The organism is Streptomyces sp. NPDC048671 (assembly GCF_055587045.1).
This window is the reverse complement of record NZ_JBVJHB010000001.1, coordinates 394,037-451,219: the sequence shown is the minus strand read 5'-3', so window position 1 is coordinate 451,219 and position 57,183 is coordinate 394,037. Positions and strand designations below refer to the sequence as shown.

The window sequence follows — 57,183 nt, the reverse complement described above, 5'->3', positions numbered from 1 at the left end:
GCGCGAGCCGGTGTTGCTGATGGTGAAGGTGGCACCGGACATGTCGTCCGGAGTCAGGCCGCCACCGCGGGCCTTGCCGGCCAGCTCGGCGGTCTTCTTCGAGATACCGGCGATGTTGAGGTCGCCCGCGCCCTTGATGACCGGGGTCATCAGGCCCTTCTCGGCGTCCACGGCGATGCCGATGTTCTCCGAGTCGAAGTACGTGATCGTGCCTTCGTCCTCGTTGATCCGGGCGTTGACGACCGGGTGGGCCTTCAGCGCCTGGGCGGCGGCCTTGACGTAGAACGGCATCGGGGAGAGCTTGACGCCCTCACGGGCCACGAAGGCGTCCTTCGCCTTGTTGCGCAGCTTCATCAGCTTGGTGACGTCGACCTCGACGACCGTGGTCAGCTGAGCCTGCGAGTGCAGCGCCTTCATCATGTTCTCGCCGATGACCTTGCGCATGCGGGTCATCTTGACCGTCTGACCGCGCAGCGGGGACACCTCCAGCTTCGGCGCCTTGGAGGCGGCCGGAGCTGCTGCGGCGGCGGGTGCCGGAGCGGCGGCGGCGGCCTTGGCGGCCTCCGCGGCGGCGACGACGTCCTGCTTGCGGATACGGCCGCCGACGCCGGTGCCCTTGAGCGCGCCCAGGTCGACGCTGTTCTCGGCGGCGAGCTTGCGGACCAGCGGCGTGACGTACGCGCCGTCGTCACCGGAGGTCGCGGCCGGAGCGGCCGGGGTGACCGGAGCCGGAGCGGCGGCGGCGGGCGCCGGAGCGGCCGGTGCCGGAGCGGCCGGTGCCGGAGCGGCCGGTGCCGGAGCGGCCGGTGCCGGAGCGGCCGGTGCCGGAGCGGCGACCGGTGCCGCGGGAGCGGCCGGTGCCGGAGCAGCCGGAGCAGCCGGGGCGGCGGGCGCCGGGGCAGCGGCGGCGGGCGCCGGGGCAGCGGCGGCCGGTGCCGGAGCGGCGGCCGGTGCGGCGCCGGGGGCACCGATGACGGCGAGCTTGGCGCCGACCTCGGCGGTCTCGTCCTCGGCGACGACGATCTCCAGCAGCACACCGGAAACCGGGGCCGGGATCTCGGTGTCGACCTTGTCCGTGGAGACCTCCAGGAGGGGCTCGTCCTCCGTGACCTCCTCGCCGACCTCCTTCAGCCAGCGGGTGACGGTGCCCTCGGTGACGCTCTCGCCGAGCGCCGGAAGGGTGACGTCGGTCCCGGCGGCGCCACCGGCCGGGGCGGCGGCCGCCGGAGCCTCGGCCACGGGGGCCGGAGCGGCGGCGGGGGCGGGGGCCTCAGCAGCCGGAGCCGGCGCCTCGGCAGCCGGCGCCGGGGCCGGTGCGGCCTCGGGCTCGGCGGCCGGAGCCGCTGCGGCAGCCGGCGCGCCGGTGCCGTCGTCGATGACGGCCAGCTCGGCGCCGACCTCGACGGTCTCGTCCTCGGCGACCTTGATGGAGGCCAGGATGCCGGAGGCGGGGGCCGGGATCTCGGTGTCGACCTTGTCGGTCGATACCTCGAGCAGCGGCTCGTCGGCCTCGACGCGCTCGCCCTCGGCCTTCAGCCAACGGGTGACAGTGCCCTCGGTGACGCTCTCGCCGAGCGCCGGAAGGGTTACGGAAACCGACATGGTTTCAGTTGCTCCTTACGAATGTGCGGAAGTAGGTCGGTCGTCGCGCCCGGTCGACTGATCAGTCGTGGGAGTGCAGAGGCTTGCCGGCCAGGGCCAGGTGGGCTTCGCCCATCGCCTCGTTCTGCGTGGGGTGGGCGTGGATGAGCTGCGCGACCTCGGCCGGCAGCGCCTCCCAGTTGTAGATCAGCTGGGCTTCGCCGACCTGCTCGCCCATACGGTCACCGACCATGTGGACGCCGACCACGGCACCGTCCTTGACCTGGACGAGCTTGATCTCGCCGGCGGTCTTGAGGATCTTGCTCTTGCCGTTGCCCGCGAGGTTGTACTTGAGGGCGACGACCTTGTCCGCGCCGTAGAGCTCCTTGGCCTTGGCCTCGGTGATGCCAACGGAGGCGACCTCGGGGTGGCAGTACGTCACCTTCGGGACACCGTCGTAGTCGATCGGAACGGTCTTCAGACCGGCCAGCCGCTCCGCCACGAGGATGCCCTCGGCGAAGCCGACGTGCGCGAGCTGGAGCGTCGGGGCCAGGTCGCCCACGGCCGAGACGGTCTCCACGTTCGTCCGCATGTACTCGTCGACGAGGACGAAGCCGCGGTCCATCGCGACACCGGCCTCCTCGTAACCGAGGCCCTGCGAGACGGGGCCGCGGCCGATGGCGACGAGCAGCAGCTCGGCCTCGAAGGTCTTGCCGTCGGCGAGGGTCACCCGGACGCCGTCCTGGGTGTACTCGACACCCTGGAAGAACGTACCGAGGTTGAACTTGATGCCGCGCTTGCGGAACGCGCGCTCAAGAAGCTTCGAGCTGTTCTCGTCCTCGACCGGGACCAGGTGCTTCAGGCCCTCGACGATGGTGACGTCGGCGCCGAAGGACTTCCACGCCGAGGCGAACTCGACGCCGATGACGCCGCCGCCCAGCACGATCGCGGACTTCGGGACCCGGTCCAGCTTCAGCGCGTGGTCCGAGGAGATGACGCGGTTGCCGTCGATCTCCAGGCCCGGCAGCGACTTCGGCACGGAGCCGGTCGCCAGGAGCACGTGGCGGCCCTGGACGCGCTGGCCGTTCACATCCACCGAGGTGGGGGAGGAGAGCCGTCCCTCACCCTCGATGTAGTGCACCTTGCGGGAGGCGATGAGACCCTGCAGACCCTTGTACAGGCCCGAGATCACGTCGTCCTTGTACTTGTGGACGGCCTCCATGTCGATGCCCTCGAAGGTGGCCTTGACACCGAACTGGTCGGCCTCGCGCGCCTGGTCCGCGATCTCACCGGCGTGCAGCAGGGCCTTCGTGGGGATGCAGCCGTTGTGCAGGCAGGTGCCGCCGACCTTGCCCTTCTCGATCAGAGCGACGTCCAGGCCCAGCTGCGCTCCGCGCAGGGCCGCGGCATAACCGCCGCTGCCACCGCCGAGGATCACTAGGTCGAAAACGGTGCTGGCGTCGTTCGCCACGTCACGTCCTCCATGCATGTGCGCCGTACGCCGGGCCCCGTCATCGGGGTGTGACCGGCCGGTCGGCTGGTGTGCGGCCGCTTTTGTCATTCGGCCCTGTGGTGGGGGCCCTGTCCTGCCGAGAACCCATCTTCGCACTTGTTGACGGTGGGCGGGACGCGGGGCCCGGGTCTGAGACGGATGGTCGTCCGTCCCAGTGGGTTACCGCCGCGTAGGGACGGGCTGATTTCGTCGAGAGCGAAACCCGCCCGAACCCGGCGGTGGTGCCGTGGGTGCAACACGGACGGCCCCGGACGTATGCCCGGGGCCGTCCGTCAGCTGCCGGCTCAGCCGAGGTCTCCGGCCGCGGTGCGCTCCGCCAGCTTCACCAGGGTGCGGACCGCGGATCCGGTGCCGCCCTTCGGCGTGTAGCCGTACGGGGCGCCCTCGTGGAAGGCCGGGCCCGCGATGTCCAGGTGCGCCCAGGCGATGCCCTCGCCCACGAACTCCTTCAGGAACAGACCGGCCACCAGGCCGCCGCCCATCCGCTCGCCCATGTTGGCGATGTCGGCGGTCGGGGAGTCCATGCCCTTGCGCAGGTCGGCCGGGAGCGGCATCGGCCAGGAGGCCTCACCGACCTCGTCGGCGATCTCGTGGATCGAGGTGCGGAAGGCGTCGTCGTTCGCCATGATGCCGAAGGTGCGGTTGCCCAGGGCCAGCACCATCGCGCCGGTCAGGGTCGCCACGTCGACGATCGCGTCCGGCTTCTCCTCGGAGGCACGGGTCAGCGCGTCGGCGAGGACGAGACGGCCCTCGGCGTCCGTGTTGAGGACCTCGACGGTCTTGCCGCTGTACATGTTCAGCACGTCACCGGGGCGGGTGGCGTTGCCCGACGGCATGTTCTCGGCCAGCGCCAGCCAGCCGGTGACGTTGACGCGCAGGCCCAGACGGGCGGCCGCGATGACGGTCGCGAACACGGCGGCGGCGCCGCTCATGTCGCACTTCATCGTCTCGTTGTGGCCGGCCGGCTTCAGCGAGATGCCGCCCGAGTCGTAGGTGATGCCCTTGCCCACAAGGGCCAGGGTCTTCTCCGCCTTCGGGTGCGTGTAGGCGAGCTTCACCAGGCGCGGGCCGTGGGTCGCGCCCTGGCCGACGCCGACCAGACCGCCGTAGCCGCCCTTGACGAGCGCCTTCTCGTCGAGCACCTGCACCTTGATGCCGTGCTCCTTGCCGGCGGCGGTGGCCACGGCGGCGAAGGACTCGGGGTACAGGTCGTTCGGCGGGGTGTTGATCAGGTCGCGGGCGCGGTTGATCTCCTCGACCAGCGCGACGGCGCGCTCCGCGGCGGCCTTGAACGCCTTGTCGCGGGGCTTGGCGCCGAGCAGCGCCACCTCGGCGAGCGGCAGCTTGGCGCCGACGGCGGCCTTGGGGGCGAGCTTGTTCTCGCCGCGCTGGTAGGCGGTGAAGGCGTACGCGCCAAGGAGCGCGCCCTCGGCGATGGCCTCGGCGTCCTCGACGGAGCCGACGGGCAGCGCGAAGCCGGCCTTCTTCGAGCCGGTGAGCGAGCGGGCCGCGGAGCCCGCGGCCCGGCGCAGCGCCTCGGCGTCGTACGCGCCGTTCTTCTCCGGGACCGGGCCGAGTCCGGCCGCGATGACGACCGGGGCCTTCAGGCCGTCGGGTGCGGGGAGCTTGGTCAGTTCGCCCTCGGCACCGGAGGCGCCCAGGGTCTCCAGGATGCCGGCGAGCTTTCCGCCGAACGCCTTGTCCACGGCCTCGGCGCCCGGTGCGAGGACCAGGTTCCCAGACTTGGATCCAGTGCCCTTGGCGACGCCTACGACAAGTGCGTCGGCGCGCAGCGTCGCGGCACCGGAGGTGCTGAGAGTGAGAGCAGTCACGGTGGTGAAATCTCGCTTCCGTAGAGTTCTTTTCCGGTCGAGGGGTGGGCCGACCGTGCCCGGCGCATCGTAGACGCCGCCGCAATGTGCCGGGAATGAGCCTACGCGCGCCCTGGCTGCCGGATCACGGCGGCGGGCCGTCTGTGCGCTCCGGCAGTCGTACGGTTGTCATACCGGGATGATCTTCCCGGGGGAACGGGCCGCGACCGCAACGACGTTGGCGGTACGCCGGTGGACAGGGAGAACGATGCGCGAGCGGGTGGCCACACGTGTGACCCGGGGGCCGGCTGTGCTGCCCGTCACCGTACTGATTCTGCTGGCCGTGCTGGCGGGCTGCACCTCGGCGCCGGAATCCGACGGAGCGGGCCGGCCCGCTCAGGAGCGCTGGCAGCCCGCACCGGGCACCGACTGGCAGTGGCAGCTCTCCGGCCGGCTGGACACGGCCGTGGACGCCCCGGTGTACGACATCGACGGCTTCGACCGCGACGCGGACCAGGTGGCCGGGCTGCACCGCAAGGGGCGCAAGGTCATCTGCTACCTCTCGACCGGCGCCTGGGAGGAGTTCCGCCCGGACGCGGACGACTTCCCCGCCGCCGTCCTCGGGAAGAGCAACGGCTGGGCGGGGGAGCGCTGGCTCGACATCCGCCGCACCGAGGTCCTGGAGCCGCTGATGGAGACCCGGATCGCGATGTGCGCGAAGAAGGGCTTCGACGCGGTGGAGCCCGACAACATGGACGGCTACCGCAACCGCACCGGTTTCCCGCTGACCGCCGCCCACCAGCTGCGCTACAACCGGCTCATCGCCCGCCTCGCCCACCGCCACGGCCTCGCCGTCGGCCTGAAGAACGACCTCCCGCAGATCCCGCAGCTGGTGGGGGACTTCGACTTCGCGGTGAACGAACAGTGCGCCCAGTACGAGGAGTGCGAGGAGCTCACCCCGTTCGTGAAGGCGGGCAAGGCGGTCTTCCACGTGGAGTACGAGCTGCCCGTGGCGCGGTTCTGCGGGGAGTCCCGGCGGCTGGGGCTGAGCTCGCTGCTCAAGAAGTACGAGCTCGGAGTCTGGCGCGAGAAGTGCCCGGCGGCGGCAGCCTGACCGGCTCCCCGGCTCCCCGGCCCCCCCGGCGCCGCTCAGCCGAGCGCCAGCCCCACCAGCGTCACGGTCGCCGCCGTCTCCGCCAGCGCCCCGAACACATCGCCGGTCACCCCGCCGAAGCGCCGCACGCAGTGCCGCAGGAGCAGCTGGGCCACCGCGAGGGCGGCCAGGGCGGCGAGGCCGTACCGCAGCGCCCCGTACCCGCCGAACAGCGCCCCCGCACCCGCGCAGGCCGCCACCGCCGCGACCGCTACGGCCACCGCGCTCCGGACCGGGACGGTGCCGGCCACCGCGGCGCCCAGCCCCTCCGGACGGGCCGCCGGGACCCCGGCGCGGGAGGCCAGGGTGAGGGCGATTCGGGCGACGGCCCCGGCCGCGACGGCCGCCACCGCACCGCGCATCCAGCCCTGCGCGTACAGCTGCTGAAGGACCGCCACCTGAGCCAGCAGCACGAACAGCAGGGTGATCACACCGAATGGCCCAATGTCCGACTGCTTCATGATCCGCAGCGCGTCCTCGGCCGGCTTCCCGCTGCCGAGGCCGTCGGCGGTGTCCGCGAGACCGTCGAGATGCAGCCCCCTGGTGAGGGCCGCCGGCACCGCGGCGGAGGCGACCGAGGCGAGCAGCGGCCCCGAGCCGAACAGCAGCAACAGGCTGCCGGGCACCGCCGCGAGCACCCCCACGACCAGGCCGGCCAGCGGGGCGCACAGCATTCCGGCCCGCGCCGCCTCGCGGTCCCAGCGGGTGACGCGGACGGGGATCACGGTGAGGGTGCCGAAGGCGAAACGTATGCCGTGGCTGTTCAGGGAGGTCACGGCGCGCAGGCTAATCGGTGGGCGCGGCCGATAGATTGTCCAAAACGCCATGGAGTGGGGCGAAAGCGGTTTATCGGGGGTGGGTGGCATGGGTCACTGGTTCGATCGCAACATCGTCGAGCCGGGGAAGCTGCCCCTGCTCCTGGCGCTGGCGTCCTTCGTGCTGACCTTCGCGATCACCCGGATCATCACCCGGATGATCCGGGCCGGGAAGGGGCCGTTCCGCAACTTCACCCCCGGCGGGGTCCACGTCCACCATGTGGTGCCCGGGGTCGTACTGAGCGTCGTCGGCGGCTTCGGCGCGGTCGCCAGCGGGCGGCACGGTGTCACGGCCGGGGTCTTCGCGGTGGTCTTCGGCATGGGCGCGGGGCTGGTGCTGGACGAATTCGCGCTGATCCTGCATCTGGACGACGTGTACTGGACCGAGCAGGGCCGCCAGAGCGTGGAGGTCGTGGTCCTCACCGCGGCCCTGGTGCTGCTCGTGCTCGGCGGGTTCTCCCCGCTCGGCGTGAACGAGCTGAGCGACAGCGAGCAGCAGGGCCGGCTCGGCGTCGTCCTCTCGCTCGCCGTCAACTTCTGTTTCGTGCTGATCTCCCTTTTCAAGGGCAAGGCGCGGATGGCGGTGGTCGGCACCCTGGTCCCGTTCGTCGCCCTGTTCGGGGCGGTCCGGCTGGCCCGGCCCACCTCGGTGTGGGCGAAGCGGTTCTACCGGAACCGGCACCGGGCCCGCTCCAGGGCGGTGCTGCGCGCCTACCACCACGACGTCCGCTGGGCCGGGCCGCGCCGCAGGTTTCAGGACTTGATCGGCGGCGCACCCGACCGGGTCCCGGACCCCACGCCCAAACCCTGACGGCGGCGGCGCGGCCTGCGCCGGTCGTGGCGGGCCGAGACCGCGCACAGCACGAGGGCCGCCGCGATGGCCATCAGGTGCTCCTTGCCCGCCAGGTTGTCCTTGACCACCACCTCGCCCACCATCGCCGCGATCACCACCGCCCCGGTGAACCAGGCCCGGTAGGCGTGGCAGAGGTAGACCGCCAGGGCGACCACGGCGGCCGAGGGGCCGGTGTCGACGACCAGGGAGTCGGACGCGGGCAGCCCGAGGAACCCCTCGGGGCCGACCGCGACGCCGATCCGCGCGTACAGCGTCCCGGCCAGGGTCGCGACGTACGCGATCAGCAGCGTCCGCCACCGGCCCAGGCAGATCTCGGCGATCCCGAACACCAGCAGCAACTGCACCAGCGCGCCCCACACCGGCAGGTCCAGTGCGGGGACGAACAGCGACAGCGGGGTACGCAGCAGAGCGACCCAGAGCGGATCCTCGGCCCGCACCGCGCCGAGCGTCTGTACCGGGCCGAAGCCCCAGGGCCGGTTCTGCACCACCTGGAGCAGCGCGGTCAGGCAGACCGCGGCCAGCGTCATCGGGACGGCCCGCAGCCGGCGGGCGACGAGCGCCGCCCGTACGGTCGCCCACAGCGCACCCCACTCCCGGCGGGCCGCGCGGCCGAGAGCGCGCACCGGTCTCATCCACGCGGTCCGAGGTGCGAGCGGTGCAGCCACTTGGGCAGACCGGGCGCCTCCAGGAACCCTTCGGCACGTCCCGCCGCGATGCCGATGCGCAGCAGGTCGGAGCTCTTCTCGAAGAGCAGGAAGCGCGGTTCCCAGATCGGCCGGTACTTGGCGTTGGCACGGTAGAGCGATTCGATCTGCCACCAGCGCGAGAAGAAGCTGAGCAGCGACCGCCACAGCCTGAGCACCGGTCCGGCGCCGAGCCGCGATCCCCGTTCGAAGACCGAGCGGAACATCGCGAAGTTCAGCGAGACCTGGGTGATGCCGATCTTCTCGGCCCGTTGCAGGAGTTCGATGACCATGAACTCCATCAGGCCGTTCTCGGCGTTCCGGTCACGGCGCATCAGGTCGAGCGAGAGGCCGTTCGGACCCCAGGGCACGAAGCTCAGCACGGCACGCAGCTCGCCGGGACCGCTGCCGTCGGCGGGGGGCGCGTCACGGCATTCGAGCATCACGCACTGGCCGTCGGCCGGGTCTCCGAGCCGCCCCAGCGCCATCGAGAAGCCGCGCTCGGTCGCCCCGTCGCGCCAGTCGTCGGCCCTGCGCACCAGTTCGGCCATCTCGGCCTCGGGGATGTCCTCGTGGCGGCGTACCGTCACGTCGTACCCGGCCCGTCCGACCCGGTTGTACGCCTGGCGGACCGTGCGCATCGCCCGTCCCTCCAGGGTGAATTCGGCGGTCTCCACGATCGCTTCGTCCCCGAGCTCCAGGGCGTCGAGTCCGTGCCGGGCGTAGATGGTGCCGCCCTCCTCGCTCACCCCCATCGCCGCCGGGGTCCAGCCGTGCTCGCGTGCCTCGGTCAGCCAGGGGCCGATCGCGCCCGGCCAGGCCTCCGGGTCGCCGATCGGATCACCCGAGGCCAGGGAGACCCCGCCGACCACCCGGTAGATGACGGCCGCCTTCCCGGTCGGTGACCAGATGACGCTCTTCTCGCGGCGCAGCGCGAAGTACCCGAGGGAGTCCCGCTCGCCGTGTTTGTCGAGCAGGACGCGCAGCGCCTCCTCGTCCTGCGGGCTGATCGGGTCGACCGCCCGCCGGGAGCGGAACGCCGCGTACACGACGGCGATCAGCAGCAGCGTGGACATGATGTTGATCACGACGTTGGCCCAGCCGGGCGTGGTGATGTCCGGGAACCGGGCGTCGTTGTCGGCGACGGAGACCAGTCGCAGCGCGCCGTAGCGCCAGCGGTTCAGGAACGTCGAACGGGCCTCGTCGTGGGCGGTGTTGGTGGCCGTGACCATGGCCGCGGCGATCAGTGAGGTGATCAGCAGTCCGACGACCGCCACCACTGCGGCCAGCTTCGGGTTGGACCGGTCGCCCTTCGCGTAGAACTCGCGCCGGCCGAGGGCGAGGGCGAGGACGAAGGAGGCGGTCAGTGCCAGCGAGATCCAGTTCTGCGGGTACCGGCGGATCTCCGGGAAGCCGATCACGGCGCCGAAGAGGATCAGCGTGAGCCCGCTCAGCACTATGTTGACGATCCACGCGGCCCGTTTGCGCCGTCGCATGGTGACCGCGAGGAAGAGCGCCACCACCCCGGAGGAGAAGCCCGCGGTGAGCAGATAGGGAGTGAAGTAGTTCTCGGTGTTGTGGCGCCGCAGATCCTGCCCGAAGGTGACCCAGGCGGCGCTCAGGAAGTTGATGAACGACACGACGCGCAGGTACCAGATGGCGAAGGCCGCGCTGCGTTGCGACCGGATTGTGCTCTGTGCCTGGACGGCGCCCCGCCCGGATTCCTCGCTGGCCAATCTGACCTCTCCCATGAAAAGCGATCATATGGGGCATCGCACTTCATAAGAGGCCACTTCGCGGTCGGTGTCCGGCGACCGCAGCCCGATTGGCCAGCTGCTTCTCTTCAGTCCCCGGCCGGTTCGCTTCCGTTGGCCCCTTCGCCGCCGGCCGACTCCTCGCCGTCGTCCCCGCCTTCCGTCTCTTCCTTCTCGTCGTCCTCGTCGGCGGCCGGTGCGCGCTCGGGCAGTTCCGCCGCCAGTGCGGCCGCGGCCTGTACGAACGGAAGTGCGAGCAATGCCCCGCTTCCTTCGCCGACGATGACGCCGTGGTCGAGCAACGGGTTGAGTGCCATCCGGTCCAGCGCCTTCGCCTGCGCCGGTTCACCGCTCAGCTGACCCGCCAGCCACCAGTCCGGCGCCCGGAACGCGGCCCGCTGGCCGACCAGCGCACACGCCGCCGAGACCACACCGTCCAGAATCACCGGGAGCCGCCGCACCGCGGACTGAAGCAGGAAGCCGGTCATCGCCGCCAGATCGGCGCCGCCCACCGTGGCCAGCAGCTCCAGCTGGTCGCCCAGGACCGGCCGGGCCCGGCGCAGCGCGTCCCGGACCGCCGCGCACTTGCGCATCCAGGCCAGGTCGTCGATGCCCGCGCCGCCGCGCCCGGTGACCACGGAGGCGTCGGTGCCGCACAGTGCCGCGATCAGGGTCGCCGCGGCCGTCGTACCGCCGACGCTCAGATCACCGAGCACCACCAGGTCCGTGCCCGAGTCGGCCTCCTCGTCGGCGATCGCCATGCCGAGGCGCACCGCCCGCTCGGCCTCCTCGGCCGTCAGCGCGTCCTCGATGTCGATCCGGCCGCTGCCGCGCCGCACCCGGGTCCGTACCACCTGCTCGGGCAGCAGCTCCGGGTCGCAGTCCAGGCCGGCGTCGACGATCCGCACCGGTACGGAGAACCGGCGGGCCAGCACCGCCAGCGGCGTGGCACCCTCCAGCGTGGCCCGCACCAGCTCGTGCGCGCTGCCGGCCGCACGCCCGGAGACATCCAGCGCGGCCACCCCGTGGTCACCGGCGAACAGCACCACACGCGGCTGCTCGATCGGCTTGACCGGCACGGCCTGCTGGGCGGCCGAGAGCCATTCGCCCAGCTCGTCGAGACGGCCGAGGGCGCCCGGGGGCACCAGGAAGCGCTCCCGGCGCTCCTCGGCATCTCGCCGTACACCCCCGTCGGGGCGTTCGATCAGGTCGGAGAAGTCGTCCAGATTCACGGGGGTCTGCCTCGCGGGTCGATACGTCGTGTGGGCCGGGGAGCCCGGCGGCGGGCTCAGAGGTTGCCGGGTGACCTCGCAACCTCCCACTGCGGAACAGTACCTGCCGCGTTTTCCGCCCCCGGCCGGTGCGCCGTGCCGCTGAGCGGCCACCCGGTCGGCGGCCGCCCCACGGCCTGTCAGCCGCGCAGCGCCAGCGACTGCCCGGCCACCACCAGCAGCACCTGCTCGCACTCGGCGGCCACCGAGGCGTTCAGCCGGCCCAGTTCGTCCCTGAACCGCCGCCCCGCCGCCGTCGCGGGCACCACGCCGGAGCCGGTCTCGTTGGTCACCATGACGACGGTCCGCCGCGTCCCGCGGACAGCGGCCACGAGTTCCGCCGTCCGCTTGCGCAGCGCGCTCCGCCCGCCGCCCGCCCACGCCGCGTCGTCCCAGGCGTCCACCCGGTCCATCGCGTCCGTCAGCCAGAGCGACAGGCAGTCGATCAGCAGCGGGGGCCCGTCCGAGGCCAGCAGCTCCACCAGCTCGCAGGTCTCCTCGGTGCGCCAGGCCGCCGGTCTGCGCTCCCGGTGCAGTCCGATCCGGGCCGCCCACTCCGCGTCGCCGTCGCGGACGCCGCCGGTCGCCACGTACACGACCTCCGGATACGTCTCCAGCCGCTGTTCGGCCTCGACCGACTTCCCGGACCGCGCACCGCCGGTGATCAGCGTGCGCCGGGGCACGTCCGGTGGCGCGCGGTGCCCGCCGACCGTCAGCGTCGTCCCGTCCGGCACGGCCCGCGCCCCGGCCGCCGTGAGCCGGCGCCCGAGTTCGGGGCCGGGGGGCGCGTCATGGTCCAGATGGACGGCGATCACCTCGGTGGCCGGCCCGATCGCGGCGACGGCCCGCAGCCGGGCCAGCGCGTCGGGCCGTCCCACGACGTCGCCGACCACCATGTCGTACGGCTCCGCCATCCGGTCGGCGAGACCGGCCGGGGCGGCTCCCGGCGGCAGGTAGAGCAGCCGCTCGCCCTCCGGCGCCGTCACCTCGTACCCGGTCCCCGGCGCGTCCATCGGCACGGCCCGCACCCGGTGTCCGCTGATCAGCGTCAGCACCCGCCCGTCCGGCACCCGGCCCGCCGGCGGCAGTCCGGCGGGCAGCTCGACGGCGGGCCCGTCGTGCGGATGGGTGAGCAGCACCTGGCGTACGCCGGTGAGTGAACGGCCCGCGCGGGCGGCGGCGAACACGGCCCCGGGGGTGAGATCGAGCAGCAGCGCGTCGTCGACCAGCAGAGCGGTCGCGGCCCGGCTGCGCGCCCCGCGGGCGGCGGCGCAGGCGGCGCAGGGGCATTCGGGCCGCGGCAGCCCGTCGGGGGCTCCGGTGCCGAGCAGAGTCAGTTCCACGATCAGATCCTCCCGCGTACCCGCACCGGGTGCGCGACGTGGGGGGTACGGGGCGTGCGCGGGCCCCTTCCCGCGCTGGTCCGAAGCATTAGGCTGCGGGACGGAACAAAGTGACCCAGGAGGCGGACATGGCGTGGACGTGGCGGTTCGAGAAGTCCGACGGTACGGAGACGGAGCCGGCCCTTCAGCCGGAGGAATTCACGACGCAGGGCGACGCGGAGTCCTGGGTCGGTGAGTACTGGAAGGAACTCCTCGACGGCGGGGCGGCTCAGGTGACGCTCTTCGACGACACGACGAAGATCTACGGCCCGATGAGCCTCCAGGCCGAGCAGAGCTGACCCGGACGGGCGCCGGACGGGCCGGATGAGCGCCGGGCGGACCCGAAGGGGCCCGCCCGGCGCCCGCGCGTTCACGCGTCCGTTCCTCCGCGCCGCCTGCTCTTCTTTCGTGCCGTCTGCCCTCAGACCTCGCCCAGCGTGACCTGCGCGGTCTTCTCGGCCTCGTTGCGCAGATACGTCACGGTGACCTTCTGGCCCGGCTTGTCGGCGGCCAGCGCCTCCGACAGCGACGTGATCGTGGTGACCGGCGTTTTCCCGAGCTTGGTGATGATGTCGCCGACCCGCAGACCGGCCTTCTGGGCCGCGCCGCCCTTCGACACGCTGACGAGTGCGACCCCGGCGGGCTTGTAGCTGTTGTCGACGACCGTACGGCCGGTGATGTTCAGCCCCGCCCGGCCCGAGTCGGTGACCTTGCCGTTCTTGATGATCTGGTCCGCGACCGTCTTCACCATCGAGACCGGGATCGCGAATCCGATCCCCGGCGCGGCGCTGCCGCCCATCTGCGGGTCCGACGCCGCCAGTGTCGGGATGCCGATGACCTCGCTGTTCAGGTTCACCAGCGCGCCCCCGCTGTTGCCCGGGTTGATCGCGGCCGAGGTCTGCACCATGTTCGGGATGGTGGCCCCGGTGCCGCCGCCCGCGCTGCTCTCGCTCACGGTCCGGCCGAGCGCCGAGACGATGCCCTGGGTGACGCTGCTGGACAGCCCGAGCGGCGAACCCATCGCCAGCACGATCTGCCCCACCGCGACCTTCTCCGAGTCGCCGAACTTCGCCGCCTTCAGCCCTTTGGGTACGTGGTCGAGCTTGATGACGGCCAGGTCCTGCTCGGGATAGGAGGCGACCAGCGAGGCGCTCAGCACCTTCTCACCGGTGGCCGAGCTGACCTTGAAGGTCTTCTCCTTGCCGACGACGTGGGCGTTGGTGACGATATGGCCCTTGGTGTCGTAGACGATGCCGGAGCCCAGGCTGTCCGACGCGTCGATCTGCACCACGGACGGGAGCACGTTCTCGATGACGGCCTGGTATTCGGCCTGCAGATCGCCGGTGGCCTTCGAGGCCGAGCCCTGCTGGACCGCTCCGGACTGCGTCGCGTCCGGCCCGGAGGAGTTCGAGTTCGCGTCGGAGCAACCGCTGACCAGCGCGATCGCACAGACACCTGCGGTCAGAGGCAGCAGCAGCCGGCGCACACGGCTGCGGGAGTGAGAGGAATCCATGTCCGGATTATTGCTTTTAACCCCTTTGGTGGCCCGTTGAGCGCACCCGCCCGAGCGCGACCCGTCACCACCAGGCCCGCCCGGCGATCGAGGGCGGTCTTCTCGGCCCGTCCGGCGCTTGAGGACAGAGCGGCCGCCGGACGACCCCGGCGAACCCACGGACAGGTCTCAGCCCCGTACTCCGCACAGGTGCAGCAGTGCCGCCACCCGTCGATACGGATCCGTCCGGCCCGCCCGGTCCTCCGCCGCCAGCACCCGTTCCAGCTCCGCCGCGGCGGGCAGCTCCACGTCGTTGCTCACGTTGTCCGTGAAGACGCGCACCCCGTACCAGGCGTGCAGCGGCGCCGCGATCCCGGCGAGCGTGGCGGTGAGGGCGTCGAGCCGGTCGGCGCGTACGGACACCCCGAGCCGGTTGGTGTACTGGTCCGTGTCGAACGCGGCCAGCGCCGCGTCCCAGTCCCCGGCGGTCCCGGCCCGCATCGCCAGCGCGTCCGCGTTCCGTACGAGGAGCGACAGCAGGCCGCCCGGCGCGAGCATCCGGGCCAGTCCGGCCACCATGGCGTCGGGCGCCTGGACATACATCAGCACGCCGTGGCACAGCACCACGTCGAAGCTGCCGGGCAGGAAGTGCACCCCGGTGTCCTGGCCGTTGCCCTCGATGAGGCGGACCCGCTCACGGATTCCCGCGGGCTCGCCGGCGAGTGCCTCACGGGCGGCCCGCAGCATGTCCGCGTCGGCCTCCAGCCCGGTCACCGTGTGACCGGCCCGTGCCAGGCGCAGCGCCTGGGTGCCCTGGCCCGTGCCGACGTCCAGGACCCGCAGCCGCTGCCCGACCGGGAAGCGGGCCGCGATCTGCTCGTCCAGCTGCCGGGCGACCAGCTCCTGGCGGACGGTGTTGCGCAGTCCGCCGAGCCCGTCCAGCCATGCCGAGGAGGCTCCGGAGAATCCGGATCCGGCATCACCCGGCTGACCGGCGGACGAACCGCCGGCCGAGCCGAAGAGATCCGTACTCAGGGCCGCTCCCCGCGCTTGACCTGCGGCTTGGGCAGCCGCAGCCGTCGCATCTGGAGCGTGCGCATCAGGCCGTAGGCGACCGCGCCGCGCTTGGGCTTGTCGGGGAACCGCTCGTTCAGCTGCTTGCGCAGCCGGATCGTGAGCCCGACCGAGTCGACGACGATCAGCACGATGACGCCGAGCCAGAGCAGCAGCGAGATGTTCTGGATGCCCTGCACCTGGATCACGCTGAGGATCAGGATGATCACGGCGAGCGGCAGGAAGTACTCCGCGATGCAGAAGCGCGAGTCCACGAAGTCACGGACGAAGCGCCGCACCGGGCCCTTGTCACGGGCCGGCAGATAGCGTTCGTCACCACTGGCGAGCGCCTCGCGCTGCTTGGCCATGTCCACGCGGCGCGCCTCGCGCTGGCGCTTCATGGCCTCCTTGCGGTCGGTCGGCGCTCCACTGGAGGCACGACGGCGCTGCGTTTGGGCATCGCTGCGCTTGGGGGTGGGGCGACCTTTGGGGGCCTGCGGGTCGCGGGGCGTCTTGGAGAGGTCCGCCGTCACCTTGCCGGTGGGGGCCTTCTCTTCCTTGGAGCGGCTACGGAACACAAGGCCCAAGGGTACGGGGTCGATCGCGGCGACCCCAGGCCGGCCGGGAACGATCCGGCAACGGCCTGCGTCCTCAGGGGTGTGCGAGCGGGGCGATACGGGCGTTGTCAACGGGTTTCCCCTGCCCTCACCCACCCCCACCTACTCCCTGGGCCGGAGCACCGAGCGGTGTCAGTCGTCCTTGGGGAGGACCACATCCTTGCTCGAACAGTGCGGTAATAGAGACAGGGCCCGTACTGTGGGTTCTGTTGGAGTGCTGGAGCCCAGTTAAGTCAGAAGGGGGCGCGCGAAGCCCATGAGCGGTGTCATGAAGCGTATGGGGATGATCTTCCGCGCGAAGGCAAACAAGGCCCTTGACAGGGCCGAGGACCCGCGCGAGACCCTCGATTACTCGTACCAGAAGCAGCTGGAGCTGCTTCAGAAGGTGCGCCGCGGTGTCGCCGATGTGGCGACGTCGCGCAAGCGTCTGGAGCTGCAGCTGAACCAGCTGCAGGGCCAGACCTCGAAGCTGGAGGACCAGGGCCGCAAGGCACTCGCGCTCGGTCGCGAGGACCTGGCACGCGAGGCGCTGTCGCGCCGAGCCGCCCTCCAGCAGCAGGTCACCGACCTGGAGACGCAGCACACCACGCTGCAGGGTGAGGAGGAGAAACTCACTCTGGCGGCGCAGCGGCTGCAGGCCAAGGTCGACGCCTTCCGTACCAAGAAGGAGACGATCAAGGCCACCTACACAGCGGCACAGGCGCAGACCCGGATCGGGGAGGCCTTCTCGGGCATCTCCGAGGAGATGGGCGATGTCGGGCTGGCGATCCAGCGGGCCGAGGACAAGACCCAGCAGCTCCAGGCGCGCGCGGGCGCGATCGACGAGCTGCTCGCCTCCGGCGCCCTGGACGACCCGACCGGCACGGCGAAGGACGACCTCACCGCCGAGCTGGACCGGATCTCCGGTGGTACGGATGTGGAGCTGGAGCTGCAGCGCATGAAGGCCGAACTGGCCGGCGGCTCCACCTCGCAGCAGGCCATCGAGGGCGGCCCGCAGGATGCCGCCGAGCAGCAGCAGTCCCAGTCCCCGCACAAGTTCGACAAGAATTAAGGCAGCGTCATGATCGTACGGATCATGGGGGAGGGCCAGGTACGCCTGGCCGACAGTCATCTCGCCGAGCTCGACGAGCTCGACAACGAACTGCTCGCCGAAATGGAGAGCGGCGACGGCCCCGGCTTCCGCTCGACTCTCCACGCGCTCCTCGCCAGGGTGCGCGAACTCGGCACACCGTGGCCGGACGACTCCCTGGAGCCGTCCGAGCTGATCCTGCCGTCGCCCGAGGCAACCCTCGAAGAGGTGCGCGCCATGCTCAGCGACGACGGGCTGATTCCCGGCTGACAACCGGCAGCTCCAGCACCCGCACCGACGGTGCCCCGCGTCCGGTCCGCCGGACGCGGGGCACCGTCGTGCGTACGGCGGGGAGCCCCGCCGTACGCCGAGGGGCCCGCTTGCCGCCGGCCGGACCGATTCGCGCGCGACACGCCGTAACGTAGCTTGACGTGACCACCCTCGGAACCGGCGTTCTGCGCGTCCGGCACTGGCTGCGCGACCATCCGCTCGCGCTGGACGGAGCACTCGCCCTGGGCGTGCTCGCCTCCATGATCATCGGCTCGTTCGCCGCTCCCGGCTCGCACAGCGGACCCACCTTCGGTACGCGCACACCGGCCGTGAGCAGTGTGCTCCTGATGGTGCTCGGCGCCCTCGCCCTGGTGTGGCGGCGCCGTCACCCGATGGGCGTACTCGTCGCCACCGGCGGGCTGACGGTCATCGAACTGGTGATGGTGGACCCGCCGTCCCCGGTGGTGATGAGCGTGGTCATCGCGCTGTACACCATCGCCGCCCGCACCGACCGCCCGACCACCTGGCGGGTCGGGCTGCTCACGATGGCCGCGCTCACCGCCGCCGCGATGCTCTTCGGGTCGGCGCCCTGGTACAGCCAGGAGAACTTCGGCGTCTTCGCCTGGACCGGCATGGCGGGCGCCGCCGGCGACGCGGTGCGTTCCCGGCGCGCGTTCGTCGACGCGATCCGGGAGCGCGCCGAACGGGCCGAGCGGACGCGCGAGGAGGAGGCCCGGCGAAGGGTGGCCGAGGAACGGCTGCGGATCGCCCGCGATCTGCACGACGTCGTCGCCCACCACATCGCCCTGGTCAACGTGCAGGCCGGGGTCGCCGCCCACGTCATGGACAAGCGCCCCGACCAGGCCAAGCAGGCGCTCGCCCACGTCCGCGAGGCCAGCCGCTCCGCGCTCAACGAACTCCGGGCCACCGTCGGGCTGCTGCGCCAGTCGGGCGACCCCGAGGCGCCGACCGAACCCGCCCCAGGCCTCGCCGTCCTCGACGAGCTCGTGAAGACCGTGCGGCGGGCCGGGCTGCCCGTCGAGGTGGCCTGCGCGACCGGTCACGGCCCGCCGCTGCCCGCCGCCGTTGACCTGGCCGCGTACCGGGTGATCCAGGAGGCGCTGACCAATGTGCGCAAGCACGCGGGCCCCGGCGCGCAGGCCGAGGTGAGTGTCGTACGGGTCGGGGCCACTGCCGAGGTCATGGTGCTCGACAACGGCCGCGGCAACCCGGGCGGCGACGGCGACGGGGGCGGCCACGGACTGCTCGGCATGCGGGAACGGGTCACGGCCCTGGGCGGCACCCTCACCGCCGGACCCCGTTACGGCGGCGGATTCCGTGTCCATGCGATCCTGCCCGTCAAGGCCCTCCCGCAGCAGTCGGAGCAACCGGACGTGGCGGGCCGGACGGGGGAGAACGCATGACACCGGCCATCAAGGTCCTGCTCGTCGACGACCAGGCGCTGCTGCGCAGCGCGTTCCGGGTGCTGGTCGACTCGGAGTCCGACATGCAGGTGGTCGGCGAGGCGGCGGACGGCGCACAGGCGGTGGAACTGGCCCGCTCGACGCGCGCCGACGTGGTGCTGATGGACATCAGGATGCCCGGTACGGACGGGCTCACCGCGACCCGGATGATCAGCGCCGACCCGGATCTCGCGGGCGTGCACGTGGTCATGCTCACCACCTTCGAGGTGGACGAGTACGTGGTGCAGTCGCTGCGGGCCGGCGCCTCGGGCTTCCTGGGCAAGGGCGCGGAACCGGAGGAGCTCCTCAACGCCATCCGGATCGCCGCGGGAGGCGAGGCGCTGCTCTCGCCGGCCGCGACCAAGGGCCTGATCGCCACGTTCCTCGCGCAGGGCGGCGGTTCGGACGGCGAGGGGCCGGGTGCGGCGGAGTACTCCGAGCGCCTCGCGGCCCTCACCACGCGGGAGCGCGAGGTGTTGGTCCTGGTCGCGGGCGGGCTCTCCAACGACGAGATCGCCGAGCGCCTGGTGGTCAGCCCGCTCACCGTGAAGACCCATGTGAACAGGGCGATGGCGAAGCTGGGAGCCCGGGATCGGGCCCAATTGGTGGTAATAGCCTACGAATCGGGTCTTGTCCGCCCCAGGGTGGAGTGAGGGTGCAGACGCGGCGTACTCCAGCTGCGGTATGCGCGGGATAAGAAAGCGACCTGGGATTGACGCTTTTGGCTCGCGCGGTAGGAGATCGTATAAGTGGGCCGGGTCTGTCCCCGAGTTACCCGCCCACCTGCCGCGTAAGCCACAGAAGAGAGACCTAACCCATGTCCTGGCTGTCCAGATTCAGCCTCGCGCAAAGGGCCCTGATCGGGCTGATCTCGATCGTCGCGCTCGTATTCGGAGCCATCGCGATCCCGCAGCTCAAGCAGCAGCTCCTGCCCACCATCGAACTTCCGATGGTGTCGGTGCTCGCCCCCTACCAGGGCGCGTCCCCCGATGTGGTCGAGAAGCAGGTCGTCGAACCGCTAGAGAACTCGATCAAGTCCGTCGACGGTGTCACCGGAATCACCTCGACCGCCAGCGAGGGCAACGCCGTCATCATGGCGTCCTTCGACTTCGGCGACGAGGGCACCAAGCAGCTCGTCGCAGACATCCAGCAGGCGGTGAACCGCGCCCGCGTCCAGCTGCCCGACAGCGTTGACCCGCAGGTCATCGCCGGCTCGACGGACGACATCCCGACCGTCGTCCTCGCCGTCACCTCGGGCAAGGACCAGCAGGCGCTCGCCGACCAGCTGGACCGCACCGTCGTCCCCGCACTGGAGGACATCGACGGCGTCGGCCAGGTGACCGTCGACGGTGTTCAGGACCTCCAGGTCTCCATCACCCCCGACGACGCGAAGCTCGCGGACGCCGGTCTGAACGCGACCTCGCTCTCCCAGGCACTCCAGGCGGGCGGCGCGACCGTCCCGGCCGGTTCCTTCTCCGAGTCCGGCAAGAGCCGCACCGTCCAGGTCGGTGGCGCCTTCACCTCCCTGAAGCAGATCGAGGACCTGCGCGTCACCGGTCAGGACCCGGCGACGGGCAAGCCCGGTAAGCCGGTCCGGGTCGGTGACATCGCGACGGTGAAGCAGGAGCCCTCCACCGCGGTCTCCATCACCCGTACGAACGGCAAGCCGAGCCTCGCCGTCATGGCCACGATGGACAAGGACGGCAGTGCCGTCGCCATCTCGAACGCGGTCAAGGACAAGCTCCCGGACCTGCGCAAGGACCTCGGCGCCGGCGCCGAGCTGACCGTCGTGTCCGACCAGGGCCCCGCGGTCTCCAAGGCCATCTCGGGCCTGACCACCGAGGGCGCGCTCGGCCTGCTCTTCGCGGTCATCGTGATCCTGGTCTTCCTGGGCTCGCTCCGCTCGACCCTGGTCACCGCGGTCTCCATCCCGCTCTCCGTGGTCCTCGCACTGATCGTGCTCTGGACCCGTGACCTCTCGCTCAACATGCTCACCCTGGGCGCGCTGACCATCGCGATCGGCCGGGTCGTCGACGACTCGATCGTCGTACTGGAGAACATCAAGCGCCACCTCGGCTACGGCGAGGAGCGCCAGTCCGCGATCATCACCGCGGTGAAGGAAGTGGCCGGCGCGGTCACCTCCTCGACCCTCACCACGGTCGCGGTCTTCCTGCCGATCGGTCTGGTCGGCGGCATGGTCGGCGAGCTCTTCGGCTCGTTCTCCCTGACCGTCACCGCGGCCCTGCTGGCATCCCTGCTGGTCTCGCTGACCGTCGTCCCCGTCCTGTCCTTCTGGTTCCTGCGCGCCCCCGAGGGCAGCGCCGAGAACCCGGACAAGGCCCGTCGCGAGGCCGAGGAGAAGGAAGCCCGCAGCAAGCTCCAGCGGCTCTACGTCCCGGTGCTGCGCTTCGCGACCCGGCGCCGCATCACCAGCATCGTCATCGCCGTCGCCGTGCTGTTCGGCACCTTCGGCATGGTCCCGCTGCTCAAGACCAACTTCTTCGACCAGGGCGAGCAGGAAGTCCTGTCCATCAAGCAGGAGCTCACCCCGGGCACCAGCCTGGCGGCCGCCGACGTGGCGGCCAAGAAGGTCGAGAAGGTCCTCGGCAGCGACGACGGCGTCAAGGAGTACCAGGTCACCGTCGGTTCGTCCGGCTTCATGGCGGCCTTCGGCGGCAGCTCCGGCGCCAACCAGGCCTCCTACCAGGTCACCCTGAAGGACTCGGCCGACTACGACGCCACCGAGAAGCGCATCGACGAGGCGTTGGGCAAGCTCGACGGCATCGGTGACACCACCATCGCCGCGGGCGACGGCTTCGGCAGCCAGGACCTGAGCGTCGTGGTCAAGTCCGCCGACGGGGACACCCTGCGCAAGGCGGCCGAAGAGGTACGGGCCGAGGTGGCCAAGCTCAAGGACGTCACCGACGTCCAGAGCGACCTGGCACAGAGCATCCCGCGGATCTCGGTCACGGCCAACGCCAAGGCCGCCGACCACGGCTTCAGCCAGGCCACCCTGGGCGCGGCCGTCGCCGGTGCGGTGCAGGGCACCCAGTCCGGCAAGGCGATCATGGACGACACCGAGCGCGACGTCGTCATCAAGTCCGCCCACCCGGCCACCACGATGGAGGAGCTGAAGAAGCTCCCGCTCAGCGGGGTCAAGCTCGGCACCATCGCCGATGTGAAGCTGGTCCCCGGACCGGTCTCCATGACCAGGATCGACGGCCAGCGCGCCGCGACGATCACCGCCAAGCCCGTCGGTGACAACACCGGCGCGGTCGGCACCTCGCTCCAGAAGAAGATCGACGCCCTGGACCTCCCGGACGGCGCCACCGCCACCATCGGCGGTGTCTCCCAGGACCAGGACGACGCCTTCGTCAAGCTGGGCCTGGCCATGCTGGCGGCCATCGCGATCGTCTTCATGCTGCTGGTCGCGACCTTCCGGTCGCTCATCCAGCCGCTGATCCTGCTGGTCTCCATCCCGTTCGCGGCGACCGGAGCGATCGGCCTGCTCCTCATCACCGGCACCCCGCTGGGGGTCCCCGCGATGATCGGCATGCTGATGCTGATCGGCATCGTGGTGACCAACGCGATCGTGCTGATCGACCTGATCAACCAGTACCGGACGCAGGGCATGGGCGTCGTCGAGGCGGTCGTCGAGGGTGGACGCCACCGTCTGCGCCCGATCCTGATGACGGCCCTGGCGACCATCTTCGCCCTCCTCCCGATGGCGCTCGGCGTCACCGGCGAGGGCGGCTTCATCTCGCAGCCGCTGGCCGTCGTGGTCATCGGCGGTCTGGTCACCTCGACGCTGCTGACGCTGCTCCTGGTGCCGACGCTGTACGCGATGGTGGAGCTCCGCAAGGAGCGCCGCGCGAAGAAGAAGGCCGACAAGCGCGCCGCGAAGGCGGGCGTTCCGGCTCAGCCCGAGACCGACGAGGTCCGCGAGGCAGAGCCCGCGAAGGCCTGACCGAACGAGAGGGCCCTGTCCCACGCACCCGCGTGGGACAGGACCCTCTCGTTTTCTCCCGGCCGGCTTCGGCGTGCTGCCCGAGCCGTCGTTACTTGAGCGAGGAGACGAACGCGCCCCAGGACGCGGCCTGGACGACGAGTGCGGGTCCGGTGGGGTTCTTGCTGTCGCGTACGGGGATGATGCCGGGGAAGTCGTCGCTGATCTCCACACATTCGCCCCCGCTCGCGTTGCTGTAGCTGCTGCTGCGCCAGTGGGCGGTGCTCAGCTCGGGGGAGTGGGTCATGGTCGGTAGCCCTCTACTTGAGTGAGGAGACGAATGCGGTCCAGGACGCGGCCTGGACGACGAGTGCCGGGCCGGTGGGGTTCTTGCTGTCGCGTACGGGGATGATGCCGGGGAAGTCGTCGCTGATCTCGACGCATTCGCCCCCATTGGAATTGCTGTAGCTGCTGCTGCGCCAGTGGGCGGTGCTCAGCTCGGGGGAGTGGGTCATGGTCGGTAGTCCTCCATCGCGGTCCGGATCAGTTCCGCCGACTCGCCCAGGGGGAGAGAGTTGGCGCGCAGTACCTCGTACTGCCGCCGCCACTTCTTCACCGCGGCCGGATCCTCGTAGAGATGACCGGCCTGAATGCCCTCCTCGTACGCCACCGAAGTGCCGTCGGGCAGGGCCAGCAGAGTCAGCGCGCCACCCAGCAGCGGGTGGAGTCCCGCACTGAACGGCATCACCTGAACTTTACTGTCCGGAGTATCCACCTGCTCCAGCAGCGAAGCCAGTTGCTCACGCATACAGGCCCGACTGCCCATCTGCCTTCGCAGTACTGCCTCGTCGATGATCGCCCACCGAAACGGCGCGTTCTCCGAATGCTGCCGTTCCTGCCGGGACATGCGCGCGGTGACGCGTTCCTCGACCTGTTCGGCACTCAGGTCCTCCTGGCAACGGAGAAACGTGCGCGCGTACTCCTCGGTCTGCAACAGCCCCGGCAGCGCCTGCGCCCCGTACTGCTCTATCACTTCGGCACGGAACTCGAAGTCCATGTACCGCTTGTACTGGTCGGGATGGATCTCGCGCCGGGCCAGCTCGTAGAGCCCGTGGAAGTGGTCGTCCGTCCCGAAGGCCATGTCCAGCCGGTTGGGGATGTCCGGTGGTGGCATCAGGTCGGCCGTCTCGATCCTGGCCAGCGCGCTCTTGCTGGAGTTCACGATGTCCGCGAGCTGCACGAGCGACAGTCCCGCCCGCTCGCGGTGGCGGCGCTGCTCGGAACCGAAGTAGTGGCGGGCGGACAGATAGGGGGTCAGAGGCTGGGGTTTGAACGTCACGGTGCGTGCCTTTCGTGCGTCCCGTTTCCAAGGACGGGACAGCGGCGCCCTGTTGGTGTGAGGTTCCCCAGGGCGACGATTGCGGCACACACCGTAACCGTCCTCTCGTGCGGCGCACCAGAGGGCCTTCTCCGAAGGTGGCGATCGACATGATGTTCGATGCGAAGGGCCAGGCCCTGCGACTGCTCCCGTGGACCAACGACCAGGGCGGGCCGTGCTGGCTCAGCACGGCGGGCCCCGGCGGCCCCGTCTCCCGGATGGCCGACGAGATCGAGGCCGACCTGATCGCCTCGGCCGAATACGTACTGGATGAGGCCCGTGAGGTGCTGGCCGAGACCGTGGTGGGGGAGCAGGAGCTACGGTTCGCGGGCGTCCGGCTCGCCGAGTCGCTGGGGGACACCCTGCGGATCGCGGCGAGCCGGGGCGGGCGGCTGGCGAACGGTGAGGGCGCCGGCTGACGGGACGAGCCGGGCCGGGCGGTGCGCGTCAGGCGGCCCCGATTCCGCTGAGGGCCTGGACGATCCGGAGCCAGGTCTCGCCGTGCGGGTGGGCGTGGCGGACGCTGAGGGCGCAGATCTCCCTCAGCAGCCGCACCCGGATCTCCTCCCGTGCCCGGGGCAGGAGCGTGGCCAGATCCTCCGGCTCTACGCCCTCGACCGCCCCGGAGAGCACCATGCCCGCCTGGGCGTGGGTGAGGGAGGACAGCTTGTCGTCGAAGACCTGCCCCTCCACGGCCGCCGCGTGCATCAGCGCGTTGCCGTCCCCGGCCGCCAACGCGCGTTCCACGTAGGCCTGGAGGGCGCCGCGGTCCTCGACGAGGCGGTACGCGGCGTCCAGCCCTTCGGTGCGGGCGACATCGAGGACGGCGACGTGCGCGAGCGGGGTGGCCTCGGACGGCTGGGCCCGGAGGATGCGGGGGTGGTCCTGGAGGAACGCCCGTGACTCCGCCCAGTCGGCGCAGTCCACCCACTCCGCCAGCTGCTCCGCGAGGATCAGCGGATCGTACGCGGCGGTCACGCCGTGGACGAGGACGGCCTCGCGGAGCGCGGCATGTTGCTGAGCGGTGGGGGCGTCCAGGAGTGCCAGCTCTTCGAGAGCTGTCGCTGTCTCCTCGCCGCCGAGCACTTCCGCGTTCCGGGACCAGACATCGCGTGACTCGGGCCAGGTGGCCGCGAACATCCAGGAACTGACGAGGGCCAGAGTCTCCAGCGACAGGGCGAGCCAGGCCGGTGCGGGGGCGAGGGTCACCTCTTCCCACACCGCGCGTACGGCCTCGGTGTCGCTGAACGCGCGAAGTGCCCGCCGGGCCCGTACGGTCACGATGTCCGCGCCCTCGTCCGGCGCGGATTCCCCGTCGAGAAGGGCCACGAGTTCGCGTACGCCGGTCGAGGCCTGGGGATCGGGACAGTCCAGCAGGAAGATGCTCCGCTCGACACCGAGGCGCCGGGCGGTCGCGGGGTGGGCGGAGGCGAACTCCGCCACGGCCTCGTCGAATCGCCGGATCGCGGACGCGCGGTCGTCGGTGCGGACGAGTGCCTGGGCCAGGTTGGCGAGAGCGGAGACCAGGTCCCTCTCGAAGGCGCCGGGGTTCGCCAGTGCCAGGGTCCGGTAGGCGGCGGCCGCCTCCTCCGCCGCGTTCACGGCTCCTTCGTCGTCCTGGTTCCGCCCCAGGTGCCGGCTGTAGTTCTGCAGCGCGAGCGCCAGATCAGGAAGGTGCGCGCTGCTGAGTTCGTCGACGAGTCCACGCAGGAGACGGACGCCCTCCCCGGCCGGCACGAGGGCTTCCTCCGGGCTGCCGGTGTCGGCGAGGTTCTGTGCCAGATTGCCGAGTGCGCCCGCGAGGGCGTAGCGGAAGGCGGGCTGCCGTTCGGCGAGTTCACGGTGGAGCGCGACACCTTCCTCCGCGGCTCGCAGCCCCGCCGCCGGATCTCCGGCCCTGTTCAGGGAAGCGGCCAGGTTGGTGAGTGACGTGGCCAGATCCTGCCGGTGGACGGCGGGCTGTTGTGCGGCGAGTACGCGGCGGATGGCGACGGCTTCCCGGCCCGATACGAGCGCCCCGGAAACGTCGCCCAGGGTCATGCGGTGGTTGCCGAGGTTGTTGAGGGCCGTGGCGAACTCCGGGAGGAAGGCGCTCGGATCCTCGGCGGCGAGGCGCCGGTAGATGCCGGTCGCCTCCTCGGCGTGGAGCAGGGCTGTCCCGGAGTCACCTGCGGCGACCAGATGCATCGCGAGGTTGCTGAGCATCGCGGCGAGGCCCGGGAGGGACGCTGTCGGCCGGCTCTGGGCCAGTTCGCGCTGGATGCGTACGGCCTCACGGGCGAACAGCACCGCTGTCGCCCGGTCTCCCGCCGCGGCCGTCTTGTTGGCCAAGGAGGTCAGGGACCGGGCGAGCTCCGGCTGGAAGGCGTCCGGGTGCCGCGAGGCGAGCTCGGCGTACATGCGCGCGGCATCCTGCGCCGGAGTGAGTGCGCCCTTGCGGTCCCCGGTGGCGGAGATCCTGTCCGCCAGGTTGTGGAGGGCGCCTGCCAGCTCCGGCTGGAAGGCGGCCGGATGACGTGCGACGAGTTCCCGGCAGATCTCCACCGCCTCCTGTGCCGGCGCGAGGCAGCCCGCGAGGTCACCGACGTCCTCGCGGTGCACGGACAGATTGGTCAGGGAGCCGGCCAGGGCGGACCGCAGGACGGTGGGGTGGCGTTCGGCCACCCTCCGGTTGGCCCGGACCGCTGCCTCCGCGTGCGGAAGAGCCTCCGTGTGGCTCTTGACGGCCTTGAGGCCGCTGGCCAGATTGGTCAGCGCGTGGGCGAGAGGGGTCAGGAACTCATCGGGGTGCGACGCGGCGAGCTCCAGGTGGATGTCCACCGACTCCTGCGCGGCCCGTACGGCGGCCCGGCGTTCCCCGGCGGCTGCGAGACTCACCGCCAGGTTGTTCAGCGCGACGGCGAGGCCGGGGCGGAACGCCGTGGGAGTCCGCGCGCCGAGCTGCCGGTAGATGGCGACGGAGTCCCGCGTGAGTGCGAGTGCCCCCTCGCGGTCACCGATGTCGTGGACGCGCCGGCCGAGAGAGCCGAGGGCGAGAGCCAGGTCGGGGAGGGACGCGCTTCCTCCCGCGTCGGCGAGGTCCCGTTGGAGCTCCACCGCTTCGCGCGCCGGCGGCAGCGCCCCCTCACGGTCGCCGGTGTCGGCGTACCGGTTGGCGACGTTGACGAGCGTGCGTACCAGCGCCGTCCTGAAGGCCCCGGGAGAGGCCTGGTCCAGCTCCCTGTACAGGGTGAGCGCCTCCCGCGCCGCGCCCAGCGCACCGTCAGGGTCCCCTTCCGCCGCGAGCCGCTGGGAGAAGCCGTGCAACGCCTGGGCGAGGAACGGCGTCGCGCTCGGTCCGCCCCGCTCCACCAGCCCCCGCAGCATCCCGACCCCCGGTGCGCCCGCCCGCGCCGCGTGCCGCGCCAGTGCCCGCACCACGTACGGATCGACCGTCTCCACGTCGCCGCCCACCGCCCGCCGCTCCACGTGCGCGATCAGCGCGGCCAACGCCACCTCTCCGGCCTCGGCACCCCCCGGCCCCTCCCGGCCCGCGAGATGGGTCACGAACTCGCGGTGGTACAGCCGGTACACCGCCTGCCCGTCCTCCACGTCCTCGACGATGTAGCGGCCGTACGCGGACAGCAGCCAGTCCACGTCGTCCTCGTCGTAGGACACGTCATCGCCGCCCAGCGCCCCGGCGACCTCCTCCCACACGCCCCCGGCGGGCATCCCGCGCCCCACTGTCCACGCCAGCGCGGTCAGCAGGTCCCGGGCGGCGGACGGCAGTTCGGCGCCGTCCGCCCGTACCCGTACCGGCCCCGCCAGCAGGTCCCCCTCGAACGCGGCCTCGATGGAGCCGGGCAGACCGGACAGCCACTGGTCCTCGTCGGCACCACCGGACGCCCCCGCCAGCAGCGAGCCCGTCACCAGCCGCGCGAAGAGGAACGCACCGCCCACCTTCGTGGCGCGGGCCGCTACCGCCTCGCCCGCCTCCCGCGCCCGGCCCTCCGGGACACCGGCCGCCGCGCATCGGCGGAACACGTACTCGGCGATGTCCTCCTGCGTGTGCGGCTCCCGCTCCAGGTCCGCCGTGGTGACCCCCGCACCGATCAGCCGGGCCAGGGCGTCCGGCAGGGTCTCGTCACCCCGCCCGTCCTCCTCGACATGGCTGCGGAACGCGCGGTCGCGGGAGCCGAGCAGGACCGGGCTCGTGCGGCTCAGCGGGAAGACCAGATCCTCGATCATGGCGCGGAGGTGCTCGGCCGGTACTTCGTCCAGGCCGTCGAGCACCAGCACCGGCTGCGGGGACAACTCGCGGAGCTCGCCCCGGAAGTCGTCGGCGTTGCGGGGCTCCGGCAGTCCGAGTTGCCGGGCCAGCTCCGAGGCCGCCTGGAGCGGGCTCAGGCCCCGCAGATGTACGGAGGCGAGGGAGGAGCGGCCGGGGCGCGGGTCCGGGGCCGGGTCGTCCTCGCGCAGGCCCCCGTGCGCCTCGGTCTCCGCGCGCCGCACGGGATCGGTGAGCGTCGCGATCCGGCCCAGCACGGCCGACTTGCCGCAGCCCGCCGGGCCGGTCACCAGGAAGAGCCCGGCCGTCTCCGCCTCCAGCCAGGTGGTGATCCGGCCCAGCACCTCCCTGCGGCCCGTGAAGAACCAGCCCTCCTCGCGGTAGCCGGCCCCGCGCGCCGCGAGCACCAGGTGCTCCACCAGCCGGGCCGGGGCCCTGGGCACATGGCGCGGGTTCGGGAAGACCGGCCGCCCGGTGCCGAGGGCGGCGGGCACCGGTGTCTGGCCCTCGCCGTCCCATCGCTCACCGAGTGCGGCCAGCAGGTCCGGGCCGCTGACCAGCTCGTTGTGGGCGCTCCAGGCCGAGCGGTACTCCGGGGCGGCGGGGCCGGCCCTGAGCACCTCGGTCAACGCGGTGAGGAGCGGGCCGCTGCCGTCCGACGTCTCGTCGCGCCGGCAGGCCGCCATGATCCCGAACCACTTGGCCCGGCCGGGCGGTGCGGAGGTGGTCGCCCAGCGCCGCAGGGTCTTCTCCAGGCCCCGGCCCACCGCGTCGCCCGCGTGGCAGGTGTCGATGATCACCAGGATCTGGTCGGCGCCCGAGGCCACCGCGTCATTGACCAGCGTCTCGGCCGAGACACCCCGCTTGAGCGCGCGTGCGTCCCGCGTCACCTGCTCGACGTCGAGATCCAGGTCGCAGAGCGCGAGGCGCAGTTCGTCGTCGATCAGCACGCCGTGCCCCGACCAGACGATGATCGCGGGCTTTGCCGCCCCCGTCTTCCGCCACCCCTCGCTCCAGGCGGTGAAGGACTCGTCGAAGACCGTCCAGGACGGGTTCCCGCCGCCCACCACGTGGGCCGCGATCCCCAGCCCCTCCAGCAGTGCGGCGACCCCCTCCATCTGGGCCACCGCCCCGGTCAGCCGGGGGAAGCTCCGCTGGTCGGCGTACTCCTCGCACACCACGCACAAGGCCGTCCCCACCGGCTCGATTCCCGCCACGCCCGTCACGCTCGCGCCGCCCGTCACGCTCGACTCACTCGCCATGCCCGCCATGTCCGTCACGCTCGACTCACCAGATTCACTCGCCACACCAGACTCACCCGTCGCACCCGGCTCACGCACCATTGCCCGCCCCGCTCTCCGTCACCAGAACCAACGCGGTCATCACGACGTGACCCGCGTTTCCCGTACTCACCCGCACCCGGTGCGGCCCCTCCGGCAGCCCGGTCAGGCGTGCCACGTACCGGCCCCCGCCCAGGTTGTCCAGCGTCCGCACCGGTCTGCCCTCGGCCGCCGCGAAGACGGCCACCTGGTCGTGGCCCGGTATGTGCGGCGGGACCGTGGCCCGCAGCTCGTACGCCTCGCCCCTGGCGATCGCGTCCGGGGCGTCCACCACCAGCGGGATGTCCCCGGTCTCCGGGGCCCGGTGGACCGGCAGGTCCGGGGTGAGCCAGTTGTAGAGGGCCTGGCGCAGCGCCGTGTTGTTCTGGAGCGAGCCGTGCTTCTCCCAGGGCGTGTACGCGGGCCGCCCCGCCGCCCCCGCATGGGCGCTGGAGAGCAGGGGAACCCGGCCGTCGCCGCCCTCGTCGGTCCCGTTGATCGTGAGCAGCCCGGTCAGCCTGTCGCCCCGGACCTCGGCGGTGGTCGGGGTCGGCTGGAGCACCCCGCTGATCGGCAGGTACTCCACCGCGTACGCCGTTCCCGCCCCGGAGTCCCGCAGCGCCTCGTGGAAGCGGGCGGCGTCGTTGAGCAGTGCCGCGTCGGTTCCGGGCAGGCCGGTCACCTCGCGGGCGTACCGCAGCGGCTCACCCGGCGCGGTGATCAGCGCGGCGTAGTCGGGGACGAGCTGATGGAGGGACGGCAGGCTCCGGGCGAACGCGGTCAGGCCGAAACCGGCCGGGCCCACCCCGTTGACCAGATACAGAAGAGCGTCCAGGGAACCCCGGTACGGCGTTCCGAGCGTGATCACGCGGCGCGTCGTCTCCGCGCCGCCGCCCCGCTCCACGTAGTGGCGGGCGACCAGCCCGCCCATCGAGTGGCAGACGAAGACGACGCGGGCTCCGGCCCGCTCCGGTGCCGAGGCCCGCCAGCGGCCGAGCTCCCGCGCCACCCGCTCGGCCAGTCGGCCCGCGTTGTACCGGCAGGAGAGCCGCCAGTCGTAGGCGAAGGCGATCAGGTTGGCGGGGGCGTCGGCCTCGTCCGTCACTCTCCGGCGGCGCAGGGTGAAGTGGCGCTCCAGCCAGTCCAGGAGGCCGTCGTAGCCGTCCACGAGCGTCCCGATGCCCAGCAGCCCGTGCAGGTCGCGCACCGGGCCGAGCGGGCGCACACCGTCGCCCGGGTGCCCGTCGCCCAGGTCCGGGGGCAGCGCCAGGCCCTTGACGGACCGGCCGAACGTACGGATCCCGCGCAGGAGGGCCTGGCCCGAGAGGCCCCAGACCTCGTGCCCGTCCGCGTCCGCCAGCCGGCTGCCGAGAATGCCCGGGACGACGACGACCAGGTCGTTCACCCGGCTGCGAGAAGTCATGTGGCGCCGTACCCCCGTGAAATGTGCGCTGCGGTGAGTAGCAGCGTAATTACGGTACGGACATCCTGTGGGCCGTATGGGGGAAATCGGCCGGCCGCCGCTGCCCGTGCGAAAGGCCCCGGAGAAGCGCCCGAAGGCGCCCCGAGGCCTTTCGCGGCGGGGGCTGCGGCGGCTTTCGCGGCCGGGACTGCGGCGGCTTTTCGCGGCCGGGGCTACGGCAGCGCCAGCATCCGTTCCAGCGCGAACCTGGCGTACTTCTCCGTCTCCGGGTCGACCTCGATCCGGTTCACGAGGTTGCCCTCGGCCAGCGACTCCAGCGTCCACACCAGGTGCGGCAGGTCGATCCGGTTCATCGTCGAGCAGAAGCACACCGTCTTGTCGAGGAAGACGACCTCCTTGTCCTCGGCGGCGAAACGGTTCGCCAGCCGTTGGACCAGGTTCAGTTCGGTGCCGATCGCCCACTTGGAACCGGCCGGGGCCGCCTCCAGGGCCTTGATGATGTACTCCGTCGAGCCGACGTAATCCGCCGCCTCCACGACCTCGTGCTTGCACTCCGGGTGCACCAGCACGTTGACGCCGGGTATGCGCGCGCGGACGTCGTTGACGGACTCCACCGAGAAGCGCCCGTGCACCGAGCAGTGCCCGCGCCACAGGATCATCTTCGCGTCGCGCAGCTCCTCGGCGGTCAGGCCGCCGTTGGGCTTGTGCGGGTTGTAGAGGACGCAGTCCTCCAGGGTCATCCCCATGTCCCGTACGGCGGTGTTCCGGCCCAGGTGCTGGTCGGGGAGGAACAACACCTTCTGGCCCTGCTCGAAGGCCCACTCCAGCGCCCGCTTCGCGTTGGACGAGGTGCAGATCGTGCCGCCGTGGCGGCCCGTGAAGGCCTTGATGTCGGCGGAGGAGTTCATGTACGAGACGGGCACGACCTGCTCGGCCACCCCGGCATCGGTCAGTACGTCCCAGCACTCGGCGACCTGCTCGGCGGTGGCCATGTCGGCCATCGAGCAGCCCGCCGCCAGGTCCGGCAGCACGACCTTCTGGGCGTCGGTGGTCAGGATGTCCGCGGACTCGGCCATGAAGTGCACACCGCAGAAGACGATGTACTCGGCCTCCGGACGCGCCGCGGCGTCGCGCGCCAGCTTGAACGAGTCACCGGTGACGTCCGCGAACTGGATGACCTCGTCGCGCTGGTAGTGGTGCCCGAGGACGAAGACCTTCTCGCCCAGCTTCTCCTTGGCCGCGCGGGCGCGCTCCACCAGGTCCGGGTCGGACGGGGAGGGCAGGTCGCCGGGGCATTCGACGCCGCGCTCGCTCCTGGGGTCGGCGTCGCGGCCGAGCAGGAGCAGGGCGAGGGGCGACGGCTGGACGTCGAGTTCCTGGACGGGGTGGGCCGTGGTCACGTCACGCACCCTTTCTTCTCTGCGAGGAGCTTCTCTACGAGGAGCCTTTTCGTCGAATTGACGTTATCTATCATAACCGCTTCACGTCACTTTGACGATGCCGATAACGTCAATGTGACGCACCCGCTCGGGGGGCCGGTGTGCGAGCATGAATGGAACAGGCAAGCGCGCGGCCCGGAATGAATCCGCGGTTCCGGCGGTTGCAACGTCGGCAAGCAGACTCCGAACAACCCGGGAGAGAAGCAGATGTCCGTATCGGACGAGACCACCACCGTGAGCGACGGCATCCTCCTGTCCGACGCCGCCGCAGCCAAGGTCAAGGGCCTGCTGGAGCAGGAAGGCCGTGACGATCTGGCGCTGCGCGTCGCCGTCCAGCCCGGCGGCTGCTCGGGCCTGCGCTACCAGCTCTTCTTCGACGAGCGCTCGCTCGACGGCGACGTCGTGAAGGACTTCGGCGGCGTCAAGGTCGTCACCGACCGGATGAGCGCCCCGTACCTGGGCGGCGCCTCCGTCGACTTCGTCGACACCATCGAGAAGCAGGGCTTCACGATCGACAACCCGAACGCCTCGGGTTCCTGCGCCTGCGGTGACTCCTTCAGCTAAGAGCGCGTATGCGACAGCAGTGCGGCGGCGGCCCCGGGATTCGACCCGGGGCCGCCGCCGTACCGCTGTGTGCCCGCTGTGGAGCGGTGTCACGTCACCTGTGCGTAAACGTCACCTCTGGGCCACCGCGTCGCCCGACGCGGCGTCGAGGACCTTCCGGTCGCCCAGCGGCTGGTCCAGGGTGACCGTACGGGTCAGCTCCTTGGCGATCATGACGCAGACCTTCTTCGGGTCCGGCTTCGACTCCGTCACGGTCACCCGCACGGCGTCACCGTCCTCGCTCGCGCTCACCTCGTACGTACTGCACGCGCCGCCCCAGAACGTCACCGAGAGCGTCCGCCCGTCCGCGCTGTACGACTGGATCGCGCCACCGGCGCGCGTCGTGCCGCCCGTGTCCGGGGTCTTCTCCGACGGGGCGTCCTTCGCCAGGTACTCCGGGTCCACGGCGACCTGGGTGACGGTGTCGCCCGTCCCGCCCGAGGCCGGCCGGACCGTGAAGATCCAGGACGGTACGAGCAGCTGCTTGCCCTCCACGTACCGCGCGGCCAGTCCGAAGACGGCCTTGTCGACCGTCACCGTCGTCGTGGCCGGCTCCGCCCCGGTCCGTGCGCCGCAGGTGACCCCGGACGGCTTCTCGTCGTCCTTCAGCGGTGCGACGGTCGCGCACCCGCCGATGTTCTTGCGGCCGTCCGAGGGCTGTGCGGCGTTCAACTGCTTCAGCGCCTCGGCCGCGCCGATCACGGGATAGTCGGCGCCCTTCTCCAGGCCCTTCAACTGCCCGCCACCGCCGATCACCTCACCGTCGGAACCGACCTGGATCCCGGTGGCCCAGCCGTACGTCGGCAGTCCGTCCACCACCGGATCCGCGTTCACCACCCGCGCGGAGCCCATCAGCTGACGGGCGTCGAGGGCGGCGCCGTCCTGACCGGCCGCCTTCAGCACGGGCACCGCGGCGGCCTTGGCGGCCTTCTCGCTCACCGGCGATCCCGATCCGCCCGGAGCCACGTGCTTGCCCGAACAGGTCGCCTTGTTCCCGCAGTTGTCCGTCCCTCCGGAGCCGTAACGGGCGAAGGTCCAGGTGCCGGGCGCCTGCTTGTCCACCCGCAGCACCGGCCCGGAGCCGTCCCCGTCGGAGCCCACCTTCCATGAGGTGCCCTCGGCCCGCGGGACGCCCTTCAGGCCGAGCGCCTTCGCCAGCCGGGTCACCTCGGCCGCGGAGACGGTTCCGCTCGTGCGCTGGACGGCGGCCTTCGCCGGACCGTCCGGCAGGGCCCCGGCCGCGCGGTAGACCAGCCGTTGGCCGTGCGGATCGGGCTCGCCCGGCGCGATGCCCCGCGGTGGGGCCGATGGGCTGGTGGAGTGCGTGTCCGGTCCGCCCGTCCGCTCGTCCAGGGAGAGCTGTGGGGGAGTGCCGGCGCCGCTGCCCGCGCTGTCCTCGCCGCTGCCGCCGTCCGCCGCGGCCCAGTACGCGCCGCCGCCACCGGCCAGCAGTACGGCTGCCGCCACCGAGGCCACGGCGAGCGGAGAACGCCGCCGGGAGCCGGTCACATCGTTGTCGGGTCGCTCGGTGCTCACCGGATCGCTCCTTCGCCTGCCTTGCCGTCATACGCCTGACCGGCATATGGCCCGCCCCTCGGGTGCGGACACCGATGGGACGGGGCGCGGGAGCGCACGGTTCCCCCGGGGGGCGGCAGTTGCGGCGGGAGCGCGGTCCGGGAGCGGCCGGCGCGCGATCGATCAGTCGCCGTACTCCGACATCGCGTCGATCAGCCGGGCCGAGGCGGGCGGTACGGTCACCCCGTGGATCAGGGAAGCCGCCACAGGGGTGGCGGCGATCTTCGCGGGTACCACCCAGTGCGGAGCCATCCGTGCGCAGTCTCCGCGCAGCTCGGCCAGGCCGGTCTCGGACTCGCGCGGGGCGATGTGGTTCGACATATCCGCACCGTAGGCACCACAGACCTCAGGAAGAAAGCCCTACTATCGGGTAATTTCTCCCATTCGGGTCACCGTGGGAACCGGTAGCGTAAGGGGGCCCCGATTTCCGGGCTCTCACCTGTCACGCCGCCTAGGGAACGTGGACACCGTTCCCCCCGACCTCCGCAGGAGCAGTTCCCGTGCGTATCGCAGTCACCGGCTCCATCGCCACCGACCACCTCATGACCTTCCCCGGCCGATTCGCCGACCAGTTGGTCGCCGATCAGCTGCACACGGTTTCGCTCTCCTTCCTGGTCGACAACCTGGACGTGCGCCGGGGAGGTGTCGCCGCCAACATCTGCTTCGGCATGGGGCTGCTCGGCACCGCCCCGATCCTGGTCGGCGCGGCGGGCTCCGACTTCGACGAGTACCGGGCCTGGCTCGACCGCCACGGCGTCGACACCGGCTCGGTGCGGATCTCCGAGGTCCTGCACACCGCCCGCTTCGTCTGCACGACGGACGCCGACCACAACCAGATCGGCTCCTTCTACACCGGCGCCATGAGCGAGGCCCGGCTGATCGAGCTGAAGGCCGTCGCCGACCGCGTGGGCGGTCTCGACCTGGTCTCCATCGGTGCCGACGACCCGGAGGGCATGCTCCGCCACACGGAGGAGTGCCGCACCCGCGGAATCCCGTTCGCCGCGGACTTCTCGCAGCAGATCGCCCGGATGGACGGCGACGAGATCCGCATCCTGCTCGACGGCGCCACCTACCTCTTCTCCAACGAGTACGAGAAGGGGCTCATCGAGTCCAAGACCGGCTGGACCGACGAGGAGATCCTCTCCAAGGTCGGCCACCGCGTCACCACCCTCGGCGCCCAGGGCGTGCGGATCGAGCGCGTGGGCGAGGAGCCGATCGAGGTCGGCTGCGCCGAGGAGATGAGCAAGACCGACCCGACCGGTGTCGGCGACGCCTTCCGCGCCGGATTCCTCTCCGGTCTCGCCTGGGGCGTCGGCCTGGAGCGGGCCGCCCAGGTCGGCTGCATGCTCGCCACCCTGGTCATCGAGACGGTCGGCACCCAGGAGTACACCCTGCACCGCACCCACTTCATGGACCGCTTCACCAAGGCCTACGGCCACGAGGCCGCGGCCGAGGTCCGTACGCACCTCGCGTAGGCGGGAGCCGGCAGCGCCAGGTCAGGAAAGCCGGCGGACCACATAGGCCGAGCCCCGGTCCGCCGGCTCCTCACCCACGTACTCCTGCTCGCGCATCGCGCACCACGCCGGAATGTCCAGCCGGGCCGCCTCGTCGTCGGACAGCACGGTCACCGTCCCGCCCACCGGCACCCCCGCGATCACCTTTGCGAGCTCGATCACCGGGATCGGGCAGCGCCTCCCCAGCGCGTCGACGACCAGGGAGGCCGCCGGGGCGGCGGCGGGGGCGGCCGCGGCGGGCGCCCCCAGCTTCTCCCGCACCCCCGCCACCACCCCGGGAAGCACATCGAGGAAGCGGTCGACGTCCTCCTCGGTGGTGCCCGCCGGCAGCGACACGCGGACGTTGCCCTCCGACAGCACCCCCATGGCCTTCAGCACATGGCTCGGGGTCAGAGTGCTGCTCGTGCAGGACGAGCCGGACGACACGGAGAAACCCGCCCGGTCCAGCTCGTGCAGCAGAGTCTCCCCGTCGACATAGAGACAGGAGAAGGTGACCAGATGCGGCAGCCGCCGCACCGGATCGCCGACGACCTCCACATCGGGCACCAGCGCCGGCACCCGGCTCCGGATCCGCTCCACCAGCGCCCGCAGCCGCACCGACTCGGCGGCCGCCTCCGCCCGCACCGCCCGCAGGGACGCCGCCGCGGCCACGATCGCCGGAATGTTCTCGAAGCCGGCGGCGCGCCCCGACTCCCGCTCGTCGGCCGGTCCTTGGACCGCGAAGCGGACGCCCTTGCGCACCGCCAGCAGCCCGACCCCGGCCGGGCCGCCCCACTTGTGGGCGCTCGCCGCCAGCAGCGACCAGCCGCCGGGCACTGGCCCCTGGCCCAGCGACTGCGCGGCGTCCACCAGCAGCGGCACCCCCGCGTCCCGGCAGAGCCCGGCGACCTCGGCCACCGGCTGCTCCGTGCCGACCTCGTGGTTGGCGGACTGGAGGCAGGCCAGCGCGGTGTCCTCGCGCAGCGCCGCCCCGTACGCCGCCGGGGTCACCGCCCCCGACCGGTCCACCCCCACCTCCGTGACCGATCCGTCCCGGCTCTCGTGGTCGGCCGCCGTATGGAGCACGGACGAGTGTTCGACCGCCGACACCACCAGATGGCGGCCGACACGCCGACGCCCGGCGAGAGCCCCGGAAATTCCGGAGTGCACCGCCCGGGTGCCCGACGAGGTGAACGCGAGCTCGTCGGGACGGCAGCCGACGGCCTCCGCCGCCGCCTCCCTGGCCGCGTCCAGCAGCAGCCGGGCGCGGCGCCCCTCGCGGTAGAGCCTGGCCGGATCGGCCCAGCCCTCGTCCAGTGCGGCAAGCAGCGCCTGGCGGGCGACGGGGTGGAGGGGGGCGGCGGACGCGGCGTCGAAGTAGGGCACCCGGCCACGCTAGCCCGGTCCGGACCCCGGCTCGGGACCCGGCCGCCCGCACGGTCAGGAGAGGGGGCGTCAGATGGCGGCCGGAGGGGCGGATTCCACCCCTTCGGGGAGTCGGGCGGCGCGTTGGGCACCCTCCCCGCGCGACCCCAAATAGCGTCCAGTAGGGTTTGGTCCGCATAAACATCCAAACCCCTGCCCGCGTCAGGGGCGGCGACCGACAAACGAGACGGGCGCGCCGACCGTGCGGGCGAGACTCTCGGGAAGGCGCTACGTGAGTCCCAACGGCTCCGACCGCTCGTCGCGGCGCCCGATGCGGCGGAAGCTGCCGCAGGTGCTGACTGCGGGACTGATCCTGGCGACCGCAACCGGTTGCACATACAAGGATTTCCCCCGCCTCGGAATGCCTACGCCGGTAACGGAAGAGGCCCCCCGGATCCTTTCCCTCTGGCAGGGCTCGTGGGCGGCAGCGCTCGCCACGGGTGTGCTGGTCTGGGGTCTGATCCTGTGGAGCGTCATCTTCCACCGGCGCAGCCGCACCAAGGTGGAGGTTCCTCCGCAGACCCGGTACAACATGCCGATCGAGGCGTTGTACACCGTGGTCCCTCTGATCATCGTCTCGGTGTTGTTCTACTTCACCGCGCGCGATGAATCGAAGCTTCTAGAGCTCTCTCCGAAGCCCGCCCACACGGTCAACGTGGTCGGCTACCAGTGGAGCTGGGGCTTCAACTACATCGAGAACGTGGACGGCTCGACCGCCACGGGCAACAAGATCCCCAAGGAGCTCAACGCCATCCCGGACCGGTTCCGCAAGGACTTCCCCAAGGGTGCTGAGGGCGTCTACGACGTCGGTATCCCGGGAACCCGGAACCCGCAGAACGGCAACCCCGGTCCCACCATGTGGCTGCCCAAGGGCGAGAAGGTCCGCTTCATCCTGACTTCGCGTGACGTCATCCACTCCTTCTGGGTGGTGCCGTTCCTCATGAAGCAGGACGTCATTCCGGGCCACACCAACTCCTTCGAGGTGACTCCCAACCAGGAGGGCACCTTCATGGGCAAGTGCGCCGAGCTCTGTGGCGTCGACCACTCCCGGATGCTCTTCAATGTCAAGGTCGTCTCCCCGGAGCGCTATCAGGCGCACCTCAAGGAGCTGGCGAAGAAGGGCAACACGGGCTACGTGCCGGCCGGCATCGAGCAGACTGACCCGGCCAGGAATGCGGAGACGAACAAACTGTGAGCATCCTCAACGAACCTCAGGGTGCCGCGGCAGCAGACGACTCGTACGAGGACGAGCTGCCGGTCCGGCGCAAGCAGCCGGGAAACGTCGTCATCAAGTGGATGACCACCACTGACCACAAGACGATCGGCACGATGTACCTGGTCACATCGTTCGCCTTCTTCTGCATCGGCGGTCTGCTCGCGCTCTTCATGCGCGCCGAGCTGGCCCGTCCGGGCACGCAGATCATGTCGAACGAGCAGTTCAACCAGGCGTTCACGATGCACGGCACGATCATGCTGCTGATGTTCGCGACGCCGCTGTTCGCCGGGTTCGCGAACTGGATCATGCCGCTGCAGATCGGCGCGCCCGACGTGGCGTTCCCGCGGCTGAACATGTTCGCGTACTGGCTCTACCTCTTCGGTTCGATCATCGCGGTGGCCGGCTTCCTCACCCCGCAGGGTGCGGCGGACTTCGGCTGGTTCGCCTACGCCCCGCTTTCGGACGCGGTCCGCTCGCCGGGCATCGGCGCCGATATGTGGATCATGGGTCTGGCCTTCTCCGGATTCGGCACGATCCTCGGTTCGGTCAACTTCATCACCACGATCATCTGCATGCGCGCACCCGGCATGACGATGTTCCGCATGCCGATCTTCGTCTGGAACGTCCTGCTGACCGGTGTTCTGGTCCTGCTGGCCTTCCCGGTCCTCGCCGCCGCGCTCTTCGCGCTGGAGGTGGACCGAAAATTCGGTGCGCATGTATTCGACGCGGCCAATGGCGGCGCATTGCTCTGGCAACACCTCTTCTGGTTCTTCGGCCATCCAGAGGTGTACATCATCGCTCTGCCCTTCTTCGGGATCGTCTCCGAAGTGATCCCGGTGTTCAGCCGGAAGCCGATGTTCGGATATATCGGCCTGATCGGCGCGACGATCGCCATCGCGGGTCTGTCCGTGACCGTGTGGGCCCATCACATGTACGTCACCGGCGGTGTGCTGTTGCCGTTCTTCTCCTTCATGACGTTCCTCATCGCGGTACCGACCGGGGTGAAGTTCTTCAACTGGATCGGCACGATGTGGAAGGGCTCGCTGTCCTTCGAGACACCGATGCTCTGGGCCGTCGGCTTCCTGATCACCTTCGCCTTCGGTGGTCTGACCGGCGTCATCCTCGCGTCGCCGCCGATGGACTTCCACGTCTCGGACTCGTACTTCGTCGTGGCGCACTTCCACTACGTGGTCTTCGGCACCGTGGTCTTCGCGATGTTCTCCGGGTTCCACTTCTGGTGGCCGAAGTTCACCGGCAAGATGCTGGACGAGCGGCTCGGCAAGATCACCTTCTGGACGCTGTTCGTGGGCTTCCACGGCACGTTCCTGGTGCAGCACTGGCTGGGCGCCGAGGGCATGCCGCGTCGTTACGCGGACTACCTCGCGGCGGACGGCTTCACCGCGCTGAACACGATCTCGACGATCTGTTCGTTCCTGCTCGGCCTGTCGATGCTGCCGTTCCTGTACAACGTCTGGAAGACGGCCAAGTACGGCAAGAAGATCGAGGTCGACGACCCGTGGGGTTACGGCCGTTCGCTGGAGTGGGCGACGTCCTGCCCGCCGCCGCGGCACAACTTCATCACGCTGCCGCGGATCCGTTCCGAATCCCCGGCGTTCGATCTGCACCACCCGGAAATCACGGCGCTCGAACAGCTGGAGCATCAGTCCGAGGGTGACAAGGCCCTCGCCGGCGGCAAGGAGGCGGGCAAGTGAAGATTCAGGGCAAGCTGTTCCTCTGGCTTTCGGTCTTCATGCTCGTCATGGCCGTCACGTACGGCGTGTGGTCCAAGGAGCCGGTCGGCACCACCACGCTCTTCCTGGCCTTCGGCCTGAGCGTCATGATCGGCTTCTACCTGGCCTTCACGGCCCGGCGGGTCGACGCGCTCGCGCAGGACAACCGGGAAGCCGACGTGGCGGACGAGGCCGGCGACGTGGGGTTCTTCTCCCCGCACAGCTGGCAGCCGCTCTCGCTGGCGCTCGGCGGCGCACTCGCCTTCATGGGAGTCGTCTTCGGCTGGTGGCTGCTCTACTTCTCGCTCCCGGTCCTCCTGATCGGCCTGTTCGGCTGGGTCTTCGAGTACTACCACGGTGAGAACCGCACCCAGTGACACCGCTCCACCCGTGACACCGCTCCACCTGACGGGGGGCCCGCACTTCCACGAGAGGTGCGGGCCCCCCGTTTGCAGTCACCCCGCGCGCTGAAACGAATGAATCTTCTTAGCGTGGGTTCATGAACCACACGCCGCGCATCCGTCCCGTAGTGAGCTGCACTCTGCTGGTCGTGACCCTGGTCGCAGGGATGACCGCCTGTGGGGAGTCCGGCAGCCATCCGCTCTCGGCGAAGCCGTACGACGCCGTGGACGAGGTCTCCTCCAACGCGCCCGACGGCGGCGAGAAGATCGACCCGGACAAGCCCCTCGAGGTCAGCGTCGACGGCGACGACGGCCGGATCACCGATGTGACGGCCGTGGACACCGCGGGACGCCACCTGGCGGGCGAACTCGACGCCGACGGACAGCGCTGGCACTCCACCGCCCCGCTCGCCGCAGGCACCCGGTACTCCGTCAGGGTCAGCATGGAGGACCACGACGGCGCTCCAGGGGGCCGCACGCTCTCCTTCGAGACCGCCTCCGCCAAGAGGTTCCTGAAGGTCACCTTCGGCCCTCAGGCGGGCACCTACGGCGTCGGACAGCCCGTTACGGCGGAACTCAGCGCCCCGGTCGCCGACAAGGCGGCCCGCGCCACCGTCGAGCGTGGGCTGAGGGTGCGCTCCACGCCCTCCGTGACCGGTTCCTGGTACTGGGTCGACGACAAGACGCTGCACTACCGGCCGCGGGAGTACTGGCCGGCGAAGGCCACCATCGAGGTCAGCAGCAATCTGGCCGGCATCAAGGTGACCAGCGCGCTGTACGGGGCTCCCGCGAAAGCGTTGAAGATCACTACCGGCGACCGCATCGAGGCCGTCACCGACGCCTCGGAGCACTCCATGACGGTCAAGCGCAACGGGAAAGTGATCAACACCATTCCGGTGACCACGGGCAAGCCCGGCTTCTCCACCCGCAACGGCGTCAAGGTCGTGCTGGGCAAGGAGTACTACGTACGTATGCGCGGGGAGACCATCGGCATCTCCGAGGGCTCGGACGACTCCTACGACCTGCCGGTCTACTACGCGACCCGGGTCACCTGGAGCGGCGAGTACGTCCACGCGGCCCCCTGGTCCACCGGGTCACAGGGCGTCGCGAACGTCAGCCACGGCTGCACCGGCATGAGCACCAGCGAGGCGGAGTGGTTCTACAACACCGTGCGCGAGGGCGACATCGTCAGCGTCGTCGGCAGCGAGGGCGAGACCATGACGCCGTTCGACAACGGCTACGGCGACTGGAACCTGTCCTGGGCCAAGTGGCAGAAGGGCAGCGCACTGCAGAACGACACGCCCGACCGTGTGGACACGGTTGAGGCGGCGCGACTGCGCCCCGAGGTCTGACCGGGCAGCGCGCCGCCCCTCGGCGGGACCGGCGGCCTCTCAGGCGCCCACGGAGAGCCTGGAGCGCAGCAGGGCGGCCAGGGAGTCCGCGAACCCGACCGGCTCGACCGGAAGGGTCACCGCGGCGTCCGCGCGGCTCCAGGTGGCCAGCCAGGCGTCCTGCGGGCGCCCGATCAGCAGCAGCACCGGTGGGCAGCGGTAGATCTCGTCCTTGAGCTGGCGGCAGACGCCCATACCGCCGGCCGGGGCGGTCTCACCGTCCAACACGCAGACGTCGACGCCTCCGTGGTCCAGTGCGTCCAGGACGGCGGGCAGGGTGGCGCACTCCAGGAACTCCACCGGCGGCACGTCCGCCGCGGGCCTGCGCCCTGCTGCCAGCCTCACCTGCTCACGGGTGTTCGCGTTGTCGCTGTAGACCAGGACCGTGGCGGTCGGCTGCATTGTTCCTCCGTGACGTCTGTCTCTTCGGGGCATGGGGGACCGATGCGCGGATCGTACTCCGCCCGACAGCCTGTCAGCACCGCCCGGGACATGCGGATTCATGGGCCGTTCGGGGAAGACACATCCCTCTGACACACCGAACGGCACCCCCCGGAGTGAGGGCGGGATAAGCGACCGACATAATGTCGGTCGTGGCGACAGCAACGACAGTAGAAACCGGGCACGCGCACCCGTCGGTCAATCGGCCGAACCTCACCAGCGTCGGAACCATCATCTGGTTGAGTTCCGAGCTGATGTTCTTCGCGGCCCTCTTCGCGATGTACTTCACCCTGCGATCGGTGACCGGACCAGAACACTGGAAGGAAATGGCGTCGTCCCTGAACGTTCCGTTCTCGGCGACGAACACGACCATCCTGGTGCTCTCCTCACTCACCTGCCAGCTCGGCGTCTTCGCCGCGGAGCGGGGCGATGTGAAGAAGCTCCGCGCCTGGTTCGTGATCACTTTCGTGATGGGTGCGATCTTCATCGGAGGCCAGATCTTCGAGTACACCGAGTTGGTGAAGGAGGACGGCATCTCGCTGTCCTCCGATCCGTACGGCTCGGTGTTCTACCTGACCACTGGCTTCCATGGGCTGCATGTGACAGGCGGCCTCATCGCCTTCCTGCTCGTTCTGGGCAGGACGTACGCAGCCAAGAGGTTCACCCATGAACAGGCGACCGCTGCCATCGTCGTGTCCTATTACTGGCACTTCGTCGATGTTGTGTGGATCGGCCTTTTTGCCACGATCTACTTGATCAAGTAACCGGGCCAGAGCCCGAACCACATCCAGCATCGACGCAGAAGATCCTGACACCGGGGTAATCCGTGAAAAAGCTCTCCGCACGACGACGCCATCCGTTGGCGGCGGTCGTCGTACTACTCCTCGCGCTGGCGGCTACCGGGGGGCTGTACGCCGCGTTTGCGCCCGCGAGTAAGGCGCAGGCCGACGACACCGCCCAGTCCCTCGCCATTGACGAGGGCAAGAAGCTGTACTCCGTCGGTTGCGCCAGCTGCCACGGAACCGGTGGTGAGGGAACCACCGACGGGCCCCAGCTTGTCGGCGTGGGCTCCGCCGCCGTGGACTTCCAGGTCGGTACCGGCCGTATGCCGGCGCAGCAGCCGGGTGCCCAGGTACCGAAGAAGAAGGTCATCTACACCCAGGACGAGATCGACCAGCTCGCGGCGTACGTCGCGTCGCTCGGCGCCGGTCCGATCACTCCGACCAAGAGCCAGGTCAGCCCCGAGGGTGCGGACGTGGCCAAGGGCGGCGACCTGTTCCGTACCAACTGCGCCCAGTGCCACAACTTCACCGGCCAGGGCGGTGCCCTGACCAAGGGCAAGTTCGCCCCGACCCTTGAGGGCGTGGACCCGAAGCACATGTACGAGGCCATGCAGACCGGTCCTCAGAGCATGCCGTCCTTCCCGGACACGACGATGCCCCAGCAGCAGAAGAAGGACATCATCGCGTACGTCCAGTCCGTGAACAGCGCGGAGTCCGCGAGCCCCGGTGGCCTCAAGCTCGGCGGCCTCGGTCCGGTCAGCGAGGGTCTGTTCGGCTGGATCGCCGGGCTCGGCGCACTGATCGCAGTTGCCGTCTGGGTCGCGGCCCACACCGCTAAGGCCAAGAAGTCATGAGTAGCCAAGAGATTCCAGAAGAGAACCTGCCCGCAGAGCAGGCCCCCGCGCACGGCGCGGTAGAGGGTACGGACGATCCGTTCGCCGACCCGGGGCTGCCGGCCCACCAGCCGCGCATCCAGGACATCGACGAACGGGCCGCGGACCGGTCCGAGCGCGCGGTCGCGTTCATGTTCACGCTGTCCATGCTGGCGACGGTCGGCTTCATCGCCTCCTTCGTCATCTTCCCGGTCGACAAGATCGTCTACATCTTCCCGTTCGGTCATGTGAGCGCGCTCAACTTCTCCCTGGGGCTGACCCTGGGCGTGGCGCTCTTCGCGATCGGCGCGGGAGCCGTCCACTGGGCGCGCACCCTGATGTCCGACGTGGAGGTCGCCGACGAGCGGCACCCGATCTCGGCCGAGCCCGAGGTCAAGGCGAAGGTTCTCGCCGACTTCGCGGCCGGTGCCGAGGAGTCCGCGTTCGGCCGGCGCAAGCTGGTCCGCAACACCATGTTCGGCGCGCTGGCCCTGGTGCCGCTCGCCGGTGTGGTGCTGCTGCGCGACCTCGGTCCGCTGCCGGAGAAGAAGCTCCGCTCGACCCTGTGGGCCAAGGGCAAGCAGCTCGTCAACATGAACACCATGGAGCCGCTCCGTCCCGAGCACGTGACGGTCGGTTCGCTGACCTTCGCCATGCCCGAGGGTCTGTCGGAGCACGCGGAGGACTTCCAGAAGCAGATCGCCAAGGCCGCGCTGATGATCATCCGCATCGAGCCGTCCAACATCAAGGACAAGCGCGAGCGCGAGTGGGCCCACGAGGGCATCGTGGCCTTCTCGAAGATCTGCACCCACGTCGGCTGCCCGATCAGCCTGTACGAGCAGCAGACCCACCACGTGCTCTGCCCGTGCCACCAGTCAACCTTCGACCTCTCCGACGGCGCCCGCGTCATCTTCGGTCCGGCCGGTCACGCCCTTCCGCAGCTGCGGATCGGCGTGAACAGCGAGGGCAACCTCGAGGCGCTCGGTGACTTCGAAGAGCCCGTCGGTCCTGCATTCTGGGAGCGCGGATGAGTACTGCGACCGATACGAAGCGCAAGGCGCCCGCCGGTGAGAAGATGGCCGACTGGGCGGACGGCCGGCTGGGGATCTACTCCCTGGCCAAGGCCAACATGCGCAAGATCTTCCCGGACCACTGGTCCTTCATGCTCGGTGAGATCTGCCTCTACAGCTTCATCATCATCATCCTCACGGGTGTGTATCTGACGCTGTTCTTCCACCCGAGCATGAACGAGGTCGTCTACCACGGCCCGTACGAGCCCATGCAGGGCATCCAGATGTCCGAGGCGTACGCCTCGACGCTGAACATCAGCTTCGACGTCCGCGGTGGTCTGCTGGTCCGGCAGATCCACCACTGGGCCGCGCTGATCTTCCTGGCCGGCATGTTCGTGCACATGATGCGTGTCTTCTTCACGGGCGCGTTCCGCAAGCCGCGTGAGATCAACTGGCTGTTCGGCTTCCTGCTGTTCGTGCTCGGTATGTTCACCGGCTTCACCGGCTACTCGCTCCCGGACGACCTGCTCTCGGGTACGGGTGTCCGGTTCATGCAGGGCGCGGTCCTGTCCATGCCGATCGTCGGCACCTACCTGTCGATGTTCATGTTCGGCGGGGAGTTCCCGGGCGGCGATATCATCGCCCGGTTCTACTCGGTCCACATCCTGCTGCTGCCCGGCATCATGATGGGGCTGCTGGTGGCGCACCTGATCCTGGTCTTCTACCACAAGCACACGCAGTTCGCGGGTCCCGGCCGGACGAACAAGAACGTCGTCGGCATGCCGCTGCTGCCGGTGTACATGGCGAAGGCCGGAGGGTTCTTCTTCCTGGTCTTCGGCGTCATCGCCGCCATCTCGGGCATCGCCTCGATCAACCCGATCTGGGCCATCGGGCCCTACCGCCCGGACCAGGTGTCCACCGGCGCGCAGCCCGACTGGTACATGGGGTTCTCCGAGGGCCTGATCCGTGTGATGCCGGGCTGGGAGATCAACCTCTGGGGCCACACGCTGGTCCTGGGCGTACTCGTACCGCTCATGATCTTCCCGCTGGTGCTGGTCGCGATCGCCGTGTACCCGTTCGTCGAGTCCTGGGTCACCGGGGACAAGCGCGAGCACCACATCCTGGACCGCCCGCGCAACGCGCCGACCCGCACCGCCTTCGGCGTGGCGTGGATCACGTGGTACTTCGTGCTGCTCGTGGGTGGTGGCAACGACCTCTGGGCCACGCACTTCCATCTGTCGATCAACTCGATCACCTGGTTCGTGCGGATCGCCTTCTTCGTCGCTCCCGTCCTCGCGTTCATCGCAACCAAGCGGATGTGTCTCGGCCTCCAGCGCCGGGACAACGAGAAGGTGCTGCACGGGCGCGAGTCCGGGCTCATCAAGCGCCTGCCGCACGGTGAGTTCGTCGAGGTCCACGAGCCGCTGTCGCAAGGTCAGCTGCACACCCTCACCGCGCACGAGCAGTACACGCCGGTCGAACTCGGCCCGCTGGTCGACGAGAACGGCGTCAAGCGCAAGGTGTCGCCGCTGGAGAAGCTGCGGGCCAAGCTCAGCAAGGGCTACTACGGCGAGAACAACCAGATCGTCAAGCCCTCCGCCGAGGAGTACAAGGAGATCACCGACGGCCACGGCCACCACTGATCACCTGAACTGATCGCCACAGCGGGAGCCCCGCCCATCCATACGATGGACGGGGCTCTTCGCTGTCCCCGGCGCTCGATAGGGTGGTCACATCCCTTTATCGGCTGTGGACCCCAGGAGCGGACCATGAACGTTGTGACCCCGGTCGGCGGCGACAGCGTGGCGGCTCGTTCCTGGCCCGGCGTGCTGACCCCGCTGCTGCGCGGCGAGGACCTGAGCGCCGACGACACCGCGTGGGCGATGGACCGCATCATGAGCGGTGAGGCGACCGACGTGCAGATCGCCGGCTTCGCGGTGGCCCTGCGCGCCAAGGGCGAGACCGTCACGGAGGTCACCGGTCTGGTCCGTGCCATGTACGAGCACGCCACCACCATCCACGTGCCCGGCCGTACGGTCGACATCGTCGGCACCGGCGGCGACATGGCCAAGACGGTCAACATCTCCACCATGTCCGCCATCGTCGTGGCGGGGGCCGGGGCCAAGGTCGTCAAGCACGGCAACCGCGCCTCCTCCTCGGCCAGCGGCTCCTCCGACGTCCTGGGCAAGCTCGGCGTCAACCTGGATCTGCCGCCGCAGCGCGTGGTCGAGGTGGCCGAGGAAGCGGGCATCACCTTCTGTTTCGCGGTGAAGTTCCACCCCGCCCTGCGGTACGCGGCGAAGGCACGGTCCGAGCTGGGCGCCCCGACCACCTTCAACATCCTCGGCCCGCTCACCAATCCGGCCCAGGTCCGCTCCCAGGCCATCGGCGTCGCCGACCTGCGGATGGCGCCCATCGTCGCGGGCGTGCTCGCCGAACGGGGCAACTCCGCGCTGGTCTTCCGCGGTGACGACGGCCTGGACGAGCTGACCACCACCGCGACCTCCCGCGTCTGGGTGGCCCGGGACGGCGTCGTGCGCGAGCAGGCCTTCGACCCGCGCGATGTCGGCCTGGACCTGGTGCCGGTGGAAGCGCTGCGCGGCGCCGACGCCTCGTACAACGCCGATGTGGCCCGCCGGCTGCTGGCCGGCGAGACCGGTCCCGTACGGGACGCCGTCCTGCTCAACGCGGCGGCGGCCCTGGTGGCGCTGGACCAGGGGGAGGGCACGCTCACCGAGCAGCTCGCCGCCGGTATCGCGAAGGCCGCCGAGTCCATCGACTCCGGGTCCGCCGGGCGCGTGCTGGAGAGATGGGTCAGGGCCAGCAACGCCTGAGCGTACGGAAGGTGAAGCGGGGCGCGGTCCAGATCATGGACCGCGCCTTGCGCGTTCCGGCACGTATGGCAAGATGCTGGGCAGGTCATGAGTGACAGCGACTACGGCCCCGGCCCGCTGTCCGGCAACCCTCCGTCCGTGGCGGGGTGCCCCGGGTGAAGACCAGGCCGTAGGCAGCGAGGTCTGCGGCAAGCGCGGACCCCTCGACGTCGTGAGATGTCCACCCGTGGGGTCCTGGTCCTCAGGGAGCCTCTGTGAGCAAGCGAATGCGATAGGGCGTTTCGGCCCTCCTCCGCACACCCTCTTTTCTTCCTTCCGTGCTGCCGCGTATCCGCGGGCACGCGGAATTCGCCTGCCTGTTACGGGAGTCCGTCATGTCTGTCTTCACCGCTGCCGCCGACCAGTCCATTTGTGCCCCTCTGCCGGTTCTGGGCAAGGATGTGACGGTCCCGCTGGTGACCGGCGGTGAGGTCGCCTACGCCGCGCTGGACTACGCCGCCAGCGCCCCGGCCCTGCAGCGGGTGTGGGACGACGTCGCCGCGTACGCGCCGTACTACGGCAGCGTCCACCGCGGCGCCGGCTACCTCTCGCAGCTCTCCACGGACCTTTTCGAGTCCAGCCGCGTCACCGTCGCGGAGTTCCTCGGCTGCCGCGCCGACGACCAGGTGATCTTCACCCGGTCGACCACCGACTCGCTCAACCTGCTGGCCGCCGCGGTCCCCGCCGACTGCCAGGTCTTCGTCTTCGAGACCGAGCACCACGCGTCGCTGCTGCCCTGGCGCGACGCCCGGGTGACCTACCTGAACGCCCCGCGCACCCCCGCCCAGGCCGTCGCCACGCTGGAGCGGGCACTCGCCGACCGCGACCCCTACGGCCCCGCGCTGGTCTGCGTCACCGGCGCCTCCAACGTCACCGGTGAGCTGTGGCCGGTCAAGGAACTCGCCGCCGCCGCGCACGCCCACGGCGCGCGGATCGTGCTGGACGCCGCGCAGCTGGCCCCGCACCACCCCGTCGACATCACCGAGCTGGACGTGGACTGGGTCGCCTTCTCCGGGCACAAGCTGTACGCGCCGTTCGGCTCGGGCGTCCTGGCCGGCCGCTCCGACTGGCTGCGCGACGCCGAGCCCTACCTGGCCGGCGGCGGCGCCTCCCGCAAGGTCGCCCGGCGCACCGGCGGCGGGGTGGACGTCGAGTGGCACACCACCGCCGCCCGCCACGAGGCCGGATCCCCCAACGTCATCGGCGTCTACTCCATCGCCTCCGCCTGCAAGGCGCTCACCGAGGCCGGATTCGAGGGCTTGGTCGCCCGGGAGCAGCAGCTCGTCACCGCGGTCCGCGCCGGCCTCGCCGAGGTCCCCGAGGTCAAGGTGCTCTCGCTGTTCGGCGACGACGCCCCGCGGGTCGGCGTCATCTCCTTCGTCGTGGAGGGCTGGAACAGCTCGCACTTCGCCGCGGCGCTCTCCGCCGAGTACGGCATCGGGGTGCGCGACGGACTGTTCTGCGCCCACCCGCTGGTGCGCACCCTGCTCGGCAGCGACCCGCAGGACATCGGTGAGTGCGGTGCGCCGGAGGCCGAGCCGGGCGAGAGGTCGCTCAACGCGATCCGGGTCAGCTTCGGTGCCGGTACGCCGGACGAGCACATCGAGCGCTTCGTGCGGGCGGTCAGGGAACTGGTGAGCGAGGGCGCCCAGTGGAAGTACCGCACCGAGGACGGCCGTTGCGTCCCGGACCGGGGCACCGCCCAGGTCCGAGGGGCGTGAAACACGTTCGGCCGGGTACGGACAGCTGTCCGTACCCGGCCGAACCCATGTACCTATGCGTCCAGGCCGATGGCGAAGGCCGCCTCCAGGTCGTGCTGCGAGTACGTACGGAACGCCACGTGGGTGTCGGTCCCCTCGACGCCGGGGATCTTGCTGATCCGGCCGGGGATGACGTCGGCCAGATCGTCGTGCTTGGCCACCCGGACCATGGCGATCAGGTCGTACGTACCGGTGACCGAGAAGACCTCGCTGACGCTGTCCAGCGCCGCGACGGCCTCGGCGATCTCGGGGATCCGGTCCACGCTGGTTTTGATGAGCACGATCGCGGTGATCACGGCTGGCTTTCTCCCTCGGTGGCGACTGGAGATCTCACTCTAGCGTCACGCCGGTAGCGCCCCCAGGCGTAGAGGAAGCCGATGGCGAAGCCGACCACATGGGCGAGATAGGCCACGCCGGGGCCGCTGCCCGCACCCTCGGCGGCCAGCCACTGGAGCACGAACCAGAAGATCAGCACGATCCAGGCGGGGAAGCGCAGCGGCAGGAAGAGCAGGAACGGGAACACGCTGGTGACCCGGGCCCTGGGGAAGAGGTAGAGGAAGGCGCCCAGCACCGCCGAGATCGCCCCCGACGCGCCGACGAGTGTCTGGTCGGACGTGGCGTGCGCGGCCGCGTAGGCGAGCAGCGCGAGGTAGCCGCAGCCGAGGTAGAAGAACGCGAACTCGGTGTGGCCCATGCGCTCCTCGGCCATCGCTCCGAACACGTACAGGAACAGTATGTTGCCGAGCAGATGCAGCCAGCTGCCGTGCACGAAGAGCGCGGTCAGCGGAGTGAGCAGGGCGTGTGCGGAGCCGTCCCACAGTTCGCTCGGGATCACGCCCCAGCGCTCGAAGTACCCGGCCTGGGCGGACAGCAGGGCGTCCGCGCCGCCGTACACCGGGTTGAGCCCGGAGAGCGGGCTGATCGCGAAGACCACGCAGCACAGGGCGATGAGGGCGTACGTCACCGGCGGTCCGCCCGAGGTGGCCGCCCGCAGGAGTCTGCCGGCCGCAGCCCGCCGATCGATCATGAACAGAGCATGGCTCAAGCGGAGGGAACCGGACAGACCGCCTCGCCGTGCCGGTGGTATGCGGCGAGGCCGTAGGGTTACGGCAGGACATCCGCAGTTCGACGGCGCACCGCGAAGATCCTTTAAGTGGCAGCACGAGGCCCGACGAAAGAGGACGCAACGATGACGACGGTTCCCCAGCCGACCGAGGCGACCCGCTGGCGCTGCACGCTCTGCGGAAACCTCACGCGATTCGACGTGACGCGCTCCTCCAAGGTAGTCGAATACGTCCATCTCGACCTGGCCGGGGAATCGAGCGTCGAGGAACGCGAGGTGGTCAGTGAGACCATCGAGTCGGTGCGCTGTCGTTGGTGCAACGCGGTGGACCAGATCGAGCTAGTGGACAGGCCGGGTGCCGACTCCTGACGGGGCCGTGCGGACATACAGTTTGAGGTGACGGATGGTGGAGCAGCCCGCTGGCGGCGCCGCGTCGGCCGATGCGGCCGACGATGCCGTGGAGGTGCTCGACCGTCCGCTGCCCGAAGGCGTACGGCGTCGGGTCGTCGCGCTGGTCTCGGACGCGTTCGGCGGCCTCACGGTCACCGAACTCCCGGCTCAGCTCAGACAGTACGCCCGTTTCACGCCGAACCGGCGTGCCAAGTTCGCCGGGAACGCGATGGCGGCCGCCCTGGAGGGCGACGCGTCGTTCCGCCGGCGCATCGGTGAACGGCTGAGGGAGACCCAGCCGGAGCTGAGCGCCGCCCTGGAGGCGGGCTCGCCGCCCGCTGCCGCCGACCCCGTCGATGTGGCCGCCGCGGCCTATGTGCTGCGGCCGGCCGGCTGGGTGAAGCTCCTCGCGGCCGCGGGCGAGGAGGCCGAGCGGGCCGGCGCCGAGCGGGTGGACGACGAGACCCGGCGCGAACTGGAACGGCTGCGCGAGGAACTCGTCCAGGCCCGCGCCCAGACGAGGAGCGAGACCGAACGGCTCCGCGGCGACCTCGACGCGGCCCGCAAGGAGGCCGAGTCGCTCCAGCGCAAACTGCGCAGCGCGGCCAACGAGGTGAAGCGCGGCGAGGCCGCGCTGCGCCGGGGCCGGACCGAGAGCGACGCCGTACGGGCCGAGGCGGCCGTGCAGGTGTCCGCCGCGGAGAGCGAGACCCGGAGGCTGCGGGCGCGGCTCAGCGAGGCGGAGGCGTCCGTCGAGGCGGGACGCCGGGCCGCGCGTGAGGGCCGGTCGGTCGAGGACATGCGGCTGCGGCTGCTGCTCGACACGGTGCTCGAAGCGGCCGGCGGACTGCGGCGCGAACTGGCGCTGCCGCCCTCCTCGATGCGTCCCGCGGACACCGTCGACGCCGTCGAGCCGGGCCGGATGTCCCCCAAGGACATCGCCGCCAGAGCCCTTTCGGACACCGATCCTGCGCTGTTGGACCAACTGCTCGCGCTGCCGCAGGCGCATCTGATCGTGGACGGCTACAACGTCACCAAGACCGGCTATCCGCAGATGCCGCTGGAGAAGCAGCGGCTGCGGCTGCTGGGCGGTCTGTCGGTGCTCGCCGCCCAGACGGGCGCCGAGATGACCTGCGTCTTCGACGGGGCCGAACTGGCCGCTCCGGTACTGCTCGCGCCGCCCCGGGGAGTGCGGGTGCTGTTCAGCAGGGCCGGGGTCACCGCGGACGAGCTCATCCGGCAGCTCGCCCGTGCCGAACCGTCCGGGCGGCCCGTCGTGGTGGTCTCCACCGACCGCGAGGTGGCCGACGGAGTGGCGAAGGCGGGGGCCAGGCCCGTTGCGTCCCTCTTGCTCCTGAAGCGGCTTTCGCGCGTTTAGCGAGACTTGTTGCGGCGTGTCGGAAATTACGGAACGGGCCGTCAATTCGCCGCTACACGCAGTGTGGTGTGGGTAAAGAAGTACCGGCTGTGACGAGATTTTTCCTGCGAGGATTTGAACTGATCACAGGATGGTCACTATGGTCGGGCCTCGAACCTTCGCACGGTTGATCACCCACCCGGGGTGGCAGTGAAGGAACCGCCGAGTCCGTGATCCATACGGAGCCGGGGATGTGTGTCCCCCACAGCCCGGTAGGCGGCTCACGGAAGAAGGAGCTCGCCTTCGTGGCGTCCCACCGTCGTCCCAAGAACCCGAGCCGCGCCCGTGTGACCGTGCTCACCGCGACCGCCGCCGCGGCCGTGGCCCTGACCTCCCAGGCCGCTCACGCCGACCCCAAGCCGACCAAGAGCGAGGTCAAGGAGAAGGTCGACAAGCTCTACCACGAGGCGGAGACGGCCACCGAGCAGTACAGCGGGGCCAAGGAGAAGCAGGAGAAGCTCGAAAAGCAGGTCGGCGCGCTGCAGGACAAGGTGGCCCGCGGCCAGGAGGAGCTCAACACGCTCCGCTCCGGCCTCGGTTCGCTCGCCGCCGCGCAGTACCGCTCCGGCGGCATCGACCCCTCCGTGCAGCTCTTCCTCGCCTCGGACCCGGACAGCTTCCTCGACCAGGCCTCCGCCCTGGATCAGCTGACGGCCAAGCAGGCCGAGTCGATGCAGAAGATCCAGGAGAAGCAGCGGTCCCTCGCGCAGGAGCGCAAGGAGGCCCAGAACAAGCTGAGCGACCTCGCGGACGTCCGCAAGACGCTCGGTGAGAAGAAGAAGAAGCAGCAGGGCAAGCTCGCCGAGGCGCAGAAGGTGCTCAACACCCTGACCGCCGCCGAGCGCGAGAAGATGCGCAAGGACGACGTGCGGGCCAGCCGCGACGCGGGCGACCGCGTGGAACTCGGCAACGAGGCCCCGGCCTCCGGTCTCGGCGGGGCCGCCCTCCAGGCCGCCTCCACGCAGGTCGGCAAGCCGTACGTCTCCGGCGGCACGGGCCCCAGCTCCTACGACTGCTCGGGCCTGACCCAGTGGGCCTACGCCCAGGCCGGTGCCCAGATCACCCGCACCACGTACACCCAGATCAACCAGGGCACCCAGATCGCGCGCAGCCAGCTCAAGCCGGGCGACCTCGTCTTCTTCAGCAACACCTCGCACGTGGCGCTCTACGCGGGCAACAACACCGTGCTGCACGCCCCGAAGCCGGGCGCCGTGGTCCGCTTCGAGTCGATGAACACCGTCGGCGCCTACCAGACCGCCGTGCGCATCTGATCACCCCCGAACGGGCGAATTCCCGCGCCCCGTACTGACCGCCCGCCCCGCCGGAGACCACAGGTCACCGGCGGGGCGCCGTCATTTGTGCCTCCCGTCCGCCCGGCGCGGCCTTTGTCCGCTGTGTGATCGCGCGACTACTGTCTGGCTGCCGCGCAGCTCCACGTGTCGGCCCGCCCGCCCCGGGCGGCAGGGGCTGCGCACATCTGCGTACAGCGGAAGGAAGTGCGGCGTCCTGTGGTGTCCCATCGCCGTTCCACACAGCCCGGCGTGAGCCGGAGCGCCCGGGTCACTGTCCTGTCGGCCGCGGCGGCGACCGCCGCCGCGACGCTCGGCGCGGCCACCGCGCACGCCGGTCCGCAGGACACCCCGCAGTCCGCCGGGGCCCGGGTGGACCGCCTCTACGCCGAGGCCGAGCACGCCACCGAGCAGTACAACAAGGCCGGTGAGGACGTCGGACGGCTGCGCGGTGAGGTGAGCCGGGCGCAGGACCGGGCGGCCCGGGGCCAGGAGCGCGTCAACGGGATGCGTACGGCGCTCGGTTCCGCGGCCCGCGCGCAGTACCGGTCCGGCGGCATCGACCCCTCGGTCGCCCTGCTGCTCTCCTGCGACCCGGACAACTACCTCGACCGGGCCGCCGTCCTCGGCCGGGTGAACGACAGCCGGGCGGGCGCCCTGTCCGAACTCCGCAGGGCCCAGCGGGCGCTGGCCCAGATCCGGGCGGAGGCCGCCGGCTCGCTCGCCGGCCTGGAGCGCGGCCGCGCCGCCGTCAGCCGTCACAAGCGGACCGTCGTACGCAAGCTCACCGAGGCCAGGCGGCTGCTCGGATCGCTGCCCGGCACCGACCGGTTGGCCTCCGAGCGGGCCTCGCGCGACGGCCGGGACACCGTGACGGGGACGACGGCCGGACTTCCGGCGGGCTCGGCGCGGGCGGCGGCCGCCGTCATGGCCGTCCAGCGGGCGCTGGGCCGCCCGTACGTCTGGGGCGCGAGCGGGCCCTCCGGATTCGACTGCTCCGGGCTGATGCAGTGGGCGTACGCCCAGGCCGGGGTCAGCCTGCCCCGCACCTCGCAGGCCCAGCGGTACGCCGGCCACCGGGTGCCGCTCTCCCAGGCCCGGCCCGGTGATCTGGTCGCCTACCGCGCGGACGCCAGCCACATCGCGATGTACGTGGGGAACGGCCAGGTCATCCACGCCCCGTACCCCGGCGCCCCGGTCCGCTACGACCCCGTCGGCATGATGCCCGTCTCCTCGGTCACCCGGGTCTGACCCCTACGCCCTCGCCCACGACGGGCAGCGGCGTCGCGGGTGAGGTCGTTACTCTCGTTCCTGTGGCTGATCAGGGGCGTACCGCGGGGCGGGCAGGCGGTGGACGACGGCGCGCGGCGGGCGCCGTGCTCGCCGCGCTGCTGTGCGCCACCGCCTGCTCGGCCCCGGCCGGTCACGCCCCGGACACCGCCGCCGCCGATATCCGCGCCACCCTGGACCGGCGGGCCGCCGCGGTGCTGCACCACGACCCGGACGCCTACGCCGCGGTCGTCGCCAAGGACGCCCCCGACCTGCGGGCCGCGCAGCGCAAGGAGATCGGCCACCTCGCGGACATGCCGATCGGCTCCTGGACGTACCGGCTCACCGATGTCTCAACGCACGGCGCGGACCGGGCCACCGCCGATGTCCGGCTCGGCTACCGGATCAAGGGCTACGACAGCGCGCCGGTCTCCGTCGACCGGGTCCTCGACCTCGAACGGGACCCGGCGGACGGCCGCTGGTACCTCACCGCCGACCGCCCGGCCGAGGGCGGCGGCCGGCAGCTCTGGCAGCAGGGCGACATCGAGGTGGTGCGCGGCACGCACAGCCTGGTGCTGGGCGTCGGCCGCTCCCGCGACGAGCTGACCCGGATCGCGGCCACCGCGGACCGGGCGGTGCCCGCCGTCTCCGACGCCTGGCCGGAGCACTGGGCGGGGCGGGTGGTGGTGCTGGTCCCGGACACCGTGCGGGACATGGCGGAGCTGCTCGGGTCGCCCGCCGCGAACTACCGGGGCATAGCGGCCGTCACCACCGGCGAGACCGGCGGCTCGGGCACGGCGCCCGCTGACCGGGTGATCGTGAACCCGAAGGCGTACGCGATGCTCGGCGCCTTCGGGCAGCGCGTCGTCCTCACCCACGAGACCACCCATGTCGCCACCCGCACCCGCACCTCCGCCGCCACCCCGACCTGGCTCTCCGAGGGCTTCGCCGACTGGGCGGCCTACCGGGAGGGGGAGCGCACCGCCGCCGAGGTCGCGCCCGAGCTGGCGGACGCCGTCCGGCGCGGCGAACCGCCCGCCGACCTGCCCACCGACGAGGACTTCGGCTTCACCGAGGACCCGGACCGGCTGGCGAGGGCGTACGAGGGCGGCTGGCTGGCCTGCGAGCTCGTCGCCGACCGCTGGGGCGAGGAGAAGCTGTTCGCCTTCTACCGGGCCGTCGGAGGGCACTCAGGGCGGGACGGAGCGGTGGAGCAGGCCCTGCACGAGGTGCTCGGCACGACTCCGCAGGACTTCACGGCGCGCTGGCGGGAGTACGTGCGCGACCGGCTCGGCTGACCCCGTGGGCCGGCCGCGTCACCGTGTCCCGCCACAGCCGCCCGCCCGCGATCAGCGTCGCGGCGACCAGCAGCCCGTTGCGCAGGAACATCAGCGTCACGCCCGTCGCGTCGCTCGTCACCACATGGATGAACCCGAGCGGGAACTCCAGCTGGGTGACACCCGTCGCCACCAGCACCAGACAGGCCGGCAGCGTCATCCGGCTCTCCCGGAAGACCAGGCACACCGCGGCCGTACCGACCAGCCACAGCATGTACTGGGGGCTGATCACCCGGCTCGTGGTGGTGAACAGCAGCACCGCGGTGAACGCCGCGTCCGCCGGCGTACTCACGC

50 protein-coding genes and 1 riboswitch (2 of these 51 only partly in view) are annotated in these 57,183 nt (G+C 70.7%); of the genes, 26 read left to right on the top strand and 24 right to left on the bottom strand.

Annotated elements, in window-relative coordinates; genetic code table 11:
- From sucB to ACZ6S6_RS02090, 3 genes are all read right to left on the bottom strand, one after another.
- Positions 1-1,602, bottom strand: partial view of a 2-oxoglutarate dehydrogenase, E2 component, dihydrolipoamide succinyltransferase gene (gene sucB / locus ACZ6S6_RS02100; protein ID WP_469703183.1) — the 5' portion only. The gene continues 246 nt to the left of window position 1, outside the view; 1,602 of the gene's 1,848 nt are visible here — the first part of the coding sequence; the start codon lies at positions 1,600-1,602; its stop codon lies beyond the left edge, outside the window.
- A 61-nt stretch (positions 1,603-1,663) separates the two neighbouring features.
- Positions 1,664-3,052, bottom strand: a complete 1,389-nt coding sequence (gene lpdA / locus ACZ6S6_RS02095; RefSeq protein ID WP_469703180.1) for a dihydrolipoyl dehydrogenase — start codon at positions 3,050-3,052, stop codon at positions 1,664-1,666.
- Positions 3,053-3,378: 326 nt separating this feature from the next.
- Positions 3,379-4,926, bottom strand: coding sequence for a leucyl aminopeptidase (locus ACZ6S6_RS02090; RefSeq protein WP_362953439.1), 1,548 nt, complete (start codon positions 4,924-4,926; stop codon positions 3,379-3,381).
- A gap of 247 nt (positions 4,927-5,173) precedes the next feature.
- On the opposite strand from ACZ6S6_RS02090, the gene ACZ6S6_RS02085 reads away from it, so the two are divergent.
- Positions 5,174-6,019 carry an endo alpha-1,4 polygalactosaminidase gene (locus tag ACZ6S6_RS02085; RefSeq protein WP_362953440.1) on the top strand — a complete coding sequence of 282 codons (846 nt, stop codon included), beginning with the start codon at positions 5,174-5,176 and terminating at the stop codon, positions 6,017-6,019.
- Between the two features lie 35 nt (positions 6,020-6,054).
- On the opposite strand, the gene ACZ6S6_RS02080 is transcribed toward ACZ6S6_RS02085, so the two are convergent.
- Entirely contained in the window at positions 6,055-6,834 is a 780-nt protein-coding gene (locus ACZ6S6_RS02080) for an adenosylcobinamide-GDP ribazoletransferase (RefSeq protein WP_469703175.1), read from the bottom strand.
- A gap of 88 nt (positions 6,835-6,922) precedes the next feature.
- Here ACZ6S6_RS02080 and ACZ6S6_RS02075 point away from each other — a divergent pair, with 88 nt between their 5' ends.
- Positions 6,923-7,684, top strand: coding sequence for a hypothetical protein (locus ACZ6S6_RS02075; protein ID WP_469703172.1), 762 nt, complete (start codon positions 6,923-6,925; stop codon positions 7,682-7,684).
- Here the strand turns inward: ACZ6S6_RS02075 and ACZ6S6_RS02070 are convergent.
- The 4 genes from ACZ6S6_RS02070 to ACZ6S6_RS02055 all read right to left on the bottom strand — a co-directional run bounded on the left by ACZ6S6_RS02070 (position 7,627) and on the right by ACZ6S6_RS02055 (position 12,777).
- Positions 7,627-8,358, bottom strand: coding sequence for a hypothetical protein (locus ACZ6S6_RS02070; RefSeq protein ID WP_469703170.1), 732 nt, complete (start codon positions 8,356-8,358; stop codon positions 7,627-7,629). The two genes, ACZ6S6_RS02075 and ACZ6S6_RS02070, sit on opposite strands and share 58 nt — an antisense overlap.
- A complete protein-coding gene (locus tag ACZ6S6_RS02065; RefSeq protein WP_469703167.1) occupies positions 8,355-10,160 on the bottom strand; it encodes a phosphatidylglycerol lysyltransferase domain-containing protein in 1,806 nt (601 codons plus the stop codon). Before ACZ6S6_RS02065 ends, ACZ6S6_RS02070 begins: the two co-directional genes overlap by 4 nt.
- A gap of 92 nt (positions 10,161-10,252) precedes the next feature.
- Positions 10,253-11,395 (bottom strand): nicotinate-nucleotide--dimethylbenzimidazole phosphoribosyltransferase, encoded by a 1,143-nt coding sequence (cobT, locus tag ACZ6S6_RS02060; RefSeq protein WP_362953448.1) that lies wholly within the window; start codon positions 11,393-11,395, stop codon positions 10,253-10,255.
- Positions 11,396-11,574: 179 nt separating this feature from the next.
- Entirely contained in the window at positions 11,575-12,777 is a 1,203-nt protein-coding gene (locus ACZ6S6_RS02055) for a bifunctional adenosylcobinamide kinase/adenosylcobinamide-phosphate guanylyltransferase (RefSeq protein ID WP_469703163.1), read from the bottom strand.
- 128 nt (positions 12,778-12,905) lie between these two features.
- On the opposite strand from ACZ6S6_RS02055, the gene ACZ6S6_RS02050 reads away from it, so the two are divergent.
- The gene (locus tag ACZ6S6_RS02050) at positions 12,906-13,115 is read left to right on the top strand and encodes a hypothetical protein (RefSeq protein WP_469703160.1); all 210 of its coding nucleotides are present in this window, start codon (positions 12,906-12,908) and stop codon (positions 13,113-13,115) included.
- Positions 13,116-13,237: 122 nt separating this feature from the next.
- On the opposite strand, the gene ACZ6S6_RS02045 is transcribed toward ACZ6S6_RS02050, so the two are convergent.
- The 3 genes from ACZ6S6_RS02045 to ACZ6S6_RS02035 form a co-directional block, all read right to left on the bottom strand.
- Positions 13,238-14,329, bottom strand: a complete 1,092-nt coding sequence (locus ACZ6S6_RS02045; RefSeq protein WP_469703157.1) for a S1C family serine protease — start codon at positions 14,327-14,329, stop codon at positions 13,238-13,240.
- A gap of 168 nt (positions 14,330-14,497) precedes the next feature.
- Positions 14,498-15,250 (bottom strand): class I SAM-dependent methyltransferase, encoded by a 753-nt coding sequence (locus tag ACZ6S6_RS02040; RefSeq protein ID WP_362953794.1) that lies wholly within the window; start codon positions 15,248-15,250, stop codon positions 14,498-14,500.
- Positions 15,251-15,339: 89 nt separating this feature from the next.
- The gene (locus ACZ6S6_RS02035; protein ID WP_362953454.1) at positions 15,340-15,939 is read right to left on the bottom strand and encodes a DUF3043 domain-containing protein; all 600 of its coding nucleotides are present in this window, start codon (positions 15,937-15,939) and stop codon (positions 15,340-15,342) included.
- Positions 15,940-16,246: 307 nt separating this feature from the next.
- Between ACZ6S6_RS02035 and ACZ6S6_RS02030 the strand changes: the two genes are divergently transcribed.
- The 5 genes from ACZ6S6_RS02030 (at position 16,247) to ACZ6S6_RS02010 (ending at position 22,747) form a co-directional block, all read left to right on the top strand.
- Positions 16,247-17,029: a PspA/IM30 family protein gene (locus ACZ6S6_RS02030; protein WP_362953455.1), complete on the top strand. Its 783-nt coding sequence runs from the start codon at positions 16,247-16,249 to the stop codon at positions 17,027-17,029.
- A 9-nt stretch (positions 17,030-17,038) separates the two neighbouring features.
- Complete coding sequence (gene pspAA, locus ACZ6S6_RS02025; protein ID WP_362953457.1) at positions 17,039-17,317, top strand: PspA-associated protein PspAA; 279 nt, start codon at positions 17,039-17,041, stop codon at positions 17,315-17,317.
- A 161-nt stretch (positions 17,318-17,478) separates the two neighbouring features.
- Positions 17,479-18,741 carry a sensor histidine kinase gene (locus tag ACZ6S6_RS02020; protein WP_469703150.1) on the top strand — a complete coding sequence of 421 codons (1,263 nt, stop codon included), beginning with the start codon at positions 17,479-17,481 and terminating at the stop codon, positions 18,739-18,741.
- Positions 18,738-19,433 carry a response regulator transcription factor gene (locus tag ACZ6S6_RS02015; protein ID WP_362953461.1) on the top strand — a complete coding sequence of 232 codons (696 nt, stop codon included), beginning with the start codon at positions 18,738-18,740 and terminating at the stop codon, positions 19,431-19,433. Before ACZ6S6_RS02020 ends, ACZ6S6_RS02015 begins: the two co-directional genes overlap by 4 nt.
- A gap of 164 nt (positions 19,434-19,597) precedes the next feature.
- Entirely contained in the window at positions 19,598-22,747 is a 3,150-nt protein-coding gene (locus ACZ6S6_RS02010; protein WP_362953463.1) for an efflux RND transporter permease subunit, read from the top strand.
- A gap of 91 nt (positions 22,748-22,838) precedes the next feature.
- Here ACZ6S6_RS02010 and ACZ6S6_RS02005 read toward each other — a convergent pair whose 3' ends face one another.
- Genes ACZ6S6_RS02005 through ACZ6S6_RS01995 form a run of 3 tightly spaced genes read right to left on the bottom strand, consistent with a single transcriptional unit; the run spans position 22,839 to position 24,065 of the window.
- On the bottom strand, positions 22,839-23,033 hold the full coding sequence (locus tag ACZ6S6_RS02005; RefSeq protein ID WP_469703146.1) for a DUF397 domain-containing protein: 195 nt from the start codon (positions 23,031-23,033) through the stop codon (positions 22,839-22,841).
- 13 nt (positions 23,034-23,046) lie between these two features.
- The gene (locus ACZ6S6_RS02000; protein ID WP_469703143.1) at positions 23,047-23,241 is read right to left on the bottom strand and encodes a DUF397 domain-containing protein; all 195 of its coding nucleotides are present in this window, start codon (positions 23,239-23,241) and stop codon (positions 23,047-23,049) included.
- Positions 23,238-24,065 carry a helix-turn-helix domain-containing protein gene (locus tag ACZ6S6_RS01995; RefSeq protein WP_469703140.1) on the bottom strand — a complete coding sequence of 276 codons (828 nt, stop codon included), beginning with the start codon at positions 24,063-24,065 and terminating at the stop codon, positions 23,238-23,240. Before ACZ6S6_RS01995 ends, ACZ6S6_RS02000 begins: the two co-directional genes overlap by 4 nt.
- A 149-nt stretch (positions 24,066-24,214) precedes the next feature.
- Here ACZ6S6_RS01995 and ACZ6S6_RS01990 point away from each other — a divergent pair, with 149 nt between their 5' ends.
- Positions 24,215-24,523, top strand: a complete 309-nt coding sequence (locus ACZ6S6_RS01990; RefSeq protein WP_469703137.1) for a hypothetical protein — start codon at positions 24,215-24,217, stop codon at positions 24,521-24,523.
- Positions 24,524-24,551: 28 nt separating this feature from the next.
- Here the strand turns inward: ACZ6S6_RS01990 and ACZ6S6_RS01985 are convergent, their stop codons facing one another.
- The 3 genes from ACZ6S6_RS01985 to nadA all read right to left on the bottom strand — a co-directional run bounded on the left by ACZ6S6_RS01985 (position 24,552) and on the right by nadA (position 32,522).
- Complete coding sequence (locus ACZ6S6_RS01985; protein WP_469703135.1) at positions 24,552-29,678, bottom strand: tetratricopeptide repeat protein; 5,127 nt, start codon at positions 29,676-29,678, stop codon at positions 24,552-24,554.
- Between the two features lie 25 nt (positions 29,679-29,703).
- Positions 29,704-31,113: an esterase/lipase family protein gene (locus ACZ6S6_RS01980; protein ID WP_469703133.1), complete on the bottom strand. Its 1,410-nt coding sequence runs from the start codon at positions 31,111-31,113 to the stop codon at positions 29,704-29,706.
- A gap of 212 nt (positions 31,114-31,325) precedes the next feature.
- Entirely contained in the window at positions 31,326-32,522 is a 1,197-nt protein-coding gene (gene nadA, locus ACZ6S6_RS01975; RefSeq protein ID WP_469703129.1) for a quinolinate synthase NadA, read from the bottom strand.
- Positions 32,523-32,759: 237 nt separating this feature from the next.
- Between nadA and ACZ6S6_RS01970 the strand changes: the two genes are divergently transcribed.
- Positions 32,760-33,116: a HesB/IscA family protein gene (locus ACZ6S6_RS01970; RefSeq protein WP_362953476.1), complete on the top strand. Its 357-nt coding sequence runs from the start codon at positions 32,760-32,762 to the stop codon at positions 33,114-33,116.
- 111 nt (positions 33,117-33,227) lie between these two features.
- Here the strand turns inward: ACZ6S6_RS01970 and ACZ6S6_RS01965 are convergent, their stop codons facing one another.
- Both ACZ6S6_RS01965 and ACZ6S6_RS01960 read right to left on the bottom strand, forming a co-directional pair.
- Entirely contained in the window at positions 33,228-34,691 is a 1,464-nt protein-coding gene (locus ACZ6S6_RS01965; protein WP_469703127.1) for a hypothetical protein, read from the bottom strand.
- A gap of 162 nt (positions 34,692-34,853) precedes the next feature.
- Positions 34,854-35,051, bottom strand: coding sequence for a hypothetical protein (locus tag ACZ6S6_RS01960; protein WP_469703125.1), 198 nt, complete (start codon positions 35,049-35,051; stop codon positions 34,854-34,856).
- Positions 35,052-35,230: 179 nt separating this feature from the next.
- Here ACZ6S6_RS01960 and ACZ6S6_RS01955 point away from each other — a divergent pair, with 179 nt between their 5' ends.
- The gene (locus ACZ6S6_RS01955; RefSeq protein ID WP_362953481.1) at positions 35,231-36,205 is read left to right on the top strand and encodes a carbohydrate kinase family protein; all 975 of its coding nucleotides are present in this window, start codon (positions 35,231-35,233) and stop codon (positions 36,203-36,205) included.
- A gap of 21 nt (positions 36,206-36,226) precedes the next feature.
- On the opposite strand, the gene ACZ6S6_RS01950 is transcribed toward ACZ6S6_RS01955, so the two are convergent.
- Positions 36,227-37,609 carry an aminotransferase class V-fold PLP-dependent enzyme gene (locus ACZ6S6_RS01950; RefSeq protein WP_469703123.1) on the bottom strand — a complete coding sequence of 461 codons (1,383 nt, stop codon included), beginning with the start codon at positions 37,607-37,609 and terminating at the stop codon, positions 36,227-36,229.
- 271 nt (positions 37,610-37,880) lie between these two features.
- On the opposite strand from ACZ6S6_RS01950, the gene ctaC reads away from it, so the two are divergent.
- The 4 genes from ctaC to ACZ6S6_RS01930 all read left to right on the top strand — a co-directional run bounded on the left by ctaC (position 37,881) and on the right by ACZ6S6_RS01930 (position 42,347).
- A complete protein-coding gene (gene ctaC, locus ACZ6S6_RS01945) occupies positions 37,881-38,843 on the top strand; it encodes an aa3-type cytochrome oxidase subunit II (protein WP_362953484.1) in 963 nt (320 codons plus the stop codon).
- Positions 38,840-40,576: an aa3-type cytochrome oxidase subunit I gene (ctaD, locus tag ACZ6S6_RS01940; RefSeq protein ID WP_362953486.1), complete on the top strand. Its 1,737-nt coding sequence runs from the start codon at positions 38,840-38,842 to the stop codon at positions 40,574-40,576. The genes ctaC and ctaD overlap by 4 nt, the downstream gene beginning before the upstream one ends.
- Entirely contained in the window at positions 40,573-40,971 is a 399-nt protein-coding gene (locus ACZ6S6_RS01935) for a cytochrome c oxidase subunit 4 (protein ID WP_362953488.1), read from the top strand. The genes ctaD and ACZ6S6_RS01935 overlap by 4 nt, the downstream gene beginning before the upstream one ends.
- A gap of 122 nt (positions 40,972-41,093) precedes the next feature.
- On the top strand, positions 41,094-42,347 hold the full coding sequence (locus ACZ6S6_RS01930) for a L,D-transpeptidase (protein WP_469703121.1): 1,254 nt from the start codon (positions 41,094-41,096) through the stop codon (positions 42,345-42,347).
- A gap of 39 nt (positions 42,348-42,386) precedes the next feature.
- On the opposite strand, the gene ACZ6S6_RS01925 is transcribed toward ACZ6S6_RS01930, so the two are convergent.
- Positions 42,387-42,788: a hypothetical protein gene (locus ACZ6S6_RS01925; RefSeq protein ID WP_362953492.1), complete on the bottom strand. Its 402-nt coding sequence runs from the start codon at positions 42,786-42,788 to the stop codon at positions 42,387-42,389.
- Between the two features lie 182 nt (positions 42,789-42,970).
- On the opposite strand from ACZ6S6_RS01925, the gene ctaE reads away from it, so the two are divergent.
- The 6 genes from ctaE to ACZ6S6_RS01895 all read left to right on the top strand — a co-directional run bounded on the left by ctaE (position 42,971) and on the right by ACZ6S6_RS01895 (position 50,085).
- Complete coding sequence (gene ctaE / locus ACZ6S6_RS01920; protein WP_136206200.1) at positions 42,971-43,591, top strand: aa3-type cytochrome oxidase subunit III; 621 nt, start codon at positions 42,971-42,973, stop codon at positions 43,589-43,591.
- Positions 43,592-43,653: 62 nt separating this feature from the next.
- Complete coding sequence (qcrC, locus tag ACZ6S6_RS01915; RefSeq protein WP_362953494.1) at positions 43,654-44,463, top strand: cytochrome bc1 complex diheme cytochrome c subunit; 810 nt, start codon at positions 43,654-43,656, stop codon at positions 44,461-44,463.
- Positions 44,460-45,512, top strand: a complete 1,053-nt coding sequence (qcrA, locus tag ACZ6S6_RS01910) for a cytochrome bc1 complex Rieske iron-sulfur subunit (RefSeq protein WP_362953495.1) — start codon at positions 44,460-44,462, stop codon at positions 45,510-45,512. The genes qcrC and qcrA overlap by 4 nt, the downstream gene beginning before the upstream one ends.
- Positions 45,509-47,134, top strand: coding sequence for a cytochrome bc1 complex cytochrome b subunit (gene qcrB / locus ACZ6S6_RS01905; RefSeq protein WP_362953497.1), 1,626 nt, complete (start codon positions 45,509-45,511; stop codon positions 47,132-47,134). Before qcrA ends, qcrB begins: the two co-directional genes overlap by 4 nt.
- A gap of 126 nt (positions 47,135-47,260) precedes the next feature.
- On the top strand, positions 47,261-48,325 hold the full coding sequence (gene trpD / locus ACZ6S6_RS01900; protein ID WP_362953499.1) for an anthranilate phosphoribosyltransferase: 1,065 nt from the start codon (positions 47,261-47,263) through the stop codon (positions 48,323-48,325).
- 83 nt (positions 48,326-48,408) lie between these two features.
- A riboswitch (SAM riboswitch) is annotated at positions 48,409-48,526 on the top strand.
- A 173-nt stretch (positions 48,527-48,699) separates the two neighbouring features.
- Positions 48,700-50,085, top strand: coding sequence for an aminotransferase class V-fold PLP-dependent enzyme (locus tag ACZ6S6_RS01895; RefSeq protein ID WP_469703117.1), 1,386 nt, complete (start codon positions 48,700-48,702; stop codon positions 50,083-50,085).
- Between the two features lie 53 nt (positions 50,086-50,138).
- Here ACZ6S6_RS01895 and ACZ6S6_RS01890 read toward each other — a convergent pair whose 3' ends face one another.
- Together ACZ6S6_RS01890 and ACZ6S6_RS01885 are read right to left on the bottom strand one after the other, a co-directional pair.
- Positions 50,139-50,420 (bottom strand): Lrp/AsnC family transcriptional regulator, encoded by a 282-nt coding sequence (locus ACZ6S6_RS01890; RefSeq protein ID WP_123470113.1) that lies wholly within the window; start codon positions 50,418-50,420, stop codon positions 50,139-50,141.
- Positions 50,417-51,151 (bottom strand): rhomboid family intramembrane serine protease, encoded by a 735-nt coding sequence (locus tag ACZ6S6_RS01885; RefSeq protein ID WP_362953503.1) that lies wholly within the window; start codon positions 51,149-51,151, stop codon positions 50,417-50,419. Before ACZ6S6_RS01885 ends, ACZ6S6_RS01890 begins: the two co-directional genes overlap by 4 nt.
- A gap of 162 nt (positions 51,152-51,313) precedes the next feature.
- Here ACZ6S6_RS01885 and ACZ6S6_RS01880 point away from each other — a divergent pair, with 162 nt between their 5' ends.
- The 5 genes from ACZ6S6_RS01880 (at position 51,314) to ACZ6S6_RS01860 (ending at position 56,850) form a co-directional block, all read left to right on the top strand.
- Positions 51,314-51,556, top strand: a complete 243-nt coding sequence (locus ACZ6S6_RS01880) for a hypothetical protein (RefSeq protein ID WP_024494175.1) — start codon at positions 51,314-51,316, stop codon at positions 51,554-51,556.
- Positions 51,557-51,593: 37 nt separating this feature from the next.
- Positions 51,594-52,955 carry an NYN domain-containing protein gene (locus tag ACZ6S6_RS01875; protein ID WP_469703115.1) on the top strand — a complete coding sequence of 454 codons (1,362 nt, stop codon included), beginning with the start codon at positions 51,594-51,596 and terminating at the stop codon, positions 52,953-52,955.
- Positions 52,956-53,239: 284 nt separating this feature from the next.
- Positions 53,240-54,265, top strand: a complete 1,026-nt coding sequence (locus tag ACZ6S6_RS01870) for a C40 family peptidase (RefSeq protein ID WP_469703113.1) — start codon at positions 53,240-53,242, stop codon at positions 54,263-54,265.
- A gap of 237 nt (positions 54,266-54,502) precedes the next feature.
- Complete coding sequence (locus tag ACZ6S6_RS01865) at positions 54,503-55,534, top strand: C40 family peptidase (RefSeq protein ID WP_469703111.1); 1,032 nt, start codon at positions 54,503-54,505, stop codon at positions 55,532-55,534.
- Positions 55,535-55,596: 62 nt separating this feature from the next.
- Positions 55,597-56,850, top strand: a complete 1,254-nt coding sequence (locus ACZ6S6_RS01860; RefSeq protein WP_469703107.1) for a gluzincin family metallopeptidase — start codon at positions 55,597-55,599, stop codon at positions 56,848-56,850.
- Here the strand turns inward: ACZ6S6_RS01860 and ACZ6S6_RS01855 are convergent.
- A protein-coding gene (locus ACZ6S6_RS01855; protein WP_469703104.1) for a glycosyltransferase 87 family protein crosses the window boundary here: on the bottom strand, positions 56,807-57,183 show its 3' end. 856 nt of this gene lie beyond the right edge of the window; only the last 377 of its 1,233 coding nucleotides appear in the window; the start codon falls outside the window, past its right edge; its stop codon occupies positions 56,807-56,809. The genes ACZ6S6_RS01860 and ACZ6S6_RS01855 overlap by 44 nt on opposite strands.

Coding starts and splice junctions, on each gene's coding strand:
- ACZ6S6_RS01930 (WP_469703121.1), top strand. CDS start 41,094: ATGAACCACACGCCGCGCATCCGTCCCGTAGTGAGCTGCACTCTGCTG.
- pspAA (WP_362953457.1), top strand. CDS start 17,039: ATGATCGTACGGATCATGGGGGAGGGCCAGGTACGCCTGGCCGACAGT.
- qcrA (WP_362953495.1), top strand. CDS start 44,460: ATGAGTAGCCAAGAGATTCCAGAAGAGAACCTGCCCGCAGAGCAGGCC.
- ACZ6S6_RS02030 (WP_362953455.1), top strand. CDS start 16,247: ATGAAGCGTATGGGGATGATCTTCCGCGCGAAGGCAAACAAGGCCCTT.
- ACZ6S6_RS02005 (WP_469703146.1), bottom strand. CDS start 23,033: ATGACCCACTCCCCCGAGCTGAGCACCGCCCACTGGCGCAGCAGCAGC.
- ACZ6S6_RS02010 (WP_362953463.1), top strand. CDS start 19,598: ATGTCCTGGCTGTCCAGATTCAGCCTCGCGCAAAGGGCCCTGATCGGG.
- ACZ6S6_RS02000 (WP_469703143.1), bottom strand. CDS start 23,241: ATGACCCACTCCCCCGAGCTGAGCACCGCCCACTGGCGCAGCAGCAGC.
- ACZ6S6_RS02070 (WP_469703170.1), bottom strand. CDS start 8,358: ATGAGACCGGTGCGCGCTCTCGGCCGCGCGGCCCGCCGGGAGTGGGGT.
- ACZ6S6_RS02065 (WP_469703167.1), bottom strand. CDS start 10,160: ATGGGAGAGGTCAGATTGGCCAGCGAGGAATCCGGGCGGGGCGCCGTC.
- ACZ6S6_RS01925 (WP_362953492.1), bottom strand. CDS start 42,788: ATGCAGCCGACCGCCACGGTCCTGGTCTACAGCGACAACGCGAACACC.
- ACZ6S6_RS01960 (WP_469703125.1), bottom strand. CDS start 35,051: ATGTCGAACCACATCGCCCCGCGCGAGTCCGAGACCGGCCTGGCCGAG.
- ACZ6S6_RS01980 (WP_469703133.1), bottom strand. CDS start 31,113: ATGACTTCTCGCAGCCGGGTGAACGACCTGGTCGTCGTCGTCCCGGGC.
- ACZ6S6_RS02015 (WP_362953461.1), top strand. CDS start 18,738: ATGACACCGGCCATCAAGGTCCTGCTCGTCGACGACCAGGCGCTGCTG.
- ACZ6S6_RS02045 (WP_469703157.1), bottom strand. CDS start 14,329: ATGGATTCCTCTCACTCCCGCAGCCGTGTGCGCCGGCTGCTGCTGCCT.
- ctaE (WP_136206200.1), top strand. CDS start 42,971: ATGTCGGTCGTGGCGACAGCAACGACAGTAGAAACCGGGCACGCGCAC.
- ACZ6S6_RS02085 (WP_362953440.1), top strand. CDS start 5,174: ATGCGCGAGCGGGTGGCCACACGTGTGACCCGGGGGCCGGCTGTGCTG.
- trpD (WP_362953499.1), top strand. CDS start 47,261: ATGAACGTTGTGACCCCGGTCGGCGGCGACAGCGTGGCGGCTCGTTCC.
- qcrB (WP_362953497.1), top strand. CDS start 45,509: ATGAGTACTGCGACCGATACGAAGCGCAAGGCGCCCGCCGGTGAGAAG.
- ACZ6S6_RS02075 (WP_469703172.1), top strand. CDS start 6,923: ATGGGTCACTGGTTCGATCGCAACATCGTCGAGCCGGGGAAGCTGCCC.
- ACZ6S6_RS01895 (WP_469703117.1), top strand. CDS start 48,700: ATGTCTGTCTTCACCGCTGCCGCCGACCAGTCCATTTGTGCCCCTCTG.
- ACZ6S6_RS01885 (WP_362953503.1), bottom strand. CDS start 51,151: ATGATCGATCGGCGGGCTGCGGCCGGCAGACTCCTGCGGGCGGCCACC.
- ACZ6S6_RS02050 (WP_469703160.1), top strand. CDS start 12,906: ATGGCGTGGACGTGGCGGTTCGAGAAGTCCGACGGTACGGAGACGGAG.
- ACZ6S6_RS01880 (WP_024494175.1), top strand. CDS start 51,314: ATGACGACGGTTCCCCAGCCGACCGAGGCGACCCGCTGGCGCTGCACG.
- ACZ6S6_RS01970 (WP_362953476.1), top strand. CDS start 32,760: ATGTCCGTATCGGACGAGACCACCACCGTGAGCGACGGCATCCTCCTG.
- ACZ6S6_RS01990 (WP_469703137.1), top strand. CDS start 24,215: ATGATGTTCGATGCGAAGGGCCAGGCCCTGCGACTGCTCCCGTGGACC.